Annotated in this window: 55 protein-coding genes, 3 tRNA genes, 1 other RNA gene and 1 riboswitch; of the genes, 50 read left to right on the top strand and 9 right to left on the bottom strand. The window is 35.3% G+C overall.

The genetic code is table 11. The features are described from left to right. Positions 1-396 (top strand): transposase (locus tag Q0E86_RS06990; protein ID WP_295755648.1); only part of this gene is annotated, 396 nt, incomplete at its 5' end. Positions 397-547: 151 nt separating this feature from the next. Here the strand turns inward: Q0E86_RS06990 and Q0E86_RS06985 are convergent. Then, positions 548-2,254, bottom strand: a complete 1,707-nt coding sequence (locus tag Q0E86_RS06985) for an ABC transporter substrate-binding protein (RefSeq protein ID WP_295755645.1) — start codon at positions 2,252-2,254, stop codon at positions 548-550. Between the two features lie 254 nt (positions 2,255-2,508). Between Q0E86_RS06985 and pta the strand changes: the two genes are divergently transcribed. After that, a complete protein-coding gene (gene pta, locus Q0E86_RS06980) occupies positions 2,509-3,480 on the top strand; it encodes a phosphate acetyltransferase (protein ID WP_288537202.1) in 972 nt (323 codons plus the stop codon). A gap of 85 nt (positions 3,481-3,565) precedes the next feature. Here pta and mgtE read toward each other — a convergent pair whose 3' ends face one another. Next, complete coding sequence (mgtE, locus tag Q0E86_RS06975) at positions 3,566-4,906, bottom strand: magnesium transporter (RefSeq protein ID WP_295755643.1); 1,341 nt, start codon at positions 4,904-4,906, stop codon at positions 3,566-3,568. 120 nt (positions 4,907-5,026) lie between these two features. After that, positions 5,027-5,193, bottom strand: a riboswitch (M-box (ykoK) riboswitch). A gap of 63 nt (positions 5,194-5,256) precedes the next feature. Further along, positions 5,257-6,162, bottom strand: a complete 906-nt coding sequence (locus Q0E86_RS06970; protein ID WP_295755641.1) for a LysR family transcriptional regulator — start codon at positions 6,160-6,162, stop codon at positions 5,257-5,259. 92 nt (positions 6,163-6,254) lie between these two features. On the opposite strand from Q0E86_RS06970, the gene Q0E86_RS06965 reads away from it, so the two are divergent. Both Q0E86_RS06965 and Q0E86_RS06960 read left to right on the top strand, forming a co-directional pair. Further along, a complete protein-coding gene (locus tag Q0E86_RS06965) occupies positions 6,255-6,941 on the top strand; it encodes an AzlC family ABC transporter permease (protein ID WP_288537196.1) in 687 nt (228 codons plus the stop codon). Beyond that, the gene (locus tag Q0E86_RS06960) at positions 6,934-7,236 is read left to right on the top strand and encodes an AzlD domain-containing protein (protein WP_288537195.1); all 303 of its coding nucleotides are present in this window, start codon (positions 6,934-6,936) and stop codon (positions 7,234-7,236) included. Before Q0E86_RS06965 ends, Q0E86_RS06960 begins: the two co-directional genes overlap by 8 nt. Positions 7,237-7,258: 22 nt before the next feature. Here the strand turns inward: Q0E86_RS06960 and Q0E86_RS06955 are convergent, their stop codons facing one another. Then, a complete protein-coding gene (locus Q0E86_RS06955) occupies positions 7,259-8,023 on the bottom strand; it encodes a bifunctional 2-polyprenyl-6-hydroxyphenol methylase/3-demethylubiquinol 3-O-methyltransferase UbiG (RefSeq protein ID WP_288537193.1) in 765 nt (254 codons plus the stop codon). 136 nt (positions 8,024-8,159) lie between these two features. On the opposite strand from Q0E86_RS06955, the gene Q0E86_RS06950 reads away from it, so the two are divergent. The 32 genes from Q0E86_RS06950 to rplQ all read left to right on the top strand — a co-directional run bounded on the left by Q0E86_RS06950 (position 8,160) and on the right by rplQ (position 25,820). Then, the gene (locus Q0E86_RS06950; protein WP_295755638.1) at positions 8,160-9,299 is read left to right on the top strand and encodes a GDSL-type esterase/lipase family protein; all 1,140 of its coding nucleotides are present in this window, start codon (positions 8,160-8,162) and stop codon (positions 9,297-9,299) included. Positions 9,300-9,435: 136 nt separating this feature from the next. Then, on the top strand, positions 9,436-10,323 hold the full coding sequence (locus Q0E86_RS06945; protein ID WP_295755636.1) for a Gfo/Idh/MocA family protein: 888 nt from the start codon (positions 9,436-9,438) through the stop codon (positions 10,321-10,323). Next, entirely contained in the window at positions 10,320-11,108 is a 789-nt protein-coding gene (locus tag Q0E86_RS06940) for a glycoside hydrolase family 25 protein (protein WP_295755634.1), read from the top strand. Before Q0E86_RS06945 ends, Q0E86_RS06940 begins: the two co-directional genes overlap by 4 nt. A gap of 1 nt (position 11,109) precedes the next feature. Continuing rightward, positions 11,110-11,262, top strand: coding sequence for a hypothetical protein (locus Q0E86_RS06935; RefSeq protein ID WP_295755631.1), 153 nt, complete (start codon positions 11,110-11,112; stop codon positions 11,260-11,262). Between the two features lie 5 nt (positions 11,263-11,267). Further along, a complete protein-coding gene (gene pepI, locus Q0E86_RS06930; RefSeq protein WP_295755630.1) occupies positions 11,268-12,131 on the top strand; it encodes a proline iminopeptidase in 864 nt (287 codons plus the stop codon). 333 nt (positions 12,132-12,464) lie between these two features. After that, on the top strand, positions 12,465-12,776 hold the full coding sequence (gene rpsJ, locus Q0E86_RS06925; protein WP_003864845.1) for a 30S ribosomal protein S10: 312 nt from the start codon (positions 12,465-12,467) through the stop codon (positions 12,774-12,776). Positions 12,777-12,790: 14 nt separating this feature from the next. Beyond that, the gene (gene rplC / locus Q0E86_RS06920; RefSeq protein WP_040466218.1) at positions 12,791-13,483 is read left to right on the top strand and encodes a 50S ribosomal protein L3; all 693 of its coding nucleotides are present in this window, start codon (positions 12,791-12,793) and stop codon (positions 13,481-13,483) included. After that, the gene (gene rplD, locus Q0E86_RS06915; protein ID WP_118320237.1) at positions 13,483-14,112 is read left to right on the top strand and encodes a 50S ribosomal protein L4; all 630 of its coding nucleotides are present in this window, start codon (positions 13,483-13,485) and stop codon (positions 14,110-14,112) included. The genes rplC and rplD overlap by 1 nt, the downstream gene beginning before the upstream one ends. Next, the gene (gene rplW, locus Q0E86_RS06910; protein WP_003864842.1) at positions 14,112-14,405 is read left to right on the top strand and encodes a 50S ribosomal protein L23; all 294 of its coding nucleotides are present in this window, start codon (positions 14,112-14,114) and stop codon (positions 14,403-14,405) included. Before rplD ends, rplW begins: the two co-directional genes overlap by 1 nt. Positions 14,406-14,463: 58 nt before the next feature. Then, positions 14,464-15,297 (top strand): 50S ribosomal protein L2, encoded by an 834-nt coding sequence (gene rplB, locus Q0E86_RS06905; protein WP_295755629.1) that lies wholly within the window; start codon positions 14,464-14,466, stop codon positions 15,295-15,297. Between the two features lie 18 nt (positions 15,298-15,315). Beyond that, positions 15,316-15,591, top strand: a complete 276-nt coding sequence (gene rpsS / locus Q0E86_RS06900; protein WP_003864840.1) for a 30S ribosomal protein S19 — start codon at positions 15,316-15,318, stop codon at positions 15,589-15,591. Between the two features lie 14 nt (positions 15,592-15,605). Beyond that, entirely contained in the window at positions 15,606-15,941 is a 336-nt protein-coding gene (gene rplV / locus Q0E86_RS06895; RefSeq protein ID WP_003864839.1) for a 50S ribosomal protein L22, read from the top strand. A gap of 10 nt (positions 15,942-15,951) precedes the next feature. Further along, positions 15,952-16,764: a 30S ribosomal protein S3 gene (gene rpsC, locus Q0E86_RS06890; protein ID WP_295561227.1), complete on the top strand. Its 813-nt coding sequence runs from the start codon at positions 15,952-15,954 to the stop codon at positions 16,762-16,764. Next, entirely contained in the window at positions 16,764-17,180 is a 417-nt protein-coding gene (rplP, locus tag Q0E86_RS06885; protein WP_003864837.1) for a 50S ribosomal protein L16, read from the top strand. The genes rpsC and rplP overlap by 1 nt, the downstream gene beginning before the upstream one ends. After that, positions 17,180-17,380 (top strand): 50S ribosomal protein L29, encoded by a 201-nt coding sequence (gene rpmC / locus Q0E86_RS06880; protein ID WP_003864836.1) that lies wholly within the window; start codon positions 17,180-17,182, stop codon positions 17,378-17,380. Before rplP ends, rpmC begins: the two co-directional genes overlap by 1 nt. Before the next feature lie 14 nt (positions 17,381-17,394). Beyond that, entirely contained in the window at positions 17,395-17,652 is a 258-nt protein-coding gene (gene rpsQ, locus Q0E86_RS06875; RefSeq protein WP_003864835.1) for a 30S ribosomal protein S17, read from the top strand. Between the two features lie 18 nt (positions 17,653-17,670). After that, positions 17,671-18,039, top strand: coding sequence for a 50S ribosomal protein L14 (gene rplN / locus Q0E86_RS06870; protein WP_003864834.1), 369 nt, complete (start codon positions 17,671-17,673; stop codon positions 18,037-18,039). A 13-nt stretch (positions 18,040-18,052) separates the two neighbouring features. Beyond that, the gene (gene rplX, locus Q0E86_RS06865) at positions 18,053-18,373 is read left to right on the top strand and encodes a 50S ribosomal protein L24 (RefSeq protein ID WP_295755628.1); all 321 of its coding nucleotides are present in this window, start codon (positions 18,053-18,055) and stop codon (positions 18,371-18,373) included. Positions 18,374-18,384: 11 nt separating this feature from the next. After that, complete coding sequence (gene rplE / locus Q0E86_RS06860; RefSeq protein ID WP_003864832.1) at positions 18,385-18,924, top strand: 50S ribosomal protein L5; 540 nt, start codon at positions 18,385-18,387, stop codon at positions 18,922-18,924. Between the two features lie 13 nt (positions 18,925-18,937). After that, the gene (locus tag Q0E86_RS06855) at positions 18,938-19,123 is read left to right on the top strand and encodes a type Z 30S ribosomal protein S14 (protein WP_003864831.1); all 186 of its coding nucleotides are present in this window, start codon (positions 18,938-18,940) and stop codon (positions 19,121-19,123) included. Positions 19,124-19,138: 15 nt separating this feature from the next. Beyond that, positions 19,139-19,534, top strand: coding sequence for a 30S ribosomal protein S8 (gene rpsH, locus Q0E86_RS06850; RefSeq protein ID WP_003864830.1), 396 nt, complete (start codon positions 19,139-19,141; stop codon positions 19,532-19,534). Positions 19,535-19,559: 25 nt separating this feature from the next. Then, the gene (gene rplF, locus Q0E86_RS06845; RefSeq protein ID WP_117572741.1) at positions 19,560-20,105 is read left to right on the top strand and encodes a 50S ribosomal protein L6; all 546 of its coding nucleotides are present in this window, start codon (positions 19,560-19,562) and stop codon (positions 20,103-20,105) included. Positions 20,106-20,126: 21 nt separating this feature from the next. Further along, a complete protein-coding gene (gene rplR, locus Q0E86_RS06840; RefSeq protein WP_003864828.1) occupies positions 20,127-20,483 on the top strand; it encodes a 50S ribosomal protein L18 in 357 nt (118 codons plus the stop codon). A gap of 17 nt (positions 20,484-20,500) precedes the next feature. Then, positions 20,501-21,004 (top strand): 30S ribosomal protein S5, encoded by a 504-nt coding sequence (rpsE, locus tag Q0E86_RS06835; RefSeq protein WP_050755942.1) that lies wholly within the window; start codon positions 20,501-20,503, stop codon positions 21,002-21,004. Between the two features lie 15 nt (positions 21,005-21,019). After that, entirely contained in the window at positions 21,020-21,457 is a 438-nt protein-coding gene (gene rplO, locus Q0E86_RS06830; RefSeq protein WP_295755626.1) for a 50S ribosomal protein L15, read from the top strand. A 1-nt stretch (position 21,458) separates the two neighbouring features. After that, positions 21,459-22,754, top strand: a complete 1,296-nt coding sequence (gene secY / locus Q0E86_RS06825; protein WP_295755623.1) for a preprotein translocase subunit SecY — start codon at positions 21,459-21,461, stop codon at positions 22,752-22,754. A 19-nt stretch (positions 22,755-22,773) separates the two neighbouring features. Then, entirely contained in the window at positions 22,774-23,424 is a 651-nt protein-coding gene (locus Q0E86_RS06820; RefSeq protein ID WP_288518569.1) for an adenylate kinase, read from the top strand. 133 nt (positions 23,425-23,557) lie between these two features. Further along, entirely contained in the window at positions 23,558-23,674 is a 117-nt protein-coding gene (gene rpmJ, locus Q0E86_RS06815; RefSeq protein WP_003866328.1) for a 50S ribosomal protein L36, read from the top strand. Positions 23,675-23,690: 16 nt separating this feature from the next. Beyond that, positions 23,691-24,056: a 30S ribosomal protein S13 gene (gene rpsM, locus Q0E86_RS06810; RefSeq protein WP_003866327.1), complete on the top strand. Its 366-nt coding sequence runs from the start codon at positions 23,691-23,693 to the stop codon at positions 24,054-24,056. A 19-nt stretch (positions 24,057-24,075) separates the two neighbouring features. After that, a complete protein-coding gene (gene rpsK, locus Q0E86_RS06805) occupies positions 24,076-24,465 on the top strand; it encodes a 30S ribosomal protein S11 (protein ID WP_003866326.1) in 390 nt (129 codons plus the stop codon). A 24-nt stretch (positions 24,466-24,489) separates the two neighbouring features. Then, positions 24,490-25,446, top strand: a complete 957-nt coding sequence (locus Q0E86_RS06800) for a DNA-directed RNA polymerase subunit alpha (RefSeq protein WP_295755620.1) — start codon at positions 24,490-24,492, stop codon at positions 25,444-25,446. A gap of 11 nt (positions 25,447-25,457) precedes the next feature. Further along, positions 25,458-25,820, top strand: a complete 363-nt coding sequence (gene rplQ / locus Q0E86_RS06795; protein WP_295560582.1) for a 50S ribosomal protein L17 — start codon at positions 25,458-25,460, stop codon at positions 25,818-25,820. Between the two features lie 44 nt (positions 25,821-25,864). On the opposite strand, the gene iadA is transcribed toward rplQ, so the two are convergent. Beyond that, on the bottom strand, positions 25,865-26,926 hold the full coding sequence (iadA, locus tag Q0E86_RS06790; protein WP_295755619.1) for a beta-aspartyl-peptidase: 1,062 nt from the start codon (positions 26,924-26,926) through the stop codon (positions 25,865-25,867). Positions 26,927-26,972: 46 nt separating this feature from the next. On the opposite strand from iadA, the gene Q0E86_RS06785 reads away from it, so the two are divergent. Both Q0E86_RS06785 and Q0E86_RS06780 read left to right on the top strand, forming a co-directional pair. After that, positions 26,973-28,715 carry an ABC-F family ATP-binding cassette domain-containing protein gene (locus Q0E86_RS06785; protein WP_295755617.1) on the top strand — a complete coding sequence of 581 codons (1,743 nt, stop codon included), beginning with the start codon at positions 26,973-26,975 and terminating at the stop codon, positions 28,713-28,715. 65 nt (positions 28,716-28,780) lie between these two features. Beyond that, positions 28,781-29,650 carry a DMT family transporter gene (locus Q0E86_RS06780; RefSeq protein WP_295755616.1) on the top strand — a complete coding sequence of 290 codons (870 nt, stop codon included), beginning with the start codon at positions 28,781-28,783 and terminating at the stop codon, positions 29,648-29,650. A gap of 38 nt (positions 29,651-29,688) precedes the next feature. On the opposite strand, the gene Q0E86_RS06775 is transcribed toward Q0E86_RS06780, so the two are convergent. Genes Q0E86_RS06775 through serC form a run of 3 tightly spaced genes read right to left on the bottom strand, consistent with a single transcriptional unit; the run spans position 29,689 to position 32,701 of the window. Then, positions 29,689-30,465 carry a histidinol-phosphatase HisJ family protein gene (locus tag Q0E86_RS06775; RefSeq protein ID WP_295755614.1) on the bottom strand — a complete coding sequence of 259 codons (777 nt, stop codon included), beginning with the start codon at positions 30,463-30,465 and terminating at the stop codon, positions 29,689-29,691. A 9-nt stretch (positions 30,466-30,474) separates the two neighbouring features. After that, positions 30,475-31,623 (bottom strand): 3-phosphoglycerate dehydrogenase family protein, encoded by a 1,149-nt coding sequence (locus Q0E86_RS06770; protein WP_295755612.1) that lies wholly within the window; start codon positions 31,621-31,623, stop codon positions 30,475-30,477. Then, entirely contained in the window at positions 31,616-32,701 is a 1,086-nt protein-coding gene (gene serC / locus Q0E86_RS06765) for a 3-phosphoserine/phosphohydroxythreonine transaminase (RefSeq protein WP_295755611.1), read from the bottom strand. The genes Q0E86_RS06770 and serC overlap by 8 nt, the downstream gene beginning before the upstream one ends. A gap of 219 nt (positions 32,702-32,920) precedes the next feature. Between serC and Q0E86_RS06760 the strand changes: the two genes are divergently transcribed. From Q0E86_RS06760 to phoU, 5 genes are all read left to right on the top strand, one after another. Further along, a complete protein-coding gene (locus Q0E86_RS06760; protein WP_295755609.1) occupies positions 32,921-33,799 on the top strand; it encodes a phosphate ABC transporter substrate-binding protein in 879 nt (292 codons plus the stop codon). Positions 33,800-33,862: 63 nt separating this feature from the next. Beyond that, complete coding sequence (pstC, locus tag Q0E86_RS06755; RefSeq protein WP_295755606.1) at positions 33,863-34,756, top strand: phosphate ABC transporter permease subunit PstC; 894 nt, start codon at positions 33,863-33,865, stop codon at positions 34,754-34,756. A gap of 2 nt (positions 34,757-34,758) precedes the next feature. Further along, positions 34,759-35,637 (top strand): phosphate ABC transporter permease PstA, encoded by an 879-nt coding sequence (gene pstA, locus Q0E86_RS06750; protein WP_295755604.1) that lies wholly within the window; start codon positions 34,759-34,761, stop codon positions 35,635-35,637. Positions 35,638-35,648: 11 nt separating this feature from the next. Continuing rightward, positions 35,649-36,401, top strand: a complete 753-nt coding sequence (gene pstB / locus Q0E86_RS06745; RefSeq protein WP_295755602.1) for a phosphate ABC transporter ATP-binding protein PstB — start codon at positions 35,649-35,651, stop codon at positions 36,399-36,401. Next, entirely contained in the window at positions 36,401-37,054 is a 654-nt protein-coding gene (gene phoU / locus Q0E86_RS06740; RefSeq protein ID WP_295755600.1) for a phosphate signaling complex protein PhoU, read from the top strand. Before pstB ends, phoU begins: the two co-directional genes overlap by 1 nt. A gap of 46 nt (positions 37,055-37,100) precedes the next feature. Here the strand turns inward: phoU and Q0E86_RS06735 are convergent. Next, positions 37,101-37,176 (bottom strand) — tRNA-Ala (locus Q0E86_RS06735). Between the two features lie 64 nt (positions 37,177-37,240). Here Q0E86_RS06735 and Q0E86_RS06730 point away from each other — a divergent pair. From Q0E86_RS06730 to Q0E86_RS06700, 7 genes are all read left to right on the top strand, one after another. Further along, positions 37,241-38,395, top strand: a complete 1,155-nt coding sequence (locus Q0E86_RS06730; protein ID WP_295755598.1) for a CapA family protein — start codon at positions 37,241-37,243, stop codon at positions 38,393-38,395. After that, positions 38,392-38,850 carry an SsrA-binding protein SmpB gene (gene smpB / locus Q0E86_RS06725; protein WP_118010717.1) on the top strand — a complete coding sequence of 153 codons (459 nt, stop codon included), beginning with the start codon at positions 38,392-38,394 and terminating at the stop codon, positions 38,848-38,850. Before Q0E86_RS06730 ends, smpB begins: the two co-directional genes overlap by 4 nt. A 21-nt stretch (positions 38,851-38,871) precedes the next feature. Then, positions 38,872-39,262: a transfer-messenger RNA gene (gene ssrA / locus Q0E86_RS06720) on the top strand. A 221-nt stretch (positions 39,263-39,483) separates the two neighbouring features. Then, a complete protein-coding gene (locus Q0E86_RS06715; protein ID WP_295755594.1) occupies positions 39,484-39,858 on the top strand; it encodes a NifB/NifX family molybdenum-iron cluster-binding protein in 375 nt (124 codons plus the stop codon). Between the two features lie 294 nt (positions 39,859-40,152). After that, positions 40,153-41,901 (top strand): threonine--tRNA ligase, encoded by a 1,749-nt coding sequence (thrS, locus tag Q0E86_RS06710; protein WP_295755592.1) that lies wholly within the window; start codon positions 40,153-40,155, stop codon positions 41,899-41,901. A 147-nt stretch (positions 41,902-42,048) separates the two neighbouring features. Beyond that, a tRNA-Ser gene (locus Q0E86_RS06705) sits at positions 42,049-42,139 on the top strand. A gap of 20 nt (positions 42,140-42,159) precedes the next feature. Beyond that, positions 42,160-42,235: transfer RNA gene (locus tag Q0E86_RS06700), tRNA-Asp, on the top strand.

The raw sequence follows: 42,235 nt of genomic DNA, 5'->3' as shown, positions 1-42,235 counted from the left end.
AATATATTTGATATGAAGGAAACAGAAGTTTTGGATATCCAGTCAAGAAGATATAAAATCGAAGATTGTTTCCGTGTCTTGAAAACAAACTTCAGTTCACGACCCGTATATCATCGCAAAGAAAACAGAATAAAAGCTCACTTCCTTATCTGTTACACAGCCTTATTGATCTATCGATTACTAGAGGTCAAACTAGACAAAAACAAAACACATTTCACAACGGAACAGATCATAGAAACATTACAGAACATGAATGTAGTTAACTGCTCTGATATGTACTACCAGGCCTGTTACACAGGTTCAGATGTACTGGATTCGCTTGAACAGTTGTTCGATTTAAAATTGAACCGAAAATACTATCAACCAAAAACATTAAATAAATTTAAAAAAATTTGAGAAATAAAATTCCCATACAACATTTTATAAAAGTAAAAAATGAGCGTAAAGCCTTTAAACTAAAGGTTTGCGCTCATTGTTGCGTTATATAACTGTCGAAAACGGAATTATATGTATTAAAAAGAGATCTGTCAACAGATCTCTTAAATTGTTATTCAATTGTAGCTTTGTCTAATGCTTTAACGAAGTCATACAATGGAGCTGTATCTAAGTTTTTAATCTTTTTGTTGTATAGATCGTAGTAACTTAAACCATTGATTGCTACATATGGACATAATGCAGAAATCTTTTCGTAAGCTTCTTTATAAGCAGCAGTACTAGCAGCTTGATCCGTTGTATGTAATGCAGTATCTAATAATGCATCTAAATCAGCATCTGATATACGAGCTGAGTTATCTGTTTGACCAGTTTGGCATAATAGGTTGATACCAGTGTCATCACCTGAACCAAATTGCCATCCCATGTAAGATACTTCCCATTCATTAACAGTATCATCACCTTGAACAGTCGCAAGCATTGTGTTGAATTCACTTAAGTTTGTCTTGAAATCAACGCCTAATTCATCGCCCCAAGCTTTTTCTAGCATTGGAAGCATAGTATCTAATTGGTCTTTACCTTTTGTAGAAACCAAACGAACAGTTAATTTTTGTCCATCTTTTTCACGGATTCCATCACTTCCTACAGTCCAACCAGCATCATCTAAGATTTGTTTAGCTTTTTCGATGTCATAGTCATAGTAAGCCATTTTGTCATCTTTTTCTTTACCAGTAATGATATCACCTAATTGTGATGAAATTGGGTTAGCCATTAATACTGGTACGAAACCAGGTTGAGTTTTCTTAACATCCTTGCTTCCTTTAGAGAATGAGTAGTAGCTATCAACAAATGCTTGACGGTCAATCGCATAAGTTAATGCTTGACGTACAGCAGGATCTGCAGTGGCTCCAGCAGCGCAGTTGTAAATAAAGTATTGCATTGAGCTTGATCCATAAGTGTTGTAAGTTAAGTTCTTGTCTAAGCTTGCAGTACCAACTTTATCGGCATTATCAGCTTGTGGCAATAAATCAACAGTTCCTTTTTGAAGTTCCTGAAGTTCTGTAGAAGTATCACAAATCTTTATTACAACGTTATCAATTTGGTATTCACCATCTTCAGCTTTAAATTCTTCATTCTTTACAAATGTTGCAGCTGAATCTTTTTGGAAGTTCTTCAATACATATGGTCCAGTACCAATTGGTTCACTGGCCTTGTCTTCAAACATCTTTGTGTCGCCTTTTTTGTATTTCTTGAATTGTGAATTAGAGATGATTGGGAATGTACCAACCTGGCTGATGGCATCGATTCTTGGAGTTGCCAAGTGGAAAGCAACTGTATAATCATCGATTTTTTCAACACCACTTAGAGTTTCGGCATCTCCATCGTGATATTCTTTATAGCCTTCTAAGTAATCAACATAAGTTGAGAAACGACCAGTATAGCTAGGGTCAGCCATAGCTGTAAATGTCAATACAACATCATCTGCATCCAATTTAGAACCATCAGAGAATTTAACTCCTTTTTTCAATTTGAATGTTAATGTTGATCCATCCTCGCTAATAGTTGGTTGTTCAGTAGCAAGTTCTGGTTGTAATTGATTATCACGATCATAACTCAACATACTTTGATAAACCATTTCGATAACGTAATCGTCATATACAGTTTGATAATACAATGGAGAGAAAATTCCATTGAAACCTGTACTTAAACCTACTGTCAATGTTTTTCCGCTTGCACCAGATGATCCACTAGCACAACCAGTCATCATTGCAGCTGCCATACATACGGCACCGGCCTTTTTTAAATAGTGACTTGTTTTCATAATTTGCACCTATCCCTTCTTGTGATGTCACTAGTGTAAAACTTTACAATGAAAATTGCAAGCATTATTTACATTAATTTTCATTTGTATGTAAATAATTTACAATCAATAAGATGTGTTTATGATACGCGAACACAATGCTATTATGTGTACACATATTTTACGAATAAACTATGAGAAAAAGTTCACATTGTTTTTGTGGTAAATAAAGCATTTTTGGACTATACTTTGATAGAAAAGAGGTAGTTAAAGTTATGATTATTGATGAATTAGAAAAAAAGGTCCAAGGAAAGGGAGTACGTATTGTATTTACTGAAGGATGGGATCCACGTGTTCAAAAGGCAGCTATTGATTTGAAAAACAATGATATTGTTTGCCCAGTATTATTAGGAACTCCAGAAGAAATTGCTGGTTGTGCACAAAAGAACAGTTTAAATGTTGAAGGAATCGAACAAATTGATCCTAATAACTTCGAACATATGGATGATATGGTTCGTAAAATGGTTGAATTACGTCGTGGTAAAATGGACGAAGAAAAAGTTCGTAAAGCATTGAAGAGCACAAACTATTTTGGAACTATGTTAGTTCAAATGGGATATGCTGATGGATTATTAGGTGGTGCTACATATTCTACAGCGGATACTGTACGTCCTGCATTACAATTAGTAAAAACAGCTCCAGGAAACCAATTAGTTTCTTCTTGTTTCATTTTAATTAAAGACGAATCTCAATTGATCATGGGGGACTGCTCAATCAACATCAACCCTAACACAGACGATTTAGTAGAAATCACAATGCAAACAGCTAAGTCTGCTCGTCAATTTGGTGTAGAACCAAAAGTAGCATTATTATCATACTCAACAATGGGTAGTGCAAAAGGTGAATGCGTTGCTAAGATGACAGAAGCAAGCGATCGTTTACGTCGTATTGCTGACTTCGATATCGATGGAGAAATGCAATTTGACTGTGCAGTAAGTGAAGAAGTTGCTAAATTAAAAGCACCAGAATCAAAAGTTGCTGGACACGCAAATACATTTATCTTCCCTAACTTATCAAGTGGAAACATTGGATACAAAATTGCCGCTCGTTTAGGTGGATATGAAGCAGTAGGACCAATCTTACAAGGATTGAACGCTCCAATCAATGACTTATCTCGTGGATGTACTTCAGATGAAATCTACAAGATGGCTATTGTAACTGCTGCTCAAAAAGATATGGATATCTAATTTAAATAATTATATTTTCGATAAAAGAATCTCGATTGAGGTTCTTTTTTTTCGTGTTGAAAAAAAAGAGATGATTTCTCATCTCTCAAACAACTATATTAAATACATGAACCGCAATATTGAAATAAACTAAAATAGAACAAGTATCAACTATTGTTGTAATCAATGGACTTGCCATAATGGCAGGGTCTACACCAAATTTATTCGCAAACAATGGAAGGATACAACCAATTAATTTGGCAACAATAACGACAACCATTAAAGAAAGAGCAACAACGATTGCGATATTGAAGTTTTGGTACTGAATGAAAATACGCAAGCCATTGGCTGCAGCTAAAATGAATCCAACAATTAATGAAATTCTAAATTCTTTAAACATAACTTTAAAAATTTCTTTAAAGTGGATTTCACCTAAAGCCAAACCACGAATAATCAAAGTGGAACTTTGAGAACCACAGTTTCCACCTGTATCCATCAACATAGGAATAAAGGATACAAGTAATGGTACAGCACTAAAGGCATTCTCGTATCGAGTAATAATACTTCCGGTGATTGTTGCAGAAAACATCAAAACGAGTAACCATAAAATACGGTGTTTTGCCTGTTGCCAAACTGTAGTTTCAAAATATGTTTTTTCATTGGGCTCCATGGCAGCCATACGCGAAATATCTTCGTTAGTTTCATCAACCATTACGTCCATGGCATCATCAAATGTCACAATACCAACTAAACATCCATCACTATCTAGTACGGGCATCGCAATTAAATCATACTTTCTAAATAAGTGAGCCACTTGCTCTTGGTCAGTATGTGTATGTACAGAAATAATATTTGTGTTCATTAGATTTGTGATATTTTCATCATCATCACTTGTCATTAAACTTTTGGCAGTGACAATACCCATCAATCTTTTATTTTCAGTGACATAACAAGTATAAATTGTCTCTTTATGGATACCAATCTCTTTGATATGGTTCATGGCCTGTTTTACTGTCATTGTCTTTTTTAAAGTGACATATTCAGTTGTCATAATGGATCCAGCACTGTCTTCAGGATATTTTAAAAGCTTATTAATAGTTGATCTTTTTGTTGAATCCAAGTTTTTCAAAATTCGAGTGACTAAGTTTGCGGGTAGATCCTCTAACATATCGACCGTATCATCCATATATAAATCGTCTAATAATTCTTTTAATTCAGTTTCCGAAAACATGTCTACCAAATATGTCTGCATCTTTGAATTCATGCATGAGAATACATCGGCAGCTTTTTCTTTAGAAATCAAACGAAATGCCAAAGCACATTCTTTCGCATCTAATTCTTCTAAAAAGGCGGCTGTATCCATATCGTTCATTTCGGAAAGTGTATTTTGTGCAGTTTTGTATTTTTTGTCTTGTAGTAATTGAATGAATTCTTCTTTGTTCATCATGATTATGTACCTCTGCTTTCTTATTATAATTCAAACTATTCCCATCCGGATCCGTACACATACAAGCCTCACCTCCTTATAAACAAAAGAAAACGCCATTGCCCAAACAATGACGTTATTAATCTAGTATCACCGTTCAAGCTTTAGTATCACAGGGCATATAAATTACATTAAGCCAAGCCTTTGCGACTTTGCCTGCTGACCAACGAGTCGTGTCTCCACAACTTTGCGGCAGTAATCTTAGGAAATCCAAATCCCTGCGGTAACCTCACCTACCGTATATCTTTATGTACGTGAAAAGAATAATATAAATTAGTTAGTGAGTCAACCTAAACAGTATAAAAACAATGTTAAATTTTAATAATATGAAAACTATCTTTGTCTTTAAGAATTTCTGGTGTCTTTTTAAGAATGAAATCTAAAAATGTTTTGCCTGCATAAGATAAAGTATCGTAATTATTATAGGCAATTCCAACATGCCGAAATAGATTTTCTTGAATAGGAATCAAACATAAATCATCATAATCGCTCAAAGCATTTTGATAAAGAATTGAAATACCTAAATTCTGTCGGATCATAGCTAGAATTGTGGAATCATCATATACCTTATGTTTGATTTGAACCGGTAAGTTTAAAGAACGAAACATATGAATAGGCAAAGAATAGTCTCCCTCATCTAATTGAATGAAAGGATATTTTGCGATTTGTTTCATACTTAAAACATTATATTTAGCCAACACATGATTTCGAGGAACAAGTGCAAACATTTCATCATAATACAATTCTTGATATTGAACTTGTTGGATTGCATCAATACAAGTAAAACCTAAATCTAGACTACCATCGATTAATTGTTGCTCAATATTTGTATATTCACTTTGATACAATTCAAATTGTACATTTGGATAGATCTGAATAAACTCTTCCATTAAAGAAGGTAAAAGATGTCTAGACACACTTGTGAAAGTACCAATTCTTAATGTGACTTGGTCTAACCCTTTCATTTCCTTTTTCTTAGTACGAAGATTATCAAGACTTGCCTGAACGGATTTTAAAAAGGGAAGATATGCAAGTCCATCTTGACTAAGAGTTACACCACTTTTTTGTCGAATGAATAAAGTTGCTTCTAATTCTTCTTCTAAAGCTTTGATAGTTTGAGAAATGGCGCTCTGTGAATATCCAAGCTCTTTAGCAGCTTGACTAATTGTCTTTGTTTCCAATACTTTAAAAAATATATCGTATTTTGTTAGATTCATATCCATCACTTTTCCTTATGGAAGTATTATAAATATTTGTTTTACAAATAACAACGCAATTCTTATAATGCAAAGAAATAGGATGTGAGATTATGGAATTTAAAAAAGGAATCAAAGACAGTATTCCAGTTGGATTGGGTTATTTTGCCGTCTCCTTTTCACTTGGAATCATCGCAAAGAACGTAGGCCTATCACCAATACAAGGATTTTTGACTAGTTTATTCATCAATGCATCGGCAGGAGAATATGCAGTTTTTCTAATGATTAGTACACATGGTACATTTATTCAGATGATTATCATGACTTTAGTCAGTAACGCACGCTATTTTTTAATGAGTTTTGCGCTAAGCCAAAAAATCGAAGAGCAAACAAGTCTATTTCACCGAATGTGTATTGGCTTTGATTTAACAGATGAATTATTTGGCTTGGCAATTAATCATAAAGGGAAAGTGAACCATAAATATATATATGGTACATATTTGGTGGCACTTCCATGTTGGGCATTTGGAACGGCACTAGGAATTGTTGCTGGTAATAGCCTTCCCACAAAAATTGTAGCGAGCTTGAGTGTTGCACTATACGGCATGTTTTTAGCTATTATTATTCCCCAGGCAAAGAAGGATCGTGTTGTAGGTGTTCTTGTTGTTGTGAGTTTTTTGTTGAGCTACATTTGTAAAGATATGCCCATCTCAAGTGGAACAAAAACGATTATATTAACAATCATCATTTCAATGGCCGCAGCCATTATCAAACCTAGAAAGGAGGAAGAAGATGTCTAATCCAATGATGTATGTAGCTACAATGGCAGTAGTTACTTATTTAATTCGTGTATTGCCACTAACGCTTTTTAATAAACCCATTACCAATATATATATTCAGTCATTTTTATATTATGTTCCCTATGTGACTTTGGCAGTGATGACTTTTCCTACTATATTATATGAAACAAATTCACAACTTGCTGGACTTGCAGCGCTTATTGTTGGAATTGTTTTGGCATGGAAAGATAAAAGTTTGTTTCAAGTATCCGTTGCATGTTGTTTAGTAGTTTTAGTTGCAGAATATTTAATATAAAAATAATGCCACACAAGTGACATTATTTTCTTAGTATATCTATTGTATGTGAACTAGCACCAATTAGTTCTTGTCTTTCACAAGTGGCAAGATGATACTTGATGAATAATTCAAATGTTTCATCATCCATCTTATTTAAGATTGGACGCATATAATCACTTGGTCCATCGGCTGCTATAATTTGAATGCGTTCTAAACCAACATCTTTGTTTAATTGATTGATTGTATCTAGACGAATATAACTATATAAATCATCGATATTTGTTTGGGTTTGGAAAGTTTCATCAAGTTTATTGGTTGCTAATGATTCTTTAATATGTCCATCTCTAAAGCCGTGAACAAGAACGCTATATTCATTCATGACGTAAGCTACAAAAATAATCCCGTTCTTTTTCGTAACGCGTTTTGCTTCGGATAATGCTTTTAATTTATCTTCATAATTAAATAAGTGGTACATAGGTCCAAATAGTAGGGTAATGTCAAAAGTGTTATCTTGATATCTTGATAAATCTAGAGCTGTTCCTTGATAGGCTTTCACATTACTTTTTTTAGCTTTTAAAACACCAAGATTATATTTAACGAGTTCAATCGCATCAACTTGATATCCTTCGTTACTTAAGGCAACACTATATCTGCCAGTTCCTGCTCCTATATCTAATATGCGATCTTCAGACTTTAAATATTTATGGATATATTTCATGCTTGTTGTATATTCAACTTGGCCATGTCTTGATAAGAGTCTTTTATCTTCGCAAAATTTACCGTAATAATTTTCTAATTTACTCATGTGTTTTTCCTCAACTTCTTTAATATAATAAGGTATATGTTTGGATTTTTGCAACGTTTCATGTATGATTATTTGTGGATAAAAACATATGTGTTAATAATGTAGAAATAAATAATAAATAATTTGGAGGTCAACTATGGAAAAAGAATTTAAAGCGATATATGGACAGGCAATGTCGATTGTAACGCATAAACCAAGTCAATATGCAAAAAATATAACATTACGTTATCCTATGAAGTCTACATTCAAAGGAGATAAGATACGTATTTGTTTGGATAACTTTACAGGTAAAGAAGGCGTTGTCTTTGATTCAATCACAATAGGTAGAGTGATTAATGGACGTGATTTGGATCCAACATCGATTGTTGATATTACTTTTAATGGCTCAAAAGGACTTCATTTAGATGTGGGAGAACAATGTTATAGTGATCCATTAGATTTTAAAGTGCATGAACAAGAAACCATTGCGATTAGTTTCTATTTAAGAGAATTTACACATTTACGTTGTGGAGTCTATACACAAGGGCCGTTAAGTACAGGCTATTTTGGAGAAGGAGACTTTTCTCATGCAGGTATAATGGATCATGCATCCAGTATGAAAACACCATGGGTATTTTTCTTAAGTGAAGTAGCTGTTTTGACAGAACCAGAATATCAAGTTATCACATGTTATGGAGACTCCATTACTTCTCAGGATTGGCCAGATTACTTACAGAAGCTAATGTGGGAAAACAATAAAAAGGTTTCGGTTGTTCGAAAAGCTGTTAGTGGCACACGTATTTTAAGACAGTATTCTTGTGTTCAATATGAAGCTTATGGATTAAAAGGAGATTATCGCTTTGGACACGAAATGCATGTGGCAGGAAGCGACACATTGATTATTCTACAAGGAATCAATGATATTATTCATCCAGTCGGTGTTGAAAAGAATGAATTTAGACCGTGGCAAGATCTTCCATCAAGCCAAGATTTGATTGAAGGACTTAGAAAATATGTAAAGCACGCGAAATCATTAGGAATGAAAGTATATATTGGTACATTGATTCCAATTGAAGGATGGCGTACATACGCATATTTTAGAGAAAATTTGCGTAATGAAGTCAATGAATGGATTCGTACAACAGATGAAATTGATGGCGTGATTGATTTTGATAAAGATATTTGCGATGGACATAAAATGAAAGATGCATTTGATAGTGGAGATCATTTACATCCAAGTGATGAAGGATATGCGCAAATGGCCAAAACTGCATATAATAAAATGTCCATGGAATAATTCCATGGACATTCGTATATATGAAAGAAATAGGCAGAAGAGATAAGTATAGTGAGCAAATGAGGTTGACTGCTTATTTCTGTATATAGAATAAGCAATATAGCTTAAAGTAATCTTAAAGAGGGTGAATAAAAAAATGATTCGAATAGGAGTCTATGGACTAGGAAAAATTAGTCATCGTGTGATTCAAGGAATTCTATATGCGAATAATGCGGATTTATATGCCGTGTGTTCTTCAAGTTTAGAAAAGGCAAATGCTTTTAAAGAGGAATATGGGGCAAAAAAAGCTTACGATAACTATGAAGAAATGTTAAGAGATGTCAATATAGATATGGTATATATTTGTACACCGAATTATTTGCATGCGAAGCATATTCAAATGGGCTTAAATAATCATAAGCATGTAGTGTGTGAAAAACCAATGTGTGTATCTACAAATGAATTAAATGAATGTTTTGATTATGCAAAGAAACAAAATTGTTTTTTGATGGAAGCACATAAAACAGTATTTACGTCTTTAAACCAGAAATTATTTGAACTCATTTCAAATGGTGAGATTGGACAAGTAAAATCCATAAATGCACAATATGCGACAAGATTAACGGAAACCATTTCAGATTGGCATTTTAATAAGCCGGGGGCAGGATGTATGTTTGATATTGGTGTATATCCAATTTGTTACGCAAGTCGAATGGCAAATAGCCCAATATTGAAAGTATCTCGATTAAAAGATGAAGCATTGATTGAATATGAAAATGGCTGTGTAGCACATATCGCAACAAGTTGGGATGTGGATATGGAAAATACAGCACATATATATGGTACAAAAGGTAGTGTTACTTGTAAGAATTTTTGGAAGAACACAGAACTTGTGATGAATGATAAAAAGATTGTGGTAGAACAAAAGTCAGATTTTACAGGTGAAATAGAACATGCGTGTACTTGCATAGAGAGTGGAATGATAGAAAGTCCTGTTATGTCTAGAAATGCGAGCTTAGAAATTTTAAAGGTCATTGGCGTATGAGAAAACTAAAAATAGGTCGGATTTTAATTCTTTTGGTTATTTTAGTTCTTGTAGGAACAGGGAGTGTATATTGTATTCGTACATTATTTCAACAAGATGAGATAGTGGAAGAGAAGAGTTATTACGATTTAAATTTATTTTCTATGGAAAATGGATGGATGACCTATAAAGATTCTTCTTATAAATCATTCACAGGAATAGATGTATCGAGTCATAATCAGTCTATTGATTGGTATTCTGTAAAACAAGACGGAATTGATTTTGCGATGATCAGAGTCGGCTATCGTGGGGCTCAAGAAGGGATTTTACATGAAGATGCATATTTTAATATAAATATGCAAGCTGCAATTCAGAATAAAATCAAAGTAGGAGCCTATTTTTTCTCGAGTGCTATTACAGAAGATGAAATTGATGAAGAAGTGAATATGGTATTAAATGAGATTCAGAATTATAAAATCGATATGCCTATTGTCTTTGATATGGAAGAATTTGAAAAGGGCGGAAGAATTGATGATCTAACGCAAGAACAACGAACAAATTTAGCGCTTCGATTCTGTGAGAAAATTAAAAAGTCTGGATATGATCCTATGATTTATGGAAATATGACTTGGCTTTATCAGAATTACGATTTTGAAAAAATATCCAAGTATCCAATATGGTTAGCATCTTATTCTTCACAATGTCCAATGGAGGACAAATTTGATATGTGGCAATATTCAAATATTGGCCAAGTTAATGGAATAGAGGGAGATGTAGATATAAATATATATCTACAAAAGAAATAATATGGTGGATTTTGAGAAACTTGAAAAGCAATGCGATGAAATTCGTGGAATCAACACAAAGTATATTGAAGAGTTCATGGATATAATTCGTGTTGATAAAGAATATTGGGTAGATTGTTGTAGAGAATATAATGATGGAATAAGTGAATGGTGATTGAAATGAAAATAATTGATGGATATATGCCTTTTAAGGGCTTTAAAACATATTATCGAATTGTGGATGGAGGAGATAAGACTCCATTGATTTGTCTGCACGGAGGTCCAGGTTCAACGCATAATTATTTTGAAGTATTGGATTGTATTGCCGAGACAGGAAGAAAAGTAATTATGTATGATCAATTAGGATGTGGGAATTCGTTTGTCGAAGGTCATGATGAATTGTGGAATCAAGAAACATGGATGGAAGAGCTTGTTGCTTTGATGGAATATTTACATATTGAGTCTTGTCATTTGCTTGGACAATCTTGGGGAGGCATGTTGGCAATTGCATATGCGATTGAAAAGAAGAATGCCAAACTTAAATCTTTGATTCTTTCAAGTACATTATCTTCTGCTTCATTATGGGCCAAAGAACAACATCGTATGATTTCATTTATGTCAGAGGATGAACAAAAAGCTATTTTAAGTGAAGATTATGATTCTAAGGATTATCAATTGGCTAATGATCATTATATGCAGCTTCATTGTGCTGGGCCATTTGATGAAAGCACACCAGAGTGTGTTACGAGAGAAAAGAAAGCAGGACAAAGATCTTATTTGATTGGTTGGGGTCCTAATGAATATACGCCATTAGGCACTTTAAAGGATTTTGAGTATACAAATCGTTTACATGAAATTGATGTTCCAACATTGATAGTGAGTGGAACGAATGATTTATGTACGCCATTAGTAGCTAAAACGATGTATGATGGTATTAAAAATGCAAAATGGCATCTAATGCCTGCGTGTCGTCATATGTGTTTTGTGGATGATCATAAGACGTATTGTCAAAATTTGAAGGATTGGTTAGCATCTGTTGAATGAAATAGGTGCTTTTTTACATATTTTAAAAATTTGGCAGTAAATATAGTAAATAAAAGGGGTTTTATGACCCACTGACAACAGTTGTCACAACATATTGATTTAAAAATCGTTTTTTTAGAAAATTAAAAAGTGTTTAAACGCGATAAATAAAGGCTTTAAAAGAAATATTAAATTTTTTTAATTTAGGGGTTGAACACATGAAATATATGTGTTAGAATACAGGAGCTTGCGATGAAGTGCGAGGTTGCTGACCCACTGAGAACCGTTGTCATGGGTGTGGCCAGGTAATTCGCATGGAGCATGTTTATCTAGAATAAACGAAAGGAGTTAAACATGGCAAAAAATACTATGAGAATTCGCTTAAAGGCGTATGAGCACAGAATCTTAGATGATAGTGCAAAGAAAATTGTCGAAGCTGCGACAAAACACGGAGCTAAAAAGGTTGTAGGACCAGTTCCATTACCTACTGAAAAACAGGTAGTAACAATTCTTCGTGCGGTTCACAAATACAAAGATTCACGTGAACAATTTGAAATTCGTACGCACAAGCGTTTGATTGAGATTGTTGCACCAAACAAGGAAACGATCGATTCTTTACAAAGACTTGAACTTCCTAGCGGTGTCGACATCGAAATTAAACTTTAATGGAGGTGTCAATGATGAAAGGACTATTAGGAAGAAAATTAGGAATGACACAAGTCTTCACTGAAGATGGTGTATTAATTCCAGTAACTGTAGTTGAAGTAACACCAAACGTTGTTTTACAAAAGAAAACAGTTGAAACAGATGGTTACAACGCAGTTCAATTAGGATTTGAAGAAATCAAAGAAAAACGCACAACTAAAGCAAACATCGGACACTGTAAAAAAGCAAATACAAGTCCAAAGCGTTTCATTAAGGAAGTGCGCGATTGCGACATGGATGTAAATGTTGGCGATTTAGTTAATGTTGATATCTTTGCTGCAGGAGAAACAGTAGATGTAATCGGTACAAGTAAAGGTAAAGGTTACAATGGTACAATCGTTCGTAACAATGCTCACCAAGGTCCAAAGACTCACGGTGGATCTAAGAACATTCGTCACATCGGTTCATTAGCTACAAATGGTATTACTTCACGTCAAGGACGTATCATGAAGGGTACTATCATGGCTGGTCAAGAAGGTGGATATACTACTACAAACCAAAACTTGACAGTTATTAAAGTTGATACAGAAAACAACTATATGTTAATTAAAGGTAACGTTCCTGGACCTAGAAAAGGTTGTGTAATGGTACGTACTGCTAAAACTAGCAAGGGAGATAAAGAACCTGTTACTTTAGTTGACTATACTGCAAATAAGGAGGTTCAATAATGGCTACTATCGACGTAATTAACCAAACTGGTGCAGTTGTTGGTTCAATTGAATTGAACGACGCTGTTTTCGGAATTGAACCACACCAACAGGCTATGTATGATGCATTAGTAATGCAAATGGCTAGCCGTCGTCAAGGAACTGCTGACACTAAAGGTCGTAGCGAAGTTGCTGGTGGTGGACGCAAACCTTACCGTCAAAAAGGTACAGGACGTGCTCGTCAAGGTTCTATCCGTGCTACTCAATTTAGAGGTGGTGGAACAGTATTCGGAGCTACTCCACGTAACTATGCATACCGCATCAATAAAAAAGTTCGCCGTTTAGCAGTTAAATCTGCATTGAGCGAAAAAGTTCAAGAAACAGCATTCAGCGTTTTGGATAAATTTGAAATTGCTGAACCAAAAACAAAAACATTTGTTTCAATTATTGAAGCTATCCAAGCGCCAAAGAAAACATTGTTTGTTGTTGCTGATAGCGAAGAAGCAACAAACGTTTACTTATCAGCACGTAACATTGCTGGAGCTACAGTAATGGCTGCTTCTGCAATCAATACTTATGATTTAGTAAATGCAAACAAAGTTGTTATGACAAGCGCTGCCGTAAAACAAGTTGAGGAGGCATTGGCATAATGAAAGATTACAGAGACGTAATTATCCGCCCAATCATCACTGAAGCAACTATGAAGATGATGGCTGAAGATAACAAAGTAACTTTTGAAGTAGTTAAGGGTGTTAGCAAAATTGAAATCGCTAAAGCCGTTGAAGCTGCATTCAATGTAGAAGTTGTAAAAGTAAATACAATGAACTGCAAACCAAAAACAAAACGTGTAGGTCGTTATGTTGGAAAAACAAGCGCTGTACACAAAGCTATTGTAAAAATTAAAGAAGGACAAACAATCGAATTGTTCGGTTCTGAAGAATAATCAGGGAGAAGACGCTATTTCCTGAATAAATATTGCGATAAGGAGGAAAATTAAGTTTATGCCAATTAAGAAGTATAAACCAATGACACCTGGACGTCGTGGAATGACAACTTTGGCTAAAGATGAAATTACAGCATCTAAACCAGAAAAAAGCTTGTTAGCTCCATTGAAATCTAAAGGTGGAAGAAACAACACAGGACGTATTACAACACGTCACCAAGGTTCTGGACACAAAAGAACTTACCGTATCATCGATTTCAAACGTAACAAAGACAACGTGCCTGCACGTGTTGCTACAATCGAATACGATCCAAACCGTTCAGCAAACATTGCATTATTAAACTATGCTGATGGTGAAAAACGTTATATCATCGCTCCAAAAGATTTGAAGGTTGGTATGACAGTTATCTCTGGAACAGAAACAGATATCAAAATTGGTAACTGCTGTGAAATGAGAAACATGCCTGAAGGTACATTTATTCACAACGTTGAATTAAAACCTGGTAAAGGTGGACAGATGGCTCGTAGTGCTGGATGTTCAGCTCAGATCTTAGGTATTGAAGAAAAATATGTAACTTTACGTTTAGCTTCTGGTGAAGTTCGTAAAGTATTGGCTAACTGCCGTGCTACTGTAGGTACAGTTGGTAATGAAGATTACAGCTTAGTTAACTATGGTAAAGCAGGTCGTAACCGTTGGAGAGGTATTCGCCCAACTGTTCGTGGTTCTGTAATGAACCCTAATGATCACCCTCATGGTGGTGGTGAAGGACGTACACCTATCGGACGTAAATCACCAATGACTCCTTGGGGTAAAAAAGCATTGGGTGTTAAAACTCGTCGTAATAAGAAGGCTAGTACAAAATTAATTGTACGTCGTCGTAATGGTAAGTAGGCAAGGAGGTAAGATACAATGAGTCGTAGTTTGAAAAAAGGACCTTTCTGTGATGACCATTTGATGAAAAAGGTTGTTGCATTAAATGAAGCCGGAAAAAAAGAAGTTATTAAAACTTGGAGCCGTCGTTCTACAATCTTCCCTCAATTTGTTGAACACACATTTGCCGTTTATAACGGTAAGGAACATGTTCCTGTTTATGTAACAGAAGACATGGTTGGACACAAATTAGGTGAATTCGTTCCAACACGTAAATACACTGGTCATGGATCAGATGATAAGAAATCTAGATAGTAGGAGGAGAAGAAATGGAAGTAAAAGCTACCGCAAAAACTCTACGTATTCAACCTCGTAAAGCAAGACTAGTCTTAGACTTGATCCGTGGAAAAGACGTAGAAGAAGCAGCTGCTATTTTAAAATTCTTACCTAACAAAGGTGGATACCTTGTTGGTAAAGTATTACACTCAGCTGTTGCTAACGCAGTTAACAATAACGATTTAGATGAAAGCAAGTTATATGTGAAGGCTTGCTGGGCTGATGAAGGAATCACAATGAAACGCTTCATGCCTCGTGCTAAAGGTAGTGCGAGTGCTATTCACAAACGTACAAGCCACATTACAGTTGTAGTGGCTGAAAAAGAGTAGGAGGTAAGCTATGGGACAGAAAGTAAGTCCAATTGGAATGCGTGTCGGAGTCATTCGTGACTGGCAATCAAGATGGTACGCTGACGATAAAGAATTCGGAACATTATTAATGGAAGATGTTAAGATTCGTGAATTGGTTGAAGCATACTATGCAAAATTATCAAACGAAGCTGTCGACAAACGTAAGGCAGACCCTCAAATCTCTCGTATCGAAATCGAACGTACTAAGGGTCGTATGACAGTTATCATCCGTACTGCTCACCCTGGTGTAGTAATCGGTCAAGATGGAAAATCAATCGAAGGATTGAAAAAGAAAGTAGCTAAAATCGCTTCTGCAAAGAACGTTCAAATTAACGTTGTAGAAGTTGCTAATCCTAACTTAGATGCTCGTTTAGTAGCTCGTTGGATTGCAAATGAATTGGAAGGACGTAAATCTTTCCGTGCAACTCAGAAAAAAGCTATTCAAAACACTATGCGTGCTGGTGCAAAAGGTATCAAAACTGCTGTATCTGGACGTCTTGGTGGAGCTGATATGGCACGTACTGAAGGATATTCAGAAGGAGTTGTTCCTTTACATACACTTCGTAGTGATATTGACTATGCTTGGGAAGAAGCAGCGACTCAATATGGTCGTTTAGGTGTAAAAGTTTGGATCTGCCGTGGTGAAGTATTACCTGGTGAAATGGTTAAAGAACCAGAAGCTCCAAAACAACGCCCAATGCGTAAAGGAAAAGGACGTCGTCGTCCAGATGCTCGTTCAAACCGTGCCCCTAAAGATGCTGCTAAAGCTGCAGCACCTGCAGAAAAAGGAGGTAACGAATAATGTTAATGCCTAAACGTACAAAGTATCGTCGTCCTCACCGTTTGAGCTACGAAGGTCGTTCAAAAGCAGGTCGTACAATTGACTTTGGTGAATATGGATTGGTTGCAGAATCAGGTAACTATGTAAGCAACCGTCAAATTGAAGCAGCCCGTATTGCTATGACACGTTATATGAAACGTGGAGGAAATGTTTGGATTCGTATTTTCCCTCACATGGCACGTACTAAAAAACCTCTAGAGGTTCGTATGGGTTCTGGTAAAGGTGCTCCTGAAGGATGGGTAGCCGTAGTTCAACCAGGACGTGTAATGTTCGAAGTTGGTGGAGTAAGTGAAGAAGTAGCTCGTGAAGCTTTACGTCTTGCTGCTCACAAATTACCAGTTAAAACTCGTTTTGCTAGAAAAGGAGAAGTGAAGTAATGTTAGCTAAAGAAATCCGCGAAAAAACAAATGAAGAGCTTCTTCAGGAAATCGATACGCTTAAAGATGAACTTTTTAACCTTCGTTTCCAGCAAGCCACAGGACAGTTAGAAAATACAGCTCGTTTAAAAACTGTTAAGAAGACAATTGCTCGTATTAAAACTGTATTGACAGAGCGTGAAAACGCTGGTCAAGAGTAGGGAGGACGTATCTAATGGAAAGAAACGCTCGTAAAGTATACCGTGGTACAGTTGTGTCTGATAAAATGGACAAAACTATCACTGTTATGGTAGAAACTAAAAAAACACACCCATTATATGGTAAACGTGTTAAATATTCTAAAAAATTTAAAGCTCACGATGAAAACAACGAAGCTCGTATCGGAGATACTGTAGTAATTATGGAAACTCGTCCATTATCAGCTACAAAACGTTTCCGCTTAGTAGAAATCGTTGAAAAGGCTCGTGGTTAATACTAGGAGGAGAAAGCAATGATTCAAAACGAAAGTCGTATGCGCGTTGCTGACAACACTGGAGCTAAAGAAGTTTTAGTTATCCGTTGTTTAGGTGGTAGCGTAAGAAAATTTGCAAACATCGGTGATGTCGTTGTATGTGCTGTTAAACAGGCTACTCCTGGTGGATCCGTAAAAAAAGGTGATGTAGTTAAAGCCGTAATCGTACGTACACGTCGTGGTGTTCGTCGTGAAAACGGAACTTACATCAAGTTCGATGATAACGCTTGTGTAATCATCAAAGATGATAAGACGCCAAAGGGAACTCGTATCTTCGGTCCAGTTGCACGTGAATTACGTGACAAAGACTTCATGAAGATCGTATCTCTTGCGCCAGAAGTATTATAGGAGGTGTGTCTAAGTGAACATTAAAAAAGGTGATAAAGTAAAAGTTATTACAGGTGCTTACAAAGGCACAATCGGTGAAGTAAAAGCTGTATTCCCTAAGGAAGACAGAGTTATCGTTGAAGGTGTTAACATGATTAAAAAACACTTGAAGCCAACTCAAGCAAATCCAGAAGGTGGAATCGTTGAAAAAGAAGCTAAAATTCACGTATCAAATGTAATGCTTTACGATGAAAAAGCAAAAGTTGCTAGCCGTATTACAACAAAAGTTGAAGTTGTAGATGGTAAAAAAGTTAAAACACGCATCTTTAAAAAGAGCGGTAACGAAGTGAAGTAGGAGGGTAGAAGATGAATCGTTTACAAGAAAAATATAAAAACGTAGTTGTCCCTCAAATGATGAAAGATTTCGAATACAAATCTGTCATGGAAGTACCTCACGTTGAAAAAGTAGTTATCAACATTGGTGTAGGGGATGCCATCACTAATGCAAAATTATTAGATGAAGCTGTTGAAGAATTGACAGCTATCACTGGTCAAGCTCCAGTTGTAACAAAAGCTAAAAAATCAATTGCGAACTTCAAATTGCGTGAAGGTATGCCAATTGGATGTAAAGTTACTTTACGTAAAGAAAAAATGTATGAATTCTTAGATAAGTTATTCAACATTTCATTACCTCGTGTACGTGACTTCCGTGGAGTTAGCGATACTAGCTTCGATGGTCGTGGGAACTATACATTAGGTATTAAAGAACAAATCATTTTCCCTGAAATTGATTTCGATAAAGTAGACCGTACTCGTGGTATGGACATCGTAATCGTTACATCAGCGAAAACAAACGAAGAAGCAAAGGCATTATTAACTCAAATGGGTATGCCTTTCAAAAAGTAGGAGGAGCTTTTAAATGGCAAAGAAATCAATGATTAACAAACAACAGCGTCCTCAAAAATTTAAAGTTCGTGAGTACACTCGTTGTGAACGTTGTGGTCGTCCACACTCTGTATTAAGAAAATACAAATTATGTCGTATTTGCTTCCGTGAATTGGCTTACAAAGGTCAAATTCCTGGAGTTAAAAAGGCTAGTTGGTAAGGAGGTATATTGCATATGATTATGACTGATCCTATTGCGGATATGCTGACTAGAATCCGCAATGCTTTGCAACAAAAGCATGCCTCTGTCAGTATGCCAGCGAGCAATGAAAAGAAAGCAATTGCTCAAATTTTGAAAAATGAAGGTTTCATCACTGACTTCAACATTGAAGGTGATGTTAAGAAAACTTTGAACATTGAATTGAAATACGGACCTAACAATGAAAAAGTAATCAGCGGATTACGTCGTATTTCTAAACCTGGTCTTCGTGTTTACGCTAAAGTAGAAAACTTACCTAGCGTATTAAACGGATTAGGAATCGCAATCATTTCTACAAGCAATGGAATGATGACTGACAAAGAAGCAAGAAAGAACCACTTAGGTGGAGAAGTTATTGCTTACGTTTGGTAATAAATATATAGGAGGATAAAACGTAATGTCACGTATCGGGAATAAACTGATTACCGTTCCTGCAGGAGTTACTGTTGAAGTAGCTGCTGGGAATGAGGTGACTGTTAAAGGACCTAAGGGTTCTTTAACACGTACATTCTCTTCTTTGATGGAAATCCACGTAGAAGAAAATGTTGTCACTGTAAAACGTCCTAATGACGAAAAACACACAAAACAATTACACGGAACAACTCGTGCATTGTTACACAACATGGTAGTTGGTGTATCTGAAGGATTCACTAAAGACTTAGAATTAGTTGGTATCGGATTCCGTACAGCAATGAAAGGAAACGTATTAACTATGAACGTTGGATACTCTCACCAAGTTGAGATGCCAGTTAAAGAAGGCTTAGAAGTAACTTGTCCAACTGCTACAACTATCAAAGTTGCAGGTATCGATAAACAAGAAGTTGGAGAATTTGCAGCAAATGTTCGTGCTGTTCGTAAACCAGAACCTTACAAAGGAAAAGGTATTCGCTATGTTGGTGAAAACATCCGTCGTAAGGAAGGTAAAACAGCAGGTAAGAAATAGTAGTGGGAAAGGAGATCAAAAATGTTTACTAAAGTATCACGTAATGAAACTCGTGTACGTCGTCACAAACGTGTACGTACAAAAATCAGTGGAACTCCTGAATGCCCACGTTTATGCGTATTCAGAAGTAACGCACACATCCATGTACAAATCATTGATGATGTTAACCAAAACACATTGGTCAGTGCTTCAAGTGTTGACATGAAATTAGAAAATGGTGGAAACGTGGAAGCAGCTCGTTTGGTAGGAACTGAAATTGCTAAGCGCGCACTAGAAAAGAATATTAAAGAGGTTGTATTTGACCGTGGTGGATATGTTTACGCTGGTCGTGTACAAGCTTTAGCAGAAGCAGCTCGTGAAGCTGGCTTGGAATTTTAGGAGGTCGCACAATGGCAATGGATAGAAAACCAAGAAGAGACCAAAAAGAATTTGAAGAACAAGTAATCTCAATCAACCGTGTAACTAAAGTAGTTAAAGGTGGACGTCGTTTCCGTTTTGCTGCATTAGTTGTAGTTGGAGATCGTAAAGGCCGTGTAGGTGTTGGTACAGGAAAAGCTAACGAAGTTCCTGATGCAATCAAAAAAGCGGTTGAAGATGCTAAGAAAAACATCTTCACAGTACCAGTTATCGGTACAACAATCCCTCACGAAATCACTGGTAGATACGGTGCAGGATCTGTATACATGCGTCCAGCTATCGAAGGTACTGGTGTTATCGCTGGTGGTGCAACTCGTGCAATCCTTGAACTTGCAGGTATCTCTGATATCTTAACTAAATGTTTAGGATCACGTACAAAAATCAACGTTGTTCGTGCAACTGTTGATGGATTACAGAACTTAAGAACTGTAGAAAGCGTTGCTGCGCTTCGTGGTAAGAAGCCAGAAGAAATTCGCGGGTAATAGGAGGTAAATCAGATGAAATTACATACAATGAATTTAGCCGAAACTCGCACAGAACGTAACCGTGTTGGTCGTGGACCTGGAAGCGGAAACGGAAAAACAAGCGGTCGTGGACAAAAAGGTCAAAAAGCAAGATCAGGCGGAGGAGTTCGCTTAGGTTTTGAAGGTGGTCAAACACCATTAGCAAGACGTTTACCAAAACGTGGATTCACAAACTTCAACCGTAAAGAATATGCTATCGTTAACGTTGAAACATTAAATCGTTTCGAAGATGGAGCAACAGTTAATGCAGCTGCTTTAATTGAAGCTGGTGTTATCAATAAAGAACTTTCTGGACTTAAAGTATTAGGTAACGGTGAGTTAACTAAAAAATTAACTGTTGAAGCAGTTAAATTCTCTAAGTCAGCTAAAGAAGCTATCGAAAAAGCAGGCGGAAAAGTAGAGGTTCTATAATATGGCAGGCAAGATAAAGGCAATGTGGACGAATAAGGATATCCGCAATAGGATTCTATTCACCCTATTTGCCTTTCTTGTCTATCGTTTAGGATCAGCCATTACAGTTCCTGATGTTAATACATCAGATCTTGTAAATGGTCTTGGAGAAAACTCATTGTTCGCAATGTTAAATCTATTGGGAGGTGGAGGACTTGAACAGTTCTCTGTCTTCGCTTTAGGTGTTACTCCATATATTACTGCTTCTATCATTATCCAATTATTGAGTATGGATGTTATTCCACACTTGACTGAATTGAGTAAAGCAGGAGCAAATGGTCGTAAAACATTAGACAAGTACACTAGATATCTTGCGGTCGTTTTTGCCTTTGTACAATCATTCTCATTAGTATACGGCTTTTCAAAAGCATATACAGGATTGATTGTCGGCGGTGTTACAATCAGTAAGATTTTATATATTGCAACAATTTTTGCTGCAGGAAGCATGTTTTTAGTGTGGATTGGAGACCAGATTTCAATGAAAGGTATTGGAAATGGTATCTCAATGGTAATCATGGCTGGTATTGTAGGACGTATGCCTCAACAATTCTCTAGTGCCTGGTCAAGCTTGATTACAGGTGAGTCTGCGCCAACCTATGGAGCTTGGCTATTTGCCGCATATATTTTAGTTTATTTATTAATTATTATATTTGTTACACTAATTAATACAGCTGAAAGAAGAATTCCAATTCAATATACATCAAGTTCAATTTCATTAAGTAAACCAAGTGAAGCAAACTACTTGCCATTAAAAGTCAATTCAGCAAGTGTGATTCCAGTCATCTTTGCAAGTTCATTGATGATGGCACCAATTCAGATTGCTTCATTCTTCCCATCAAATGATTTCATTAAGGAAATGCAAAAATGGTTAGGATTACAAACTTGGTATTCACTTGTAATCTATGTATTATTGATTTTATTCTTTACATTCTTCTATACAAAGATGCAAATCAATCCAGAAAAAGTCGCTGAAAACTTAGGTAAATCAGGTTCATATATTCCAAGTGTTCGTCCAGGTAATGAAACAAAAGAATATATCAATCGCGTATTATCAAGAATTACAGTGCTTGGATCTGTCGCTTTAGCAATTATTGCTGTTATGCCACATATCATGCCACTTGTATGGCCTGATCTTCCAAACTCAATGGCTTTAGGTGGAACAGGAATGATTATCGTTGTTGGTGTTGCTATTGAAACTGTACGCCAAGTACAAGGATTGATTACTCAAAAATCTTACAAAAAATATTACGAAGACTAATATCTTCAGGAGAATAGATATGAATATATTTATTATGGGTGCTCCTGGATCTGGTAAAGGTACATTCTCTACAAAAATTAAAGAAGAATTTAACTTAAACCACATCTCAACAGGAGATATCTTCCGTGCAAATATTGCTGGAGGAACAGAATTAGGTCTACAAGCAAAAGCTTATTCTGAAAAAGGATTATTAGTACCTGATGAAATCACAAACAAAATGGTTAAGGATTACTTAAACACTTTGGAAGATAAAAAGAATGGATATTTATTAGATGGATATCCAAGAACTTTGGCTCAGGCAAAAGCTTTTGAAGAAATGACTGAAGGAACAGATTTAGCAGTTGAAAAAATTGTTTATATGGATGTTCCATTTGACGAATTAACTCGTCGTATTACAGGTCGTCGTACTTGTAAAAACTGTGGAGAAATCTACAACATCTATTCAAAACCATCAAAAGTTGAAGGTGTTTGTGATGTTTGCGGTGGAGAATTAACTCAACGTAAAGATGACAACGAAGAAAGCTTAAAGGTTCGTTTAGATGAATATGCAAAAAATACAGAACCTGTAATTGCATATTATGAAGAAAAAAATATGGTTTCTAGAATCGATGCGTCAAAATCTATGGAAGAAATTTGGCCAGAATTAAAAGAAGCCTTGAAAAACAAGTAAGTTGCGCTTATAATATATAAGCGCAACTTTGCTTGCGATTATACATTCACGTTTCTGTTAAAATCCGCATGTACACATACGCATTTTAGCAGGGCCATTAAAATACGTGAATCATTACGTAGGAGGAAGAAAGATGAAAGTAAGACCATCTGTTAAACCAATCTGCGACAAGTGTCGAGTAATTCGACGCAAAGGACGTGTGATGGTAATTTGTGAAAACCCAAAACACAAACAGAGACAAGGAAACTAAAGTAGGAGGAAACTAAATGGCTCGTATAGCAGGAGTAGATATTCCAAACGACAAGCGAGTTGTCATTTCATTGACATACATCTATGGTATTGGATTGACAACATCAAAGAAGGTATTGGAAGAAACAGGCATCAGTGAAGATGTTCGAGTAAAAGATTTAACTGAAGAACAATTAAACGCAATTCGTAAAACAATCGATGCAATCAAAGTCGAAGGAGACTTAAGAAGAGAAGTACAATTAAACATCAAGAGATTGATGGAAATTGGATGCTACAGAGGAATGCGTCACAGAAAAGGATTGCCAGTACGTGGACAAAGAACAAAGACAAACGCAAGAACACGTAAAGGAAAAGCCAAGACAGTGGCTAATAAGAAGAAGTAATAGGGAAGGAGAGTAAAGAATGGCAAAAGTACAAAAGACACGTAAAAGACGTGTTAAAAAGAATATTGCGCGAGGATGTGCACACATTCACTCGACTTTCAATAATACAATCGTAACGATTACAGACGAAAACGGAAATGCAGTAGCATGGAGTAGTGCAGGAGCATTAGGATTCAAAGGAAGTCGTAAATCAACACCATATGCAGCACAGTTAGCAGGAGAAGCAGCTGGAAAAGCAGCAATGGATCACGGAATGAAGACAGTATCCGTAGATGTAAAAGGACCTGGACCTGGACGTGAAGCAGCCGTAAGAGCATTACAGGTTGCAGGTTTAGAAATTACAATGATCAATGATGTAACACCAATTCCACACAACGGATGTCGTCCACCAAAACGACCTCGTGGATAGTCACCATACTAAGGAGGTGTCCAAATGAGCACAAAGTATAAAATTTCGACTATCGAAGAAACAACAAAAGAAGGTAAATTCTTACTAGAACCATTAGAATATCGCTATGGTACACCATTAGGTAATGCACTACGTCGTGTATTATTATCTTCAATTCCTGGCGGTGCGATCTTCAGTATTCGTATTGACGGCGTATACCATGAATTTACAGGTATTAAAGGTGTAAAAGAAGATGTTGCTTCAATTATTTTGAACTTGAAACAATTGATCTTAGATATTGATATTCATGATAATGAAGTTTATACATTACGTATTGACCAAGAAGGACCAAAAACGGTCGTTGCTGGTGATATTGAATGTCCAACAGGAGTTACTGTTTTAAACAAAGATTTACCAATTTGTACTTTGTCTGAAGGAGGTTCTATGCATATGGAACTTCAGGCTCGTTTAGGCCGTGGATTTGTACGTTCTGATGTAAATAAAAGAATGTATCAAAACGAAGGACAACCTCTTGGTATTATTTATACAGACTCATTATATTCACCAGTTAAAAACGTTAGCTATGTAGCTACACCAGTTAAAGGTGAAGATGGAAGTATGTATGATTCATTAGAGTTGGATATTACTACAGACGAAACAATCAAACCGAGTGAAGCATTAGCTGTAGCAGGTAAGATTTTACGTGATCACTTATCAATTTTAGCATCAGTTGATGAGGCTAGCCTTGACGTGAAAGAACAAGAAGTTGAAGTTTCAGAAGAACCAGTAGCACATACAACTCACAAAATGATTGAAGACTTAGAATTATCAGTACGTTCATATAACTGTTTAAAACGTGCCGGTATTGCGACTGTTGATGAATTGACTCAAAAGACTGAAGAGGAAATGATTCATGTTCGTAACTTAGGAAAGAAATCATTACAAGAAGTTAAAGACAAAATTAAAGAATTAGGATTGTCTTTTAGACAAAATAACGGATAGGAGGAAATACCATGTGGAATCGTAAATTGGGACGTAAAGCCGATCATCGTAAAGCATTGTTGCGTAACATGGCAACATCTTTGATTGAAAACGGACAAATCGAAACAACAGAAATGAAAGCAAAAGAATTAAGCGCTGTAATGGATTCATTAGTAACATTAGCAAAACGTGGAGATTTACATGCACGTAGACAAGCAGCAGCTTATGTTCGTAATGTAGAAGTAGATGAAGAGGGAACAACAGCTCTTCAAAAATTATTCAATGAAATTGGACCAGCATATGCAGATCGTAATGGTGGATACACTCGTGTGATTAAGACACGTATCCGTCGTGGAGATGCAGCTCCAATGGCTATTGTACAATTCGTTAAGTAATTCAATTAATGAATAATAAAAGACACTGATTTTTTAGTCAGTGTCTATTTTTTTACGATAACTTTTTGAATTTGATCCTCTTTCCAAATGACAAGATCACAATCAAATCCTTCTTTAATTTGTCCAGTGTGTTTAAAACCTAATGCATTCGCTACATTTTTAGTGAAGAATGGTAGAGCTTTTTCATATCCAAGTTCATTTTTTAGACAGATAAATTCATTCTTTAAATTCGAAATTGGTGTAATACCAATCTCTTTAACAGATCCATCATCGTTATATGTAGACCAAGATCCTTGAGCATCACTAGAAATCGTTACTTTTTCTGTGTTTTTGATTTGTCGAATGTAATTTAATGTTTTACCATTACCATCACAAGTGATGTCAATTGTACCACCCAACTCTGTAAATTGAATGGCTTGGTCAAATAAATGAGGGTTTCTTGAACAATGCGTAGGCTGGAATAAAGAAACAGGAATATCCGCTTTTTCTAAGGCCTTAAAGACAAGTTCTAAGGCTTGTTTTTCATCACCCATATGAATCGTTAAATTTGCCTGTTTTCCCGCTATAAGACTCGCTGTACGAATTCTAGAACCCAAACGAATCAATTCATCCTCAGTAATATGACTCGATCTATGATCACTTAAAGCTAGTTTTACCCCAAGAATACTATCAATAAAGACAATATCATCTTCTACAGAACTTGTTAGTGTGTTACTAGGATAGGCATAGCTACCCGTTAAGATATACGTATGTACACCTTTTTGTGTTAGTTCTTTAGCTTTTGCGAATAATTCTTTTGTACTTCTCGTATATCCATCCGTTCCTAACAATCCAATTACAGTTGTGATACCTGCATCCAATATTTCTTGCACATCAATCGGTCTTGCTCTCGAAATAAATCCAGCTTCACCACCACCACCAGTAATATGAACGTGGCGATCAATCAAACCTGGTGTTAAAACACAACCTGTACCATCAATTGTTTCAATTGGATACGGATATTCGATATGATCCTCAATTTTTTCAATCTTAGAATCAGAAATCAATACATCTTTTACACCTAGATTTTCAGGAGCGTAAATTTGTATGTTTTTAATAAGTTTCATGCGTGTCACCTCAAAAATTATTATATAATAAATCACAGGTGATGTTATGTTAATTTCAACAGAAAGTTTAAAAAAGAATATAAATGATAAATGCATCTTAAAAAATGCATCTTTTACGATAGAAGATACAGATAAAATAGCACTGATTGGTGTGAATGGTACAGGTAAAAGTACTTTATTAAAAATACTTGCAGGAATCGAAACCTATGATTCAGGAACCATTATAAAAAAGAATGGAATCAAGATTCATTATTTACCACAAAATCCAGAATTCAAAACAGATTGTGTATGGGATGAAATTCAACTTGTGAATTCAAAAAATGAACATCCTGTTGCAGAATTCGAATTAAAATCCATACTAACAAAACTTGGCATTACAGATTTTCAAAGTGCAATGTCAACTATGTCTGGAGGCCAAAGAAAAAGAGTTGCATTAGCCTTGGCATTATGTACAAGCTGTGATTTATTGCTTCTAGATGAACCGACAAACCATTTGGATAACGATATGGTTGAATGGCTTGAGAATTATTTAATTCGTTCTAAAAGTGCAATTTTTATGGTTACTCACGATCGTTATTTCTTGGATCGTGTTTGCACAAAAATGATTGAATTAGATCAAGGTGATTTATATATTCATAATGGAAATTATGAAGTGAATCTAGAAAATAAAGAAACGCGTATTGAACAAGAAAAACTAGCTGCACATAAACACAAGAACTTATATAAAAAAGAATTAGAGTGGGTTAGAGCGGGTGTACAAGCACGTGGAACTAAATCAAATAGTCGACTACAAAGATTTGAAGAATTACGTCAGAAACGTTTTAAACAACAAGAAGAGTCTTTGAAAATCAATGCCGCTATGCAGCGATTGGGTAATAAAACAATTGAATGTATGAATTTGGGTTTCACATATCCTGAAAAAGAATTGTTTCATGATTTCAACTATGTTGTATTACGCCATGACCGCATTGGTATTATTGGAGAAAATGGATGTGGAAAATCTACATTACTTGATGTCATTGCAGGTTTAAAACAACCAACCTACGGAACGATTGAATATGGAACTACAGTTAAAATTGGATATTTTAGACAAGCCGATCAAGGCGTTGATTTAAATATGCGTGTTATTGATTATATTGAAGAAGTTTCAAAAGTTATTGAATACGATCGAATGACTCTAAGTGCATCGCAAATGCTTGAAAGATTCTTATTTCCAAGAAACATGCACTATACCACACTATCAAGACTTTCTGGTGGCGAAAGAAGAAGACTTTATCTATTAAGAGTTTTGATGCAAGAGCCAAATATCTTATTATTAGATGAGCCAACCAATGATTTGGACATCTTAACGTTGGACGTATTAGAAGATTATTTGGACAATTTCCAAGGAGCTATTATTACTGTTAGTCACGACCGCTATTTCTTGGATCGTGTTGTAGATAAAGTATTTGTTCATCAAGAAGATGGTACATTTAAACAATATAGTGGTGGATATAGTGATTATTTAGTGAAATCAAAAGATGAAAATAAAAAGGTGGTTATACAAAAACCAGTCGAAAAGAAGAAACGTTCTTTATTATCTTATATGGAGAAAAAAGAATTAGAACAATTACCAGAGAAAATGGAATTATTAGAAACAGAAATGGAATCGTTAGACCATCAAATGAATGACTGTCAAAGTGATTTTGCGAAATTAAAAGAATTAAGTGATTTAAGAACGCAAAAAGAAGAAGAACTTGAAATTTTAACCAATCGCTGGATGGAATTAGAGGAAAAAAAGGAAGGATAAAGTTTTAATAGAATATGGAGAATAGGGAGTTTTTTAAAAAAACATCCCATGTGTTTTTACTAGCCATGCTATGTTGTACACTATGGGGAAGCGCAGCACCCTTTATTAAATGGGGATATCAATTATTTAATATTGAAGGCGTACCCAGCATATTGATGTTTGCGGGTATTCGCTTTGCGTTAGCTGGACTTTTAGTCATACTATTTGGTTCTTTCTTGCAGAAAAATGTATTAGTCGCTAAAAAAGAGAATGTTCGAGGCATATGTACATTAGCTCTATTTCAAACAGCTGGACAATATTTTTTCTACTATATAGGACTTTCACATACTTCAGGCGTAAATGGTTCAATTATTACAGGAACTAGTGCCTTTATATCTTTATTAGTAGCTAGTTTAATCTTTCATTATGAAAAACTAACATTTAGAAAAACATTAGGATGTTTTATCGGATTCTTAGGTATTTTATTCATGAATATGAGTGGGGCTAGTGCAAGCTTTTCGTTTCTAGGAGAAGGATTTGTATTGATGTCACAATTATGTGGAGCTATATCAGCGGCTTTTATTAAGAAGTTTACGCAAAATCAAAATGCCGTACTATTAAGTGGATACCAATTCTTTTTAGGTGGTGTTTTGCTGGTTATCACTGGATATGTGATGGGAGGACACATTACATTTAGATTTAATCTAGGTCTAGTTGTATTGATTCATCTAGCCCTTGTATCCGCTATTGCCTATACGATTTGGGGATTATTACTATCTGTAAATCCTGTCAGTAAGATTGGTGTCTATATGTGTGTAACACCCATTATTGGTGTTATTCTATCAAGTGTTGTCTTACATGAATCCAATCAAGCATTCCAGTTTTCAAGCTTAATTGCCTTAATTCTAGTAAGCTTAAGTGTATTTTTAGTCAATAAAGAGACCCAGACAGATTAATCTCTGTCTTTTTCTTTGCACAAAAAAAGATCCTAGGTTTATCTAGGATCTAATAATTCGAAGCATCTGGCCACATCACTAGGATAATGAGCATCGCTTGCAGTCACAATTTGTACATTATTTTCTTTTAGGATTTTTCTGAAATCATCATTTAAACCCACATCCGGATGATGATATGAATAATGAGCTTTTGTGTTGTCTTCCATTTTGATGTTGTATTCTTTTGCCAAACTAGCAATATGATGGTAGGTAGGATGTAAATCATAGCCTGGATCAATCGAATACATTTTTATCACGTCTGGATGACCAACTTGATCAAAGAGATTGGATTGGATTAGTTTTTCAATAGAGTCATAATAAGCTTTATAAATATTAGAAGGATCATTTTTATCCCAAAGCAATTCTTTGGAAAAGGCATCCATATCATATAAATAGCCATTTACAGAATGTACACTGCCTACTAGAAAGTCGAATTGATAATGTTCAAGGATTGAGGATAATAAACTTTCTGTTTCAGGCGTATAACATACTTCAAGGCCAAAAGATACATCTATGTCAAAAGTTTCCTTTTTTAATGCGTCAATTAATTTTAAATAATCATCTATGGAGTTCTTTTGTTTCTTTAGAAACCAATCTTCTTGTAGTTTAGAAACTTCACAAACCCTTTTATAACAGTCTTTAAATTCAAAGAATCTATGCGTATGATCTAAAATCTGAAGATGTGTGATTCCTTTTTCTTTGGCCGCATCAATAAATTTATGAACATATTCGACACTTAAATCACCATTTTCTAAATGAGTATGTGCATCAATCATAATACTATCCTATTTCTTATAAGTAGATACTCGAATCATACCATTGATTTTCTTAATTGGTGAAATATCGACTTCAGAATCCAAATCAATGATTGTATACGCAATATCTTTCTTAGATTTATTCATCAAATTTTCAATATTGGCATCCTTTAAAACATCAGTAATTTGAGAAATCATCTTTGGTTTATTTTCATGAATACAAGTGATTCTAAATGGTGAATTCATATCCATTTTCGCATTTGGTAAATTAACAGAATTTGAAATGTTACCATAAGTTAAAAAATCCATTAATTCCTGAGCTGCTTTTACAGCACAATTCTCTTCACTTTCCTCGGTTGAAGCACCTAAGTGAGGAATCGCAATGACTTTATCATTTTGAAGTACTTTTTGACTAGGGAAATCAGTCACATAAGATGCAACTTTATTATCATCTAATGCTTCTAATAGGGCATCTTCATCTACAAGGCCGCCACGCGCAAAGTTCAATAACTTCACACCATCCTTCATTTTGTCAAAACTATCTTTATTGATAAAGTTTTTAGTTCCATCATTTAAAGGTACGTGAATTGTGATGAAATCACATTGGCGATATAGATCATCGATATTTGTGACATGGTTTACATAACGAGACAAGTTCCATGCTGCATCAACAGACATATAAGGATCATATCCATATACTTTCATGCCAAATCGTAAAGCTAGATTGGCAACTTGAATACCAATGGCACCACAACCAATGACACCTAATGATTTACCGGTTAATTCATGTCCTGCATATTTTTTCTTTTGTTTTTCCACATCCTTTGCGATGTTCTCATTTTCTTTTTGTGTTTGGATCCATTCAATACCATGATAGATATCACGACTTGCCAGTAGCATACCCGCAAACACAAGTTCTTTTACAGCATTGCTGTTTGCACCTGGAGTATTAAATACGACAATCCCTTTTTTTGTACAAGTATCAATATCGATATTATTAACACCCGCGCCAGCACGGGCAATGGCCTTTAAATTTTTGCCATATTCAATATCATGAAGATTGGCACTACGAACTAAAATGGCATCTTCATCTTCCATGTTTTCGTTTACTTCATAATTTTGATTAAATTGATCTAAACCAATTTGAGCAATATTGTTATAGAGTTTTATTTTAGGCATTATAATTCTCCTCTTCAAATTTCTTCATAAATGCGATTAGGGCTTCTACCCCTTCAAGTGGCATGGCATTATAAATGCTTGCACGCATACCACCAACAGTTCTGTGACCTTTAATATTCACAATACCTGCTTCTTTTGCTTCTTTGACAAATTTAGCATCTAAATCTTTATCACCAGTCACAAAAGGAACATTTGTATAAGAACGATCCTCAGGTACAACAGGATTTGAATATAATTTAGAAGCATCGATATAGTCATATAGTAATTTAGCTTTTTGACGATTGATTTTTTCCATGTTTTCCAATCCACCAATTTGAGTTTCTAACCATTCAAGTACTAAACCACAAATATAGATTGCATAAGTAGGTGGCGTGTTGAACATAGAATCATTGTCTGCATATGTTTTGTAGTTTAACATGCTTGGTGTTTTTTCATCAGCTAAACCAATCAAGTCTTTTTTAATAATAACCACCGTTAATCCAGCAGGTCCCATATTCTTTTGGGCACCGGCAAAAATCAAATCGTATTTAGAAACATCGGTTTTTTCACTTAAAATACAACTTGATAAATCCGCAACTAAAAGCTTACCTGCATGTGGAGGAAGCTCTTTATATTTAGTTCCATAGATTGTGTTGTTTTCGCAAATATATACATAATCAGAATCTTCACTTAAATCTTCTTGTTTGATTTTAGGAATATATGTAAAGTTGTCTTCTGCACTAGAAGCAACTACATTTACTTTTCCTAATTTTTCATGTTCTTTTAAAGCTTTTTTTGTCCATTGACCCGTATTGATCAAATCTACGTTATGTTTTTCTAGATTTAAAGGAATCATAGTGAATTGTAAAGAAGCACCTCCTTGTAAGAATAAAATTTCATATTCATCTGGGATGTTCATCAATCTTTTTAGTCTTGCTTTACAAGTATCTATAATATCTTTAAATTCACTGGAACGGTGGGACATCTCCATGACGCTCATTCCACTATTATGAGCATCCAACATTTCGTTCGCAGCTTTTTTTAATACCCATTCTGGTAAGCATGCGGGACCGGCACTAAAGTTATATACACGTGTCATATTGTTACCTCGGTGAAAATATTTCCACCTTTCCTTTCTTTATGTTTCATGATTATACATTTGTTTACATTTAATTTCAAGAGATTTGTTCATAAATTAAATTCAAGTGTATTCAGAATCGAAACAAATCATTTAACAAAAGCTTAACAGAACCATTCTTTTTGTTTAACAAACATGCATTATGATATGTGTGTCGAAAGAAAAGAGGACAAGGAAAATATGAATAAGTTTTTAAAAGGTGCAATGGTCGTAGGATTATCTGCAGCTATGGTAGGATGTAGTTCATCAAATACTGCATCAGATGACAGTAAATCAGAAGGAAAAAGTTTAAGCGGAACAATTACAGCCGCAGGTTCAAGTGCATTGAAACCATTGGTGGATGTTGCAGCAGAACAATTCTTAAATGAAAACCCAGATGTTTCTATTACAGTTGATGCGGGTGGATCAGGAGAAGGTTTAAAACAGGTAGCTGATAAAACAGTTACTTTAGGAAACTCAGATGTTGCAGCTGAAGAAAAATTAGATAAGGATCAAGCTAAAGATTTAGTAGATCACCAAGTTTGTGTTGTAACAATGGCTCCAATCGTAAATAAAGATGTTGGTGTTAAAGATTTAACAAAACAACAATTAATTGACATCTTCACAGGAAAAACAACAAACTGGAAAGATGTTGGTGGGCCCGATGAAGAAATCGTTTTAGTAACTCGTCCAACTTCATCAGGAACAAGAGCCACATTCCAAAAATATGCATTAGATGGAAATGAAGAAGCTAGCAATGCTTCAATGGAAACGGATGATTCTGGTGTATTGTTACAAAATGTAACAGATACAAAGGGTGCAATTGGTTATGTAGCATTGTCTTATTTAGTAGACAATGACGATGTAGATACAATCGCAATTGATGGTGTTGAACCTACATTAGAAAATACATATAGTGGTGACTACAAAGTTTGGACATTTGAACACATGTATACAAATGGAGAACCAGACGAAGCAACAAAAGCATTCTTAGATTACATCATGGGTGAAAAATTCGGTAAGAAAATGGAATCATTAGGCTATGGTGTTTCTAGTAAAATGGAAAAAACAGATCACTAATTACTAGTTCTTTAACGGACATTGAAATATATGTCCGTTATTCATTTAGTTTGGAGGAATTTAATGAGTCGTAAAAGCATGTTTTGTAAAGAATATTTCTGGCAGATTCTTGTAACAATCGGTGGTCTGTTTGTGATATTTTTAACTCTATTGATTGGAGCCTTTCTAGTTTATAAAGGTTCAGATACATTTTTAAAATTTCATCATACTCTAAAAGAGTTTCTCGGTAGTGCAAATTGGACACCTGTGGATAATGCGAGTTCCAAAGGACATGTCGGAGCCTTGATCTTCATTGTTGGTTCATTGTGTGTTTGTGGATTAGCACTATTGATTGCCACACCATTTGCGTTAGGATCTTCTATTTTCATGACAGAAATTTCACCTAAATTTGGTGAGAAGTTCTATCGTCCTATGGTAGAAATCTTTGCCGGAATTCCTAGTGTTGTTTATGGATGGGTTGGATTAACGGTTTTGATTCCGTTTTTAAAGAAAGTATTTGATTTGCAGGTAGGACACTCCATACTTGCAGCAAGTTTAGTTTTATCGATTATGATTTTCCCATCGATTACAAGTGTTGCCAGTGATGCAATTCGAGCCGTATCAAAAGAAACACGAATGGCAGCTTATGGACTTGGCTCAACACGTTGGCAAACGATATATCGTGTTGTGATTCCTGCTGCATTACCTGGTGTAATTTCAGGCATTGTATTAGGATTAGCAAGAGCGTTTGGTGAAGCTTTAGCTGTTGCGATGGTTATTGGTCAAACAACAGCTTTACCTAAGAGTATTTTTTCCACTTCAAAAACACTAACAACAGAAATTGCAGCACAAATGGGAAATGCGATGGAAGGCGGAGAAATGAAGGCAGCCCTATGGACAATGGCTTTATTGTTGTTCTTGATTTCGTTATTGTTTATTACAATTATTCATAAGTTTTCAAAGCCGAAAGGAGAATAAAGATGGATTCTAGAATTAAAAGAGCAAAAATGGTTGATCAATTCATGACAATTGTTTTTTATGGTATTGCCTTATTCTTCTTTCTACTTCTTGTTGGCTTTGCCGGAAAAGTAATCATTGGGGGCTTGTTAGGTGCAAAACCAGAGATGTTTGGATTTAGCCGCTCTGGCAGCATTGGAAACCAAGTTTTCAACACCCTTTACTTAGTATTTATTTCATTACTTGTATCAGTTCCTATTGGTGTATTAGCTGGTATTTATTTGGCGATGTACGCAAAACCAGGTCTTGTGACACGCTTTTTAAGAACTTGTATTGAAACATTGTCTTCTTTACCAAGTATTGTAGTAGGTTTGTTTGGATATTTGATTTTCTTAGTTGTATTAGGACTATCCAAAAGTTTATTGGCAGGTGCTTTATCTATTTCCATTCTAAGTTTACCTTTGATCACAACCACCACAGAAGATGCGATAAAAGGTTTACCAGAGGGCTATTATCAAGGAAGCATGGGACTTGGAGCTACAAAGTGGCAAACTATATTCCATGTATTATTGCCTGCATGTCTATCACGTATTATGACCGGTGTTATTTTAGCAGCTGGTCGTGGATTTGGTGAGGCTGCCGTATTACTTTATACGACAGGTTCAGGAAGTGATTTGCGTTGGAATAACTTTAGTTTTACATCTCCAACATCGCCAATCAATGTGTTAAGACCTGCTGAAACATTATCCATTCAAATTTGGAACTTACAGACAAACGGTCAAGATCGTGCATTAGCGAATTTATCAAGTGCTGTATTAATGATTTTAGTATTGGCATTTAGTATTGGTGCGAATGTCTGGTCAAGACATATCTCTAAAAAACAAGCTGGATTAGAGAAATAGAAAGGTTACGTATGAATAATAAATTTACAGTCAATGATCTAAATTTATATTATGGTGATTTTCATGCCTTGAAGAATATAAATTTAGATATCAAAGAAAAAGAAATTACAGCATTCATTGGTCCTAGTGGATGCGGTAAATCAACATTTTTAAAAACGTTGAATCGTATGAATGATTTGGTGGAAAGTGCCAAAGTTACAGGAGATATTTGTTTAGATGGTACGGATATCTACAAAAATATGGATGCGATTGAATTAAGACGTAGAGTTGGAATGGTATTTCAACAGCCTAATCCATTCCCAAAAAGTATTTATGACAATATTGCGTATGGTCCAAGAATTTTTGGAATCAAAAAGAAAAGTGAATTGGATGAAATTGTCGAAAGAAGTTTAAGACAAGCTGCCATTTGGGATGAAGTTAAAGATCGTTTGCATAAATCCGCATTGGGAATGTCTGGTGGACAACAACAACGTTTGTGTATCGCAAGAGCCTTGGCTATGCAGCCGGAAGTTTTATTGATGGATGAACCTACAAGTGCTTTAGATCCAATTTCAACTAGTAAGATTGAAGAATTGACTTTAGAATTGAAAAAAGATTATACAATTGTTATTGTTACCCACAATATGCAGCAAGCTATGCGTATCAGTGATAAAACTGCCTTCTTCTTATTGGGGGATTTAATCGAGTATAGTGATACAGAAACATTGTTCTCTACACCAAAAGAAAAGAAAACAGAAGACTATATTACGGGGAGGTTTGGATAATGGTTTTACCTACAAAGTTTTTAAAACAAACAAGACAGTTAGAACTGACTATGACACAAATGTCTCAAGACTGTTTGAAAGGTTTATGGTTTTGCAAGCACGCTATTTTAGATGGAAACAAAACTTTAGTTCAGGATGTTTCGCAAATGCATGAAGAAGTGAGTGAACAAGGAAGAGAAGCTGAACAAATTTGTATGAAGATCCTTCTTCTTCAACACCCTGTTGCCAAAGACTTAAGACGTATTACGGTAGCTACAAATACCATTCGTGATTTAACACGTATTATGGATCAGGAAAAAGAAGTTTCAGAACTTATTTGTGCATTAAATATGCAAGATTTAATTGTGGATGATTGTATTCAACAACAATTTACGATTGCCAAGGAAATGATTACACTTGCGATTGAATCCTTTATTCAAAAAGATGAAAAGGCAGCGGATCAAGTGATCAAAATGGATGATCAAGCAGATGCACAATATGAAAAGGCAAAAGATGTCTATGTGGATTTATTAGCTAAAAAAGAACATGATACAGGTACATTGGTAGATGTATTATTAGTTGGTAAATATTTAGAGAGAATCTGTGATCATTGTGTAAATATTGGTAAATGGGTTCTTTATCAAAAGTCTGGTATTTTTGAAGAAGTTGAATAAGCACAAAAAAAGCTGTAAGCAAGTTGCTTACAGCGTATTTTTTACTTGGTGGAGCGTATCGGGATCGAACCGATGACCCCCTGCGTGCAAGGCAGGTGCTCTCCCAGCTGAGCTAACACCCCAAGTGCTTTATAATATTATCGAATTTTTTTGGAAAAAGCAAGCATTTTTTGATAAAATTAATGTATGAGAAAACAATGGACATGGATCATGATTCTATGTATATTAAATTTTAGTTTGATGGGATTTATCTTAACGCATCCAACGTCAAAAAACCAAGATGCAAAAATTGTGAAAAAAGAAGATAAGAAGTCTTTTACATTTGTTGGTGTCGGAGATAACTTATATCATAATACGCAATATATGTGTCAAGAACAAAATGAATACTATAATTTTGATTCTTATTATGAAATGACGAATAAATATACACAAAAGGCCGATTTGGCATATATCAATTTTGAAACATTGTGTATAGGCGAAGAATATGGATTGAGTGGCTATCCTACTTTTAATGGGCCTACAGAAATTTTATCTTCCGTCAATAAGGCTGGCTTTGATTGGTGGAGTTTAAGTTCAAACCATTCAATGGATAGAGGCGTAGAGGGTTTGTTGAAACAAATCGAATTAGTTCGTGAAAATTATCCAGATGTCATTACTACGGGTTCTCATACATCCAAAAAAGATAGAAATCGTACTTTAGTCAAAGAAATCAATGGAATTAAAGTTGGATTTTTAGGATATACCTATGGTTTGAATGGTTTTGTCTTGCCAGAAGATAAACCATGGCTTGTGGATTTGATTGATAAGGATCAAATGAAAAAGGATATGGAAGCTTTAAGTAAAGTAAGTGATATTCAATTGGTTTCTATGCATTGGGGTGATGAATATCAAACCTATCCAAATGATGAGCAGCAAGATTTGGCAAACTATTTAAATGAGTTAGGTGCAGAAGTTGTGATTGGATCGCATCCGCATGTCATTCAGCCGGCAAAAATTATCAAAGGCAAAAAACAAGATACACTTGTATATTATTCGTTAGGAAATTATACGAGTACACAAGATGTGGATGAAAGAATGGTTGGTGGAATGGCTAGCTTTACTGTAAATTATGATCCAAATACGAAAAAGACGTCTTTTACAGATACAAAGTTTATTCCGTTGATCACATGGTTTGATGCAGGATATAGCACTTGGAAGACATATTCCATTGAAGATTATAATGATTCCATTGCTGCAACACATAGATTATCTGGTGAATATGATTTATCTAAAGAATGGGTTCAACAATATGTTCAATCTGTTATGCAAGATTCAGAAGGGATTGAGGTGGTATTAGAGTGAGTCAAAATCAAAAAACAATAGCCGAAAATCGCAAGGCAAGACATGATTATGAATTGTATGATCGCTTTGAGGCGGGTTTAGTACTTCAGGGTACAGAAATCAAAAGTATTCGAAGAGGGAAGGTACAATTAAAAGATAGTTATATCAGTTTTCAAAAAGGGGAAGCTTTTATTAAAGGGATGCATATTTCTCCTTATGAATTTGGAAATCGATTCAATCATGATGAAACAAGAGATCGAAAGCTTTTAATGCATAAACAAGAGATTCAAAAATTAGAACAATCAGCTCGTATTAAGGGATATACAGTTGTACCAGTACGAATTTATTTATATAAAGGACTAGCTAAGCTTGAGATAGCTTTGGCAAAAGGTAAAAATCTTCATGATAAGCGAGAATCTCAAAAAGCAAAGGATGCGCAAAGAGAGATTCAAAAAGCCTTGAAAAATCAGTATTAATAGATTATACTGATGTTCCTTGGGGATGTTCAGGCATTCGATGAGTAAATGTTTGGATTCAGCCACAGCCACGAAGGATACGTGTAATAACCAACTTAAATTAATTGCTAAAAATAAACTTGCTAATGTATTTGGTATGAACCAAAGCATGGCTTTCGCTGCTTAATTTTATTGCCTACGTTTGGCTTCGCAGCCCCTTTCTGAAATTTCGCTTTCTTATTTCAGACTGAGTGTTAAAGAAAAGAAGATAGAAATAAGTATTGGCTAGCTGCTTATTTTGAATCAACTATAGCTAACCCAAAAGAATTTTTGTTTCCATCCAAAACTTTTGGATAACTAGATGGAAAAAGCTGTAAACGCTGTCTCGTGGGACTTTGCTTAGACAGGAGTTCGATTCTCCTCATCTCCACCAAAGACAATCAACGCCCTTATTTAAAGGGCTTTTTATTTTATGTGGTGTATTTTTGATGTATAAAAAACAAGAAAGAAGGTAAATTACGTATAAGAATTGCTATAAGTTAAAAGATTTAGTAAAGTATTTCATTTAACGCTATTAAAATTATGAGTGCTTCATAAACCTTCATTTATTCTTCTAAACCATATATAATAAATGAGAAAGAAGGTAAATTACACATGAGAATTGCAGTTAGCTATAAAGACGGAGAAGTTTTCCAACACTTTGGTCATAGTTCAGAATTTAAAATCTATGATACAGATCATAATGAAATTGTTAAGAGTGAAGTGATTACAGTTGAAGGACATGGACATGTTGACGTTTCAAATGCTTTAAAAGAACAAAATGTAAATATTGTACTTTGTGGTGGTATTGGACAAGGTGCTAAAAATGCATTAGCTGGTTTTGGAATTCATTCATTTGGTGGTGTAACTGGAAATGCGGATGAGGCTGTTAAGAAATATTTAAGTGGAAAACTAGAATTCACAACGGATGTGACTTGCACGAAACATGAATCTGGCGAAAGTCATTCTTGTGGTGGACATTGCCATTAATTTTTTGAGTTTTTCTTTTGACACACCTTGTATTTCGGTCTATAATCTAGGCAACAATGATGATAAGGATATGAATGCATTCTATTCAAAAGTAGAGAGAGTGTGGTTGGTGAAAACACTTTGCGAAGGTATGTATTTACTCCCTTTGAATTGCCCTTGAAAAAGTGTGCCGTAATTCTTGCGTTAAAAGGTTTGAGGTGTATACAGTAATTGTATAAACAAAGGTGGTACCGCGTGCGACAGACGTCCTTTGATGGCTGTCGCTTTTTATATGGAAAAATGGAGGAAAGTAAAATGGAATTAGTGAATGTATTAGAAAATGAACATTTATCTATGTTGAACCACTCATGTGCTCATATGATGGCTCAAGCTGTTAAGCGTTTATATCCAAATGCTAAATTCTGGGTAGGACCAGTCATTTCTGAAGGTTTCTACTATGACATGGATTTAGGGGATGTTAAATTAAAAGAAGAGGATTTGGCAAAAATCGAAAAAGAAATGAAGAAGATTGCCAAAGACGGAAAGAGAATTGTTCGTGAAGAAATTTCTAAAGAAGATGCTCTAGAAATGTTCAAGGATGATCCTTATAAAGTGGATTTGATCAATGGATTAGAAGATGGAAATATCACAATCTATCGTCAAGGTGAATTTGCGGACTTATGTCGTGGACCTCACGTTGAAACAGTTAAGATGTGTAAAAACTTTAAATTGTTGAAACATTCTGGCGCTTACTGGAAAGGTGATGCCAACAATAAAATGCTTCAACGTGTTTATGGTATTTGTTTCGATACAAAAGAAGAATTGGAAGCTCACTTAGAAGCTTTAGAAGAAGCTAAAAAACGTGACCACAAGAAATTAGGTAAAGAAATGGGCTTGTTCACAATCAGTGAATTTGCGCCAGGTATGCCTATCTTCTTGCCAGATGGAATGATTTTACGTAACATCTTGGAACAATACTGGTACCAAGAACATACAAAAGAAGGATATCAATTCATTAAGACACCTATTATGATGTCAAAAGAATTGTGGGAATTGAGTGGACACTGGGATCACTATAAAGACAATATGTACACTTCAATGGTAGATGATCGTGAATTCGCAATCAAACCAATGAACTGTCCAGGTGCATTATTAGTATATAACTCAACTTTACACTCATATAAAGACTTACCATTGCGTTTAGGAGAATTAGGACAAGTACACCGTCATGAAGCAAGTGGTGCATTGAATGGATTATTCCGTGTACGTACATTTACACAAGATGATGCGCACTTGTTTGTAACTCCTGATCAATTGGAAGAAGAAGTTAAGAAAGTATTACAATTGGTAGATCGTATTTATTCTGTATTTGGTTTACCATATGAAATTGAATTATCAACTCGTCCAGAGAGTGGATATATTGGTTCAGAAGAAATTTGGGATGCTTCAGAAAAAGCATTGGCACAAGCTTGTGTTCATGCAGGTAAAGAATATAAGGTAAATCCTGGAGATGGTGCATTCTACGGACCTAAATTGGATATCCATATTAAAGATAGCTTAGGACGTGTATGGCAATGTGGTACTGTACAGTTGGATATGAACTTGCCAGAAAGATTCGAATGTAAATATGTAGATGCTGATGGAACTAAGAAAACTCCAATCATGTTACACCGTGTAGTTTATGGATCTGTTGAACGTTTCATTGGTATCTTGATTGAACACTTTGGTGGACACTTCCCATTATGGTTAGCACCACGTCAATTTGTTGTGATTCCAGTTCACCATGAAAAACATGTTGAGTACGCAAATAAAGTATGTGATGCATTAACAGCATTAGGAATGCGTGCAACAGTAGATTCTCGTAACGAAAAATTAGGTTACCGTGTTCGTGAGGCACAGCTACAGAAGGTTACTTACCAAATCGTAGTGGGTGATGGAGAACAAGAAAACAATACAGTAACAATTCGTCAAAGTGGTAAAAAGGATAGTGTTACATTATCTTTAGATGAAGCTTTAGCTAAATTTAAAGCGGAAGTAGACAACAAAACATTATTTGGAAAGTAAGAGTTTAGAGGTCAAAAATTGGCCTCTAAATTTTTTTGTCTTTTTTTAAAAAATTGCTTGCAATAAGTTTTTATCCATGTTATTATTAACGGGCGTTACGGATAACGCAGGTTGTTCTAAAAAAATAAGTATTCTGAAAATATTCTTGGAGAAGTACTCAAGTGGCTGAAGAGGTGCCCCTGCTAAGGGTATAGGTCGGGAAACTGGCGCGAGAGTTCAAATCTCTCCTTCTCCGCCATCTTATTTTTGGAAAATTATGGTCCAGTGGTGTAGTGGTTAACATGCCTCCCTGTCACGGAGGAGATCGTGGGTTCGAGTCCCATCTGGACCGCCA

The sequence above is a fragment of the uncultured Holdemanella sp. genome (assembly GCF_934754935.1).
In the GTDB taxonomy this organism is placed as follows: Bacteria; Bacillota_I; Bacilli_A; order Erysipelotrichales; family Erysipelotrichaceae; genus Holdemanella.
Note: the sequence above shows the minus strand (reverse complement) of the source record. Positions and strands in the feature narration are given on the sequence as shown.

Excerpts from the sequence above, each read along its gene's own strand:
- iadA (WP_295755619.1), bottom strand. The coding sequence starts at position 26,926 with ATGAAACTTATTAAAAACATACAAATTTACGCTCCTGAAAATCTAGGT.
- rpsC (WP_295561227.1), top strand. The coding sequence starts at position 15,952 with ATGGGACAGAAAGTAAGTCCAATTGGAATGCGTGTCGGAGTCATTCGT.
- Q0E86_RS06770 (WP_295755612.1), bottom strand. The coding sequence starts at position 31,623 with ATGCCTAAAATAAAACTCTATAACAATATTGCTCAAATTGGTTTAGAT.
- rpmJ (WP_003866328.1), top strand. The coding sequence starts at position 23,558 with ATGAAAGTAAGACCATCTGTTAAACCAATCTGCGACAAGTGTCGAGTA.
- rpsS (WP_003864840.1), top strand. The coding sequence starts at position 15,316 with ATGAGTCGTAGTTTGAAAAAAGGACCTTTCTGTGATGACCATTTGATG.
- rpsJ (WP_003864845.1), top strand. The coding sequence starts at position 12,465 with ATGGCAAAAAATACTATGAGAATTCGCTTAAAGGCGTATGAGCACAGA.
- Q0E86_RS06940 (WP_295755634.1), top strand. The coding sequence starts at position 10,320 with ATGAGAAAACTAAAAATAGGTCGGATTTTAATTCTTTTGGTTATTTTA.
- Q0E86_RS06800 (WP_295755620.1), top strand. The coding sequence starts at position 24,490 with ATGAGCACAAAGTATAAAATTTCGACTATCGAAGAAACAACAAAAGAA.
- thrS (WP_295755592.1), top strand. The coding sequence starts at position 40,153 with ATGGAATTAGTGAATGTATTAGAAAATGAACATTTATCTATGTTGAAC.
- Q0E86_RS06715 (WP_295755594.1), top strand. The coding sequence starts at position 39,484 with ATGAGAATTGCAGTTAGCTATAAAGACGGAGAAGTTTTCCAACACTTT.
- Q0E86_RS06760 (WP_295755609.1), top strand. The coding sequence starts at position 32,921 with ATGAATAAGTTTTTAAAAGGTGCAATGGTCGTAGGATTATCTGCAGCT.
- rplQ (WP_295560582.1), top strand. The coding sequence starts at position 25,458 with ATGTGGAATCGTAAATTGGGACGTAAAGCCGATCATCGTAAAGCATTG.
- rpsH (WP_003864830.1), top strand. The coding sequence starts at position 19,139 with ATGATTATGACTGATCCTATTGCGGATATGCTGACTAGAATCCGCAAT.
- Q0E86_RS06730 (WP_295755598.1), top strand. The coding sequence starts at position 37,241 with ATGAGAAAACAATGGACATGGATCATGATTCTATGTATATTAAATTTT.
- Q0E86_RS06965 (WP_288537196.1), top strand. The coding sequence starts at position 6,255 with ATGGAATTTAAAAAAGGAATCAAAGACAGTATTCCAGTTGGATTGGGT.
- rpmC (WP_003864836.1), top strand. The coding sequence starts at position 17,180 with ATGTTAGCTAAAGAAATCCGCGAAAAAACAAATGAAGAGCTTCTTCAG.
- Q0E86_RS06820 (WP_288518569.1), top strand. The coding sequence starts at position 22,774 with ATGAATATATTTATTATGGGTGCTCCTGGATCTGGTAAAGGTACATTC.
- rpsQ (WP_003864835.1), top strand. The coding sequence starts at position 17,395 with ATGGAAAGAAACGCTCGTAAAGTATACCGTGGTACAGTTGTGTCTGAT.
- rplE (WP_003864832.1), top strand. The coding sequence starts at position 18,385 with ATGAATCGTTTACAAGAAAAATATAAAAACGTAGTTGTCCCTCAAATG.
- rplD (WP_118320237.1), top strand. The coding sequence starts at position 13,483 with ATGGCTACTATCGACGTAATTAACCAAACTGGTGCAGTTGTTGGTTCA.
- rplP (WP_003864837.1), top strand. The coding sequence starts at position 16,764 with ATGTTAATGCCTAAACGTACAAAGTATCGTCGTCCTCACCGTTTGAGC.
- Q0E86_RS06950 (WP_295755638.1), top strand. The coding sequence starts at position 8,160 with ATGGAAAAAGAATTTAAAGCGATATATGGACAGGCAATGTCGATTGTA.
- Q0E86_RS06935 (WP_295755631.1), top strand. The coding sequence starts at position 11,110 with ATGGTGGATTTTGAGAAACTTGAAAAGCAATGCGATGAAATTCGTGGA.
- phoU (WP_295755600.1), top strand. The coding sequence starts at position 36,401 with ATGGTTTTACCTACAAAGTTTTTAAAACAAACAAGACAGTTAGAACTG.
- Q0E86_RS06955 (WP_288537193.1), bottom strand. The coding sequence starts at position 8,023 with ATGAGTAAATTAGAAAATTATTACGGTAAATTTTGCGAAGATAAAAGA.
- rplO (WP_295755626.1), top strand. The coding sequence starts at position 21,020 with ATGAAATTACATACAATGAATTTAGCCGAAACTCGCACAGAACGTAAC.
- Q0E86_RS06960 (WP_288537195.1), top strand. The coding sequence starts at position 6,934 with ATGTCTAATCCAATGATGTATGTAGCTACAATGGCAGTAGTTACTTAT.
- rpsE (WP_050755942.1), top strand. The coding sequence starts at position 20,501 with ATGGATAGAAAACCAAGAAGAGACCAAAAAGAATTTGAAGAACAAGTA.
- Q0E86_RS06970 (WP_295755641.1), bottom strand. The coding sequence starts at position 6,162 with ATGAATCTAACAAAATACGATATATTTTTTAAAGTATTGGAAACAAAG.
- rpsK (WP_003866326.1), top strand. The coding sequence starts at position 24,076 with ATGGCAAAAGTACAAAAGACACGTAAAAGACGTGTTAAAAAGAATATT.
- Q0E86_RS06775 (WP_295755614.1), bottom strand. The coding sequence starts at position 30,465 with ATGATTGATGCACATACTCATTTAGAAAATGGTGATTTAAGTGTCGAA.
- rplV (WP_003864839.1), top strand. The coding sequence starts at position 15,606 with ATGGAAGTAAAAGCTACCGCAAAAACTCTACGTATTCAACCTCGTAAA.
- rplC (WP_040466218.1), top strand. The coding sequence starts at position 12,791 with ATGAAAGGACTATTAGGAAGAAAATTAGGAATGACACAAGTCTTCACT.
- mgtE (WP_295755643.1), bottom strand. The coding sequence starts at position 4,906 with ATGATGAACAAAGAAGAATTCATTCAATTACTACAAGACAAAAAATAC.
- Q0E86_RS06785 (WP_295755617.1), top strand. The coding sequence starts at position 26,973 with ATGTTAATTTCAACAGAAAGTTTAAAAAAGAATATAAATGATAAATGC.
- pstB (WP_295755602.1), top strand. The coding sequence starts at position 35,649 with ATGAATAATAAATTTACAGTCAATGATCTAAATTTATATTATGGTGAT.
- pta (WP_288537202.1), top strand. The coding sequence starts at position 2,509 with ATGATTATTGATGAATTAGAAAAAAAGGTCCAAGGAAAGGGAGTACGT.
- secY (WP_295755623.1), top strand. The coding sequence starts at position 21,459 with ATGGCAGGCAAGATAAAGGCAATGTGGACGAATAAGGATATCCGCAAT.
- serC (WP_295755611.1), bottom strand. The coding sequence starts at position 32,701 with ATGACACGTGTATATAACTTTAGTGCCGGTCCCGCATGCTTACCAGAA.
- pstC (WP_295755606.1), top strand. The coding sequence starts at position 33,863 with ATGAGTCGTAAAAGCATGTTTTGTAAAGAATATTTCTGGCAGATTCTT.
- Q0E86_RS06855 (WP_003864831.1), top strand. The coding sequence starts at position 18,938 with ATGGCAAAGAAATCAATGATTAACAAACAACAGCGTCCTCAAAAATTT.
- rpsM (WP_003866327.1), top strand. The coding sequence starts at position 23,691 with ATGGCTCGTATAGCAGGAGTAGATATTCCAAACGACAAGCGAGTTGTC.
- rplR (WP_003864828.1), top strand. The coding sequence starts at position 20,127 with ATGTTTACTAAAGTATCACGTAATGAAACTCGTGTACGTCGTCACAAA.
- Q0E86_RS06985 (WP_295755645.1), bottom strand. The coding sequence starts at position 2,254 with ATGAAAACAAGTCACTATTTAAAAAAGGCCGGTGCCGTATGTATGGCA.
- pstA (WP_295755604.1), top strand. The coding sequence starts at position 34,759 with ATGGATTCTAGAATTAAAAGAGCAAAAATGGTTGATCAATTCATGACA.
- pepI (WP_295755630.1), top strand. The coding sequence starts at position 11,268 with ATGAAAATAATTGATGGATATATGCCTTTTAAGGGCTTTAAAACATAT.
- rplB (WP_295755629.1), top strand. The coding sequence starts at position 14,464 with ATGCCAATTAAGAAGTATAAACCAATGACACCTGGACGTCGTGGAATG.
- rplN (WP_003864834.1), top strand. The coding sequence starts at position 17,671 with ATGATTCAAAACGAAAGTCGTATGCGCGTTGCTGACAACACTGGAGCT.
- rplW (WP_003864842.1), top strand. The coding sequence starts at position 14,112 with ATGAAAGATTACAGAGACGTAATTATCCGCCCAATCATCACTGAAGCA.
- rplF (WP_117572741.1), top strand. The coding sequence starts at position 19,560 with ATGTCACGTATCGGGAATAAACTGATTACCGTTCCTGCAGGAGTTACT.
- Q0E86_RS06945 (WP_295755636.1), top strand. The coding sequence starts at position 9,436 with ATGATTCGAATAGGAGTCTATGGACTAGGAAAAATTAGTCATCGTGTG.
- Q0E86_RS06780 (WP_295755616.1), top strand. The coding sequence starts at position 28,781 with ATGCTATGTTGTACACTATGGGGAAGCGCAGCACCCTTTATTAAATGG.